The sequence below is a fragment of the Acetobacter sp. DsW_063 genome, assembly GCF_002153745.1.
In the GTDB taxonomy this organism is placed as follows: Bacteria; Pseudomonadota; Alphaproteobacteria; order Acetobacterales; family Acetobacteraceae; genus Acetobacter.
On sequence record NZ_JOPL01000071.1, the window covers coordinates 1 to 57,671 of the forward strand.

The window sequence follows — 57,671 nt, forward strand, 5'->3', positions numbered from 1 at the left end:
GGCTTCTCTCCCCGCCGCTACGACAGCCTCCACCGCGCCACGCCTGTCTGTAAAGCCGGTTAAACAGGCGGCCGGTTCCACGACGGCCTCCGGAGTGGAGTCCATTGTCGCAACGGCTCGGCGCTCGCGCTCCGAGCAGAGCCTTGGCCACACCCAGATCCAGCGCATCCTTCCGGGCGTGAACCCGATCAAGGCGCTCAGCATGCTGCCCGGCGTTATCTATGAAGACGCAGATCCGTGGGGCAACAACGAGCAGAATGCGTCGCTCTACATCCACGGGTTCAATCAGAACCAGCTTGGTTTCACACTCGACGGCATACCGCTGGGCGATCAGTCTTACGGCAATTACAACGGTCTGTCGCCGCAGCGTGCGGTGATCAGCGAGAACATCGCCAATGCGGCGGTGGCAACCGGCGCGGGTTCGCTGGGCACCGCCTCGACATCCAACCTTGGCGGCACGCTGGAGTTCACGTCATCCGACCCCAAGCGTCACGCCGGTGGGCAGCTCTCGCAGACGTTCGGTAGCTGGTCGACATTCAGAACTTTTGCGCGAATCGATACGGGCGAGTTCGGAAAAGGTAACTACGCCTATGTCTCGTGGGCGCGACAGGACGCTCGGGCCTGGGACTTTGCGGGCCATCAAGGCGGCAATCAGGTAAACGCCAAGTTCGTCCATGAAGGGCTACATGACAAGATAAGCTGGTTTTTTGACTGGTCCGACAAGGTCGAGCCGAACGAGGACGGCATCGTTCTGCCGAACGGTTACGGCACCTACGTTCGACCGTTCATCTACCCCAACGCCGCCTACGCGAAGAACTATTTCAATTCGAGCGCCTATACTTCCGCTGGCCTGAACTACAGGAATTACTACAGCGCCGCGCAGCGTCGTGATTTTCTGACGTACCTCTCGTGGAAACACGATTTCAACAGACACCTTCATCTGGATACGAAATTTTATTATCACAATGACACTGGAGAGGGCGTCGTCGCTGGGCCCATTTCGGCGGCCGGACTTCCGACCCTGTTCTCAGCATATTTTCCAGGACAGAACCTGAATCAGGTTTTCGGCGGTTCAGGTCTTGCGACACGCACGACCGAATATTGGGATAATCGCGGAGGCGTCATGTCGTCGTTGCGGTATGAACTGGGTACGCACACGATTGAGGTGGGTGGCTGGTACGAGCGCAACAACAATACTCAGGCGCGGCGCTGGTATCCCTTCAGCTGGTCCGACCCGACGACGCCGTATCAACGCCAGCAGAATGCGTTGATCGACCAGTATACGAACAATTTTTATACGAACACCTGGGTCACTCATCTGCAGGATACGTGGAAGGTGTCGAAAAACTTCACGCTGAACGCGGGTTTCAAGTCCGAACTGGTTTACACGAACGGCACGCTGCCTGTCGCGGCCAAGGCTGGATCTCTGTCGCCGAGCACAGCGGTCACGGTTCCCGGAGGCACGGTTGCTGCGGCGAAGCCGTTCCTGCCGTCATTCGGCGCAGTGTGGAATATTACCCCGAACGAGCAGTGGTTCGCGAATATTCAGCAAAACATGCGCTCTTTCCAGGCTACGGGTTATGGAAACGCAACGGCGTGGGGTGCGACGAGTCAGGCCGCGTTCGACAATTTCGCACGTAACGGAAAGCCTGAAACGTCGTGGACGTATGAGACTGGTCTGCGGACGCATCATAACGTCAACCTTGGTCCTCTGACCGGCATTCAGGCTCAGGCCGAGTATTATCACGTTCATTTCTCGAATCGCCTGGTTGCGATCTCAACGACGCAGGTTCTTTCGTCCATCGTCGGTTCGGCGACGACGCTCGCCAATGTCGGATCGGTGTCCACCGACGGCATGGACTTCTCGTTCACGGCGCAGTTCGGCGATCATTTCTCGCTGTATAACGCGCTGTCTTACAACAAGTCCGTCTACAACGATAACTACTCCACGGGCACTTCACTTGTTCACACCGCGAACAAGAATGTGGTCGGCACTCCGGACTGGAGCGAGAAATTCATCGCCACCACCAACTGGGGCGGTTTCAGCGGGCAGTTCATCGGGGAGGTGATCGGCAAGCGCTTCACCACCTACACGAACGACATGTGGGCCTCGCCTTACGCCATGTTCAGCATGAATGCGGGCTATGCGATTCATGGCGTTCCCCACATTCCGGTTTTGAGAGTGCAAGGAAACATCACGAATCTTACGAATGTGAAGGCATGGTCCACGGTGAGTGCCACGCAAACTTCCGGGCAGTTCACAGCCTATCCGATTGCGCCGCGTATGTTCTTCCTGACGCTTAGCGCTGAGTGGTAAGAAGCCTGCTGCGAGGCGCCTTGCGCGCCTGCCGCCCCGTCAGCCAGTCTGGCGGTGGGGCGGCGCCGAAGCGGATGTGCGCTTCGGTAGATAGATTACGATGAGGACATACATGCTTACGCGCAGATCGACGTTCGCTTTCGCCGCCACGACGGCTGCCGTTTCCATTGTCGGACGTGGCGCAAAGGCGGAGCCGATGCTTGCGACCAAACCCCTGATTTTTGCGCACCGTGGCGCGTCGGCGCTGTTTCCCGAGCACACGCTGGCCGCCTATGCGCGGGCGATGGCGGACGGGGCTGATTTTATCGAACCCGACCTGGTCATGACCAAGGATGGCGTGCTGGTCGTGCGTCACGAAAGCAATATCGCCGAAACGACGGACGTGGCCTCTCACCCGGAGTTCGCCAACCGCAAACGTATGATGAAAATCGACGGGCGAGAGCAGACGGGGTGGTTCACGACGGATTTCACGTTGGCCGAACTCAAGACGCTGCGCGCGAAAGAACGTCTGGGGACGGTTCGTGTAAGCAACGCCCGTTACGACGGACGTTTTGACGTTCTGACTTTCGAGGAAATGATCGATTTCGTGTCGGCGGAATCCGCCGCCCGGGGAAAAGTTTTCGGTGTAATCCCGGAGATCAAGAACTCTACACATTTTCATGCGCTGGGGTTCGATCCTGAAGCCGCATTCCTGCGCGTGATCGCCGCTCATGAATATACGCGACAGGCGCCGCTGGAGGTGCAGTCGTTCGAAACGGGCAACCTGCGCGCGATTCGTGAAAAAGTTCTGGCGATCAACCCGCAGGCGCGGCTTATGTTCCTGATGGGTGAACGTAATTACCAGATTCCTGATCTCGTCGCCGCAGGAAAGAAGACGACGTTCGGGGATATGATGACGCCGGAAGGGCTGAAGGATATCCGCACATTTGCGGATGTGATCGGGCCGTCCAATACCGACCTCATTCCTCGGGATGCTGACGGCGCGTGGGCGGCGCCGAGCACTCTCGTGCATGACGCGCATGAAGCCGGGCTTCTGGTGCATTCTTATACGGCGCGACCAGAAAATATGTTTTTGCCAAAGCAGCTCCGCAACGGCGACGGACCGACAGCGCGGAATCCCGCAGGGATGGTTGCGGAATTACGTCGCTATCTGGATCTCGGACTGGACGGGTTCTTCACGGACGATCCGGCTTTGGGCCGTCTCGCTGTGGATGGGCGCGGTTAAAGCCGGATTCGTCAACACGCCGTCCGTGGGCATGGTTTCAGTTCGCTGATCATGGCTCGCGGCGTCTACGCGTCGAAATCGAGCCCGAAATCCATGGCGCGCACGCTGTGCGTCAACCAGCCTACCGAGATCAGGTCTACGCCGGTCGCGGCGATGCCGGGCGCCGTTTCGGGCGTGATGCCGCCGGAAGCCTCGGCGATCGCTCGGCCGCTGATCATGTTCACGGCTTCGCGCAGCGTATCGCACGACATATTGTCCAGAAGAACGGCGTCGACGCCGCCTGTGGCAAGCGCCTCGGCGAGCTGAGCGAGGGTGTCGACCTCGACTTCGACTTTCACCAGATGTCCGACATTTGAACGTACGCGGTCAATTGCGGCGCCAACGCTTCCAGCGATGGCGATGTGATTGTCCTTGATCAGCACTGCGTCGTCGAGGCCAAAACGATGGTTCGAGCCGCCACCGACCCTTACCGCATATTTCTGTAGCGCACGCATTCCGGGCGTCGTCTTGCGCGTGCAACACAGCTTCGCCTTGCTTCCGGCGATCGCCAGGGCGATGGACGAGGTCGCCGTGGCGATACCGCTCAGATGAGAGAGCAGGTTAAGGCCGACGCGCTCTCCGGTCAGAATTCCACGCGCCGAACCTTCAATACACGCCACCGTGTCGCCCGGCGTCACCCTGTCACCGTCACGAGCTAACATTGTTACGGCGACGGTCGGGTCAATCAGTTTGAACGACAGCCGCACCATGTCCAGACCTGCCACGACGCCGTCCTGTCTGCTGCACAGCGCAGCGGCGGCGATCGCATCCGGGGGAACGATGGCGTCGGTAGTAATGTCCCCGGCACGGCCAAGGTCTTCCAGAAGCCCGGCGCGGACGATGGGCTCAAGCAGCAGGTCGGGCAGGGGATAGTGCATTGTCTTCTTCCGAAATACCGTGCGTCAAGCCGCGAGCATGCGCTCGATGGACAGGCGGGCGCGGTCCGCTACGGCGGGGTCAATCGTCACTTCCGTCGTCATGGTTTCAAGAGCGCGGCGGATGGCGGGCAGCGTGATCAGCTTCATGTGCGGGCAGAGATTGCATGGCCGCACAAACTCGACTTTCGGGTGCTGGATGGCGAGATTGTCGCTCATCGAGCACTCGGTCACCAGCAGCACCCGACGTCCATCCGCAGTCGCCACGTAATCGGACATTCCCGCTGTTGACCCTGAGAAATCGGCTTCGGCCACAACTTCCGGCGGGCATTCCGGATGAGCCAGAACCACAAGGCCGGGGTAGGCGTCGCGCCAGTGGCGAATTTCCTCGGGCGTGAAACGTTCGTGGACCTCGCAATGGCCCTTCCACGTAACGACGTCGACGCCGGTTTCTTTCGCAATATTCCGGGCGAGGAATTCGTCGGGGATCATGATGACCCTGTCGACGCCGAGGCTCTTCACGATGCGCGCGGCGTTGCCGGAGGTGCAGCATATGTCGCTCTCGGCCTTAACGTCGGCGGAGGTGTTCACGTAAGTGATCACCGGCAGGCCGGGATAACGTTCGCGCATCAACCGGACGTCGCGCCCCGTGATGGAGTCGGCGAGGGAGCACCCCGCGTTGCTGTCGGGGATCAGCACGGTTTTGGACGGATTCAGCAGCTTTGCCGTTTCCGCCATGAACTCCACACCTGCCATGACGATGACGTCGGCCTCGACGTTCTGTGCTTCACGTGCAAGCGCGAGAGAGTCGCCGGTGACGTCCGCGACACAATGGAAAATTTCCGGCGTCTGGTAATTATGGGCGAGGATGACGGCGTTCTTCTCCGCCTTCAGGCGCTGGATCGCTGCGATGTCGTCGGCGAACGCGCCCCATTCCATTGGCGGAATCAGCGAGCTCACGCGGTCATACAGGGCGTCCAGAGAGGGCGCTTCCAGGCGAGGCTTGAGTATATGGTTCATGAGCCCTCCGAAGGGCGGCGGAAAAGATTAATACTCAATATGAGCATTAATCGGGTGAAAGCAAGACCTGCTTTGTGCGGCCTGAGCCAGAGAGATCGGCGTGAGGAGGACTTCCTGCGTGGGGAAAGTCAAAAGAAAAAAACTTTAAAGCGGCGGGGACGGGCGGTGTGAAGGCATGGTGACGGCTGTCGACCGCCGGAAATGGCGACGCCACACATCAGTGTGAGATTCCACCCGGACTCGCAGTTAATCGCTCACATTCGTGTTGGCGGCTCTTCGTCCGGCCGCATGTGTTCCGTGGATATTCTCCGGGCGTCCTCAGGAGTGAAACGTCACCGTGGTTCGCGGCAGCAGAACTCGCTGGGACATTTTCGCTCACTTGGCGTTGCGCTTGCAGGCTGTTCGTCAACGCGCCCGGACGATCGGCAGCTTCGATCCGGCTACGGCGCGTTCCATGACTACCGAACGGCGAAATCTGTAGAGCCGCGCCGGCCGCCCGCCAGCCTCGCGGCTTTCTTCGCCAGTCTCTTCAATCAGCCCCTGATGGGCGACCTGACGGCGGAAATTCTGCTTATGGACGTGGCGACCGGCCACGCGTTCGACGGCCTGCTGTAGCGCGAACAACGTGAACTGATCCGACATCAGTTCGTAAATTACCGGACGGTAGCGGATTTTCGCGCGAATTCTCGCGATCGCGGTCGCGAGGATGCGGCGATGATCGTGACGCATGGCGAGCCCGGCTACGCAGGCGTCGCCGCCGACGTCTGTTGCGTGTGCTTCAGGGACAAGCCCTGCCTCGTAAAGCAGTTCGTAACGCTGGAGGACCAACTCGTCGTTCCATGATTCCCCATTCAGTCCGAAGACCTGATCGCGACGCTGGCGCAGTTCTTCCCACCTTTCGGGGGGCTTGCGTGTAATCCAGCCGTCCAGGCGCTGAAGAATGGCCATGATGGCTGAAGCGGCGCGCGGGCACGCCTGATCTTCCCACGGAAAATAATCGTACCAATCCCTCCAGGCGGCAGGAGAGCCGGCGTCGTCGAAGGGATTGGCGTGTTCGGCGGGACGTTCGGCGCCGACGCGGGTGAGGGCGAGATAGGAAATCGCGACGCGCCGTGGCTCGCCGTCAGCAGGGGGGTGATCGGCGAAGGTGTAAAGCTGCTCTAGGTGACCGACCGCGACGCCCGTTTGTCGCTCCACCGCAGCGCGCAGGCTGGCTTGCAGGGATCGATCGTCGGTTTTCAGTGGGCCGTTGGGCAGGCTGCGCCCGTCGTCCAACGTGAGCACGCGGGGCGTGTCGCCGTTAAAGGCGACGAGGACGGCGACGAGTTCGGTCTGAACGAGAGACATGTTGCGCATCGATTATAGTGTCGGCGCGACGCTTGTGCACCCGGGACCGTGTTGAATCGGGGTATGAAAATGCTTCGGTCGGCTCGTCCGGAGCGAGCCGACCGAAGTTGGCTCAGAAAACCTGTCGGAACAGGATGTAAAGGCAACCCGAGATCGCCATGGCGGCGGGCAGGGTGGTGACCCATGCCATGGCCATCGCGCGCAGGGTGGACCACTGCAGGCCGGAGCCGTTAGCCGCCATGGAGCCCGCGACGCCACTGGAGAGGATGTGCGTGGTCGACACTGGGAGGCCGTATCCCTCCGCAAGGCCGATAGTGCCCATGGCGACCAGTTCGGCGGCCGCGCCCTGAGCGTAGGTCAGATGCGTTTTGCCGATCTTCTCGCCCACCGTCACGACGATGCGCTTCCAGCCGACCATTGTGCCGAGACCCAGCGCAATGGCGACGGAGATCTTGACCCAGAGGGGGATGAAACGGGTGCCGGCGTTCAACTCCCCCATGAAGGATTTCAGGATTTTCTTCTGGTCGGCGGAAAAGTCTGCCGGGTCTTTCATCACGCGGATCGCGTCGGAGACCAGATACATGTCCGTGCGGACGTTCGACACGCTGGCCGCAGGCACGGATTTGATCGAACCGTAGGTCTTCACCGAGTGAGAGATATCGTCGCTCAGAGTGGTCAGGGCGGCGAAGACATCGGGGGATGAGACAGATTTCGCCCGCAAGGCGGCGCCAACCCGGTCGCGCGCGGCGGCGCTGTCCACTGCGGGCGCGTCTCCGGCATGCAGTCTGAACACGGTCTCGGCCTGATCAGCAGTCTGAATAAAGGCGGGCATGCTGCTGTCGGGCATCGCGCGGTTGAGGGCGTAAGCCGTCGGTGCGGCGCCGATCAGGATCAGCATGATCAGGCCCATGCCTTTCTGGCCGTCATTGCCGCCGTGAAAGAACGAAACGCCCGTGCAGGTGCCGATCAGCAGGGCGCGGATCCATGTCGGGGGCGGCTGGTCGCCTTTGGGCGCGTCGTAGAGCGCCTTGTTCTTGATGCAGATCTTCATGACGAGCAGCAAAAGCGCCGCCATCACGAAGCCGCAGAGCGGGCTGAACAGAAGCGCGGAGAATACTTTCTGCACCTGTCCCCAGTCCACGCCCTGAGTCGCGGCGCCAGCCGGAGAGACGAACTGGTTGGCAAGGCCGACGCCCATGATCGAACCGACGAGGGCGTGGGAGGAACTGTTGGGAATGCCGAACGCCCAGGTGACGAGGTTCCACACGATAGCGGCGATCAGCAGCGCGAAAATCATCGCATAACCGGCGCTGCTGCCCGATTGCAGGATCAGTTCGACAGGCAAGAGGGTTACGATGCTGTAGGCGACCGTGCCGGCGGATGTGACGACGCCGAGAAAATTCCAGAAACCCGACCAGACGACCGCGACCATGGGTGGCAGGCTGTTGGTGTAGATCACCGTGGCGACGGCGTTGGCCGTGTCATGAAATCCGTTCACGAACTCGAACGCCAGCGCAATGATCAGCGCGACGCCGAGCAGTACGAACGTGCCGACGGCGAGATGGCTGGTGTCGCCCGCTGCGCTCATGTCGTGCAGGACGCTCCATGCGGCGAAGCCGAGCGCGCCGATGAGCACGCCGAAGAAGATCGCGGCGCCGAGCGGTTTTCTGCCCCCGTTGAGGTCGGGTCGGTGCAGTGGGCCGGTGGCGTTCTGATAGTCGATCGTTGCGTCTGACATTCTTGCTCCCCGCGCCAAGACGAGGGTCTGAATACGAGAATCGGATTTTAAAAGCGACGACAGTAAAATGATGAATTTGTGACAACCATCTTGCGGCGTCGGAACCATTTTTGAGATAAACGAACGCGATCAACTGTCACTTTATCGTGCGTTAGCCTTTCTTCGACCATCCGAGCTTTGGTCGGGTTTGCCGGGGGCCTCGCCGGATTTCGACGAGAGGCTAGAGGTATGGACTATCGGCGAAGGTCGGACGACGGCGCTCCGCCGGCTCCCGCGGGTGGGCGCGTCAACCATGGCGGGCGTCGGCGACGTCTGGCGGAAACGTTGCTGGCTGCGGTCCATCAGGCCTGTGATCTTGGCGAACTGGACACTGCGCGCAGGCTTTTGGCGCTTGTTGAGGACGTCAGTGCGCGGAGAGGCATGAGCTGGGAACTCGGTCGGCGGCGCGTCATTGAAAATCTTGTGTTCGCCCATGAGCGCCTGTGGCAGTTGCGGCGGCCGGTCGGTCATGCGGAGTCTTTTCCCGTTGAGAGCTTCGAATTTCTGCGAAACCAGCTCTACTCGCCTTCCGATGATTGAACGCGTCCGGTCGGGGCTGGAGGGATCACATTCCTGAGGCGGGGTTCTCGAGCGCAGCGATCGCAGGGGTGGACGGATGATCGAAACGGCGGGACGGTTGCGCGTTTATGATCTCTGGCGAGCGACGCCGCCAGCATCGGGGATCGCCTCCCGCGAAAGGAAATTCCGGAATGAAGCGCTTCATTAACAGCCGCGAGACGCTTGTCACCGAGGCTTTGGACGGCCTGCTGCGGTCACCGGCGGGCCGCAATCTGGCCCGTCTGGACGGTTATCCGGACATAAAAGTCGTTCTGCGACGTGACTGGAAGAAGGAAGACGGCAAGGTCGCTGTGATCTCCGGCGGCGGCTCCGGTCACGAACCGGCGCATGCCGGTTTCGTTGGTCGCGGCATGCTCACCGCCGCTGTTTGCGGATCGCTGTTCGCCTCGCCCGGCGTCGACGCGATTCTCGCAGGCGTCATCGCGGTGACGGGACCCGCCGGGTGCCTGCTGGTCGTTAAGAATTACACTGGCGATCGTCTCAATTTCGGGCTTGCGGCGGAACAGGCGCGCGCCATGGGGCTGAATGTCGAGATGGTGGTGGTCGGCGACGATATCTCCTTGCCGGGTCACCGCCATGCGCGTGGCGTTGCGGGCACGATCTTCGTTCATAAGGCGGCTGGCAGCGTTGCGGAGGCCGGTGGATCATTGGCCGAGGTGGCGGCCATGGCGAAAGATGTCGCGGCGCGCACGCGCTCTATCGGGTTATCCCTGAGCGACGTCGATGCGTACGACGAGGCGCACGAAAGCCGCCTGAAGGCGGATGAGGCGGAACTCGGTTTGGGTATTCATGGCGAGCCCGGCGCACAGCGCATCGGACTGACGGGCGCGGATGGGTTGATGCGATTGGCTGCGGACGAATTGGCCTCCTCTTTGCCCGAAGGCGACGCACGCTATGCCCTGATGCTGAACAACCTGGGCGCGACGCCGGTGGTCGAAATGTCCCTGTTGCTCGACGCGTTTTCGCGCACTGCGCTGGCGAAGAAAATTGCTCTCGTCGCCGGTCCTGCGCCGTTCATGACGGCTCTCGACATGAACGGATTTTCGCTGTCCGTTCTTGAGTTGAGCACCGAGATTGAGACTGCGCTGGAAAGTGAGGTTGGGCCGGAAGCTTGGACCGGGGTCGCGTCGTGGCGCGAGCCTTCCGTGACGCCGTTGCCGACCTTACCCGATGTCTTCGCGGCGGCGCCCTCAGACAATGCAGCGGTCAGGGAGGCGGTGACGCGCGGGGTCAAGGCGTTGCTGGAAAATGAGGACTATCTCAACGGACTGGACGCCAAGGTTGGTGACGGCGACGCTGGATCGACCTTCGCAGAGACTGCGCGCGTCATCGACGGGGCGCTGGACCGCCTGCCGCTGAACGATCCTTTCGCCCTGATGCAGACGCTGGGGCGGCTGCTGTCCCGACACGCGGGAGGGTCGAGTGGGGTGCTGCTGTCGATCATGTTCGCAGCGGCTGGACGTAGTGAGCAGGAACGTTGGCAGGCGGCGCTGGCTGAAGGCCTCGCCGCCATGCGGCATCTCGGGGGCGCCGGGGCGGGCGACCGGACGATGTTGGACGCGCTCATCCCGGCGATCGAAGTTCTGGAGAAAGACGGGCCCTGGGACAGTGTCGTCAGTGCTGCAAGGAACGGGGCCGACGCGACTGCTAAAATGAAGAAGGCAGGTGCGGGGCGCGCGTCTTACATTCCCGAGGGACGGCTGGACGACACGCCAGATCCTGGAGCGGAGGCCATTGCTCGGCTGTTCGAGGCGTTGCGGGGAGGCTGACGCGTCTAGGGTCGGCCCGCTGGAACCATATCTCTTCGCATTGCTTCACAGATTATGACTTCAGGTCTCGGTTCCGGCGAATTGCTGCGCTCGACGGGATGAATTCATCCGGTGGGGTGAGGTTCTGAACGTTTTTGTGCAATCACGGCTTCCGTCGAAGACGAAGCAGGCGGGGAGGTTCGCCGCGCTTGTTTCGTGAGGCGCCATTAGCTCTACGTTACAGCAACGATGCTCGGGTAATTTATCTTGGCGACGGACAAATGCGTTCACGGACAACGCGCATTACGAGGCGTCCTGCGCCGCCGGACGCCACCTCTCATGCCGCACGAGAAGGACCGGAGCGACGCCAGCAAGCGCCATCGCGCTTACGACCAGAAAAACCTGAGGGAGTGCGAGGTAGTTGGCCACCACTCCGGACGCCAACGCTGCGAGACCCGCTCCGGCGTCGAAAAAGCCATCGAACAGGCCCAGCGCGGTCCCGCGCTTCTGTGCAGGCACGGTGGAGAAAACCGGGACGGTGAGCAGTGGATAGACCATGGAGAAGCCGAAACCGGTGACGATAGCGCCTATCAGCGCCATCAGCGGCGTTTCGGCTTGCCAGATCGTAGCCAGCCCGATCGCCTGCACAAGCAGGCACGCGACAGCGAGCCACGGGCCGCGAATGCGATCGGTCACGTCGGAAAACAGCACGCGCGCACAGACATGTCCGGCGCCGAAGCCAAAAACCCCGGTTCCTGTCCCTCCGAGCGGCAGCGCTGTCCAGCCTTGCGCGGTATAGTCGAGCGCGAGAAAGGAAGTAACGGCCGCAAAACCACAGGCGTTGGCGAGCAACGCAAACCCTGGCAGCAGAACAGCCGACATCATGCTTTGCAATGAGACAGGTTCATGGTCGTGGTAGAGCGCGCCTGCGCCAATCGGCGCGCAGATCGCCATCGCCAGCGCAGGCACGAGCATGGACGCCATTGCGGCCAGCGCAAATCCATGCGGTTGACCGTGATCGATCGCTGCCCCGGCGGCAGAACCGATGGCGAGTCCGGCGAACATTCCAAGGCCCACCCATGAAACGGCGCGTCCGGTGCGGCGGGGTCCTGCGCGATCAATCCCCCACAGGCCCGATCCGGCGATGAGCAGGCCTTCTCCCACGCCCATCAACACACGACCGACGATGATCGCGAGCAGCGCCAGCGACCGCCCGGCGCCTGTCGCGGGATTGGTGAAGTCGGACAAGGCGTAGGCGAGGCCGCAGAGGATCATGACGCCCAGACCGAGCAGCGTCGCGCTCTTGCCGCCGCGCCTGTCGGCGACGCGGCCGCTCCACGGGCGGCTGACCAGCGTGGCGACCGATTCCAGGCCGATGACCCAGCCGACCGTCGTCAGGTCGTAACCGAATCCGAGATGGAGTTGAGGCGGCAAGATGGGCAACGACATGCCCATCGCCCCCATGCCGAGCATGGTGACGAAAGAGATCGTCGCCAGCGCCCACGTGCTCGGTGGAGCGCTTTCGGCGGAACGGGTCATTTCTGGCGGCTGGTCCGGCGGGAAAGACGGCGTCGGACGCCGTCCAGCGCGCTGGCGAGGTTTAGCACCCCGAGCGCGTGTAGCACGCCAAGGTAGAACGCCGCGCCCAGAGGAACCTCGATCCCGAGCGTGACCCCCAGCCACAGCGTCCGATGCGACACAGGCATGGTGAGCATGGCTTGCGCCGTGCAGAGAGCTGCCGCCATGGCGAGCGCTGCGCCCGCCATCAGCAGGACTCGCTTCGTCAACTTGCGGTCGAAGCGCAATGCGTCGCGCTTCAGCAGCAGCAAGGTCAGCGCGGCGACATTCACGATGGCGGCGAGCGAACTGGCCAGAGGCGGTCCGACATGCGCGAGTGGGCGCATCAGCAGAAGGTTGAGCATCAGGTTGATCATCAGGGTGAAGAACCCGATCTTGACCGGCGTGGACGTATCGCCGCGCGCAAAGAACGCCGGGGCCAGAACCTTCGCCATCACGAAAGCGGGCAGGCCAAGCGCGTAGGCGCGCAGGGACTGCGCGGACAGCGCAGCGTCGGAGAGGCTGAACGACCCGTGGGCGAAGAGAAACTGCATGATCGGCGTGGCAAGGGCGAGAAGCCCGGCGGTGGCGGGCAGAGTCAGCAGCAGCACGTAATCGATGGCGCTGTTCTGGACGGCGTGGGCCGTGTCTTCCTCGCCAGCGGCGAGGTGACGGGTCAACACGGGCAGCAGCGTGGTTCCGGCGGCGGCGCCCAGCACGCCCAGCGGCAATTGGTTGAGACGATCTGCGAAATACATCAGCGAGACGCTGCCTGCAGGCAGGAGGGTGCCGATAATAGTGTCGATCGTCAGATTGATCTGCGTGACGCCGCTGCCGATGAGACCGGGGGCCATGCGTCGCCCCAGAAGGCGCAGCTGCGGCGTGATGCGCGGCGGCAGCGGCGTCAGATCAAAACCGGCTCGTCTCGCTGCGATCATCAATAGCCCAAGCTGGGCGACGCCGGAGATCGTGACGCCCCACGCCGCCGCGTGCGCGACGCTGGGCAGGAAGGGCGTGGCGAACAGCACGGCGGCGATGCCGACCACGTTGAAGGCGAGGTAGGCCGCGGCGGCGGCGCTGAACCGGTGCAGGCCGTTGAGTACGCCTGAAACCAGAGCCGCAGCGCAGATCAGGACCAGATAAGGGAAGGTGATGCGGCTGAGCGTCACGGCAAGATCGTATCGCGAGCCGGTCTCGGTGAAGCCGGGGGCGATGACCCGCAGCACCTGCGGCATGAAGATCTCGCCAAGGATGCAAAGGAAGATCAGCCAGGTGAGCAGCACCCCGAAAGCCTGCCGTGCGAGCGTGCGCGCTGCGCCGTCGCCTTCGGTCGCGAGCGCCGAGGAGAACAGGGGGACGAACGCCGCGTTGAATGCGCCTTCTCCAAACAGGCGGCGAAACATGTTTGGCAGTCTGAACGCCACCTGATACGCGTCCTGCATGGGACCGGCGCCCATGAAGGCGGCGAGAAGCTGGTCGCGTACGAGGCCGAGAATACGGCTGAGCATCGTCCAGCCGCCGACAGTAAGAAAACCCTTGAGCATAAGCGCTTATAGAGATGCGAAAGGGGCTACGGAAAGACAGGTTTGGGCAGACGTTTCGATTATCCGCGAAACGGAAGACGCAGATCGTCGAAAGTCGCAACGAAGCGGCCGGTTCTTGCCGTGCTCGGTAATTTTGTTATTGCGAAAACGCGAGCTAATGGCGTTGATGGCGTGGAGCGGAGGACTTGGATGCGCGACAACTGGAGAACTGCTCTGACGCAACGAATAACGATGCGGGTGATCGTCATCGTTATTGGGTTGGTCACTATGGGACTGGCTGCTCAGTTCGCGATCACCGCGCCCGACGTTATGCCGGGAGAGGCGATGGGCATGGTCGTCCTTGTCGCGGTGGGTGCGTTGCTGCTGCTCGGCGCGATCTGGGTAGGGCTTTAGCGGGAGCGAAGATCAGCAACCGCGTGACCCAGACAGGACGGCGCAGGAATTTCGGGGACGATGGCAGGTAATCAGAGACGCGGGGAGCCGGTTCCCGTCGATTCCTGCGAGTGCGTGTGCGCCGCCAGTAAAACAGCGACCAGACCATTAGAAAATTGACGAGCGACCCAGGCGATCATGGTGTTTTCCCCGGAAGATCATGTGGTGCGAATGTGACTCAATGTTCATCTCAAGTAAATTAAAAAACGCGCCCCTGTCATGCGGTCGAAGCATGCCGTTGAGCGCCTGCCGAGCAGGCTGAGCGCGGCTTTAAGTGCGCTGTCGATGGATTTTCCGTACGGAATTTTCGTCGATGAAATGTAATGTTTGTTTCGCAGTGGTCGAATTTTTATTGCGCCATCATTTCGACGGCGAGGCGGGTCGTGGCGATCAAATCCGGCCGATTTAGCCAATCAGAGCGCTCTGCCTCGGCGACGACAGTCATTTGTTCGTACTCCCTGTTGCTGGACCGTCGCCATAGCGATTCGATCTCGGCGAAGGGCAGGGCCGTGGTGAGTGAGACGCAGATATCGACGATTTCGGTCTTGGCGTGAGTCACCGCGACGACAGGCGCACCGACCGTAAGATTCTCCGCCGCCAACCCCAGCTCTTCTTCAGCTTCCGCCAGAATTTGTGCAGCGAGGTCGATATTCGTGGATGAGTCCGCAGCAGTGCTCGCTCGGGCTTCGATCGTTCCTGCGGGCGGGGATTGCCAGAACCCGCCGAGATACGCCGCGTCGCGTTGACGTCGCGCCAACACCAGTCCTTGGGGGCAGAACAGAACGCCGCAGACGGCGAGTTGCCGAAGTGGACGCGGCCCAAACAAGCCGGGGCGTCGGATCTGGGCGAATGCACGACGATATTCCGTCCAGTGTCCGTCTATCCCGTCGGTGGAGATGGCGTCGGCGCAGAAGACGCGCCCGTTGAACAGCGTGGGTCGTACGCGGCAGGCGTCGTCCCATATGCCCGTGACGCAGGCTTCCGTCTCCGACGGCAGGACCGGTTGCTTCCCGTTTGCGTGGATAGTGAGGCGCGGTGAGAGCCGCATGCAGGTCCATGCTGAAAAGTCGTGATTTGTGGCGGATGCCTCCGGTGGGATCATGACGAACGGGAGAGATGAAGGGAGAAAATCACGGGGCGTATCCTTTGGCGGTGACGTTCCCAAGATCGGGCGTTGCGCGTCGACGGGGGAGACTGCGTCAAAATTTTCTCACTGCGTAATAAAAATGGGTCTGTCGGTCCTCGCCGCGCTGGGCTTAAATCCAGAAAGCCAAGCTCTGGAAAGATGACTATGACGCTACACGTCGCCCTGACGCACAAGACCACCTACGATTACGACCGGCCGGTGACGCTCGGCCCGCAGGTCATCCGTCTGCGTCCTGCGGCGCACGCCCGCACGAACGTCGTGTCCTACGCGCTCAAGATCGAGCCGGAACCGCATTTTATCAACTGGATGCAGGACCCGTCCGGCAACTGGCAGGCCCGCGTCGTGTTCCCGGAGCGCGTCAACCATTTCCATGTCAGCGTCGACCTTGTCGCCGACATGGCGACGGTCAATCCGTTCGACTTCTTCCTTGAACCGGATGCGGAGCAGTGGCCGTTCACGTACGACCACGTGCTCGATCAGGAACTTGCGCCGTATCGTCGGACCGAACCTCTCGGCCCGCTGTTGAGCGCCTTGCTTGACGGCGTGTCGCGCGAGCCGCGTCGGACAGTGGACATGCTGGTCGAACTTAATCGGGCGATTCAGCGACGTATCTCTTATGTCGTGCGTATGGAGCCTGGCGTCTGGACGCCGGAGGAGACGCTTGGCGAAGGGCGCGGTTCGTGCCGCGACAGCGCGTGGCTGCTGGTGCAGTTGCTGCGTCACCTTGGTTACGCGGCCCGGTTTGTGTCGGGGTATCTGATACAGCTCGCCGCCGACGAAAAGCCTGTGGAAGGCCCGAGCGGTCCTGAGGCGGACTTCACTGACCTTCATGCGTGGGCGGAGGTATATCTGCCCGGCGCCGGTTGGGTCGGACTTGATGCAACCTCGGGAATGCTGGCGGGCGAGGGGCATATTCCGCTCGCTGCGACGCCGGAGCCGAGTTCTGCTGCGCCCATTTCCGGCGGCGTGGAGAAGTGCGAGACCGAATTCGGGTTCGAGATGTTTGTGACGCGCGTGGCCGAGACGCCGCGCACGACGATGCCTTACGCCGACGAAACGTGGCGCGATATCCTTGCTGCTGGTGAAGCGGTCGACGCGCAGCTTGAGGCAGGCGACGTGCGTCTGACGATGGGTGGTGAGCCGACGTTCATCGCCGCCGCCGACATGGACGCGCCGGAATGGAATATCGAGGCGCTGGGTCCGACCAAGCGGGCATACGCGCAGCGGCTCCTGCATAAACTGATGCCGCTTTGGTCGCCCGGCGCGACCTATATGACGTTGTTCGGCAAGCATTATCCGGGTGAGCAGCTGCCGCGCTGGGCGCTGAGCTGCTACTGGCGCGTGGACGGGGAGCCGGTGTGGCTCGACCGCACGCTCCTTGCGTCCGACGACGATACAGATGACGCGACGGAGCATGACGCACGGCGCTTCGCGCGCTCGCTCGCGAAGCGTCTTGGTGTTGACGAGGAACTCGTAACGCCTGCGTACGAGGACGTTCATTACTATCTGTGGAAAGAGCATCGGCTGCCTGCGAACGTGCTCGCCGAGGGTTCGAAGCTGAACGACCCGCTGGAGCGCGAACGCCTTGCGCGGGTGTTCGGGCGCGGACTGTCACGGGAATCGGGTTCGGTGTTGCCGCTGCGGGTTGAAGTGCGCGACGGCGTGCGGCGTTGGCGGTCGGGGCGCTGGTTTCTGCGCAGTGACACGATTTTCCTTGTTCCGGGCGACTCCTCAATTGGTTTTCGTCTGCCGCTGCACAGCCTGCCCTGGGCCGACGCAGAGAGCATCGAGCAACAGTTCGAGCCCGACCCGTTCGCAGCGAAATCTCCCCTCCCGCCGCATCCGGCAGCCGTTCGTTACGCGTCGACCGCATACAGGGCCAGCGCGCCAGATCGCATTGGCTCGCAGGGCGTTTTCCACGAGGGGCCGCAACGTCCCCAGCCAATGCTGTCGGATCTTCCGGCGCTACCGCCCTATCCCGTTGGCAAGCCCTGGCGCATCAATACGGAGACGGCGCTGGGCGAGCACCTTCTGGAGATCAATCGGGAAGAGCCGAACGTTGTCCGCACCGCGCTGACCGTCGAAGCGCGGGGTGGAATCCTGCACGTATTCTTCCCGCCGCTGTATGCGATCGAGGACTGGCTGGATCTATGCGCGCAAGTGGAAGCGACGGCAAACGAGTTTGGTCGCAAGGTCGTGCTGGAAGGCTACGCGCCGCCACGCGATCCGCGCGTCAAATCGTTCTCGATCACGCCGGACCCTGGCGTCATTGAGGTCAACGTGCATCCGGCGGCGAGTTGGGCGGAGCATGAGGAACGCAGCCGCCAGCTTTATGACGAGGCGCGCGGCGTCGGCCTGATCGCCGAAAAATTCCTTCTTGACGGCCGCCATGTCGGAACGGGCGGTGGCAACCACGTGGTGATGGGCGCGACGAGGCCGGAGGACAGTCCCTTCCTGCGCCGCCCTGACCTGCTGCGGTCGCTGGTGGGATTCTGGCACAATCACCCGTCGCTGTCCTACCTGTTCAGCGGCTTGTTCATCGGGCCAAGCTCCCAGCATCCGCGCATCGACGAGGCGCGGCAGGACGCGCTGTATGAGCTTGAGATCGCGTTCCGGCAGGTGGACCGGCAGATTTTCACGCCGCCATGGCTGACCGATCGGCTGTTCCGTAACCTGTTCGCCGATATGACCGGCAACACGCACCGGACCGAGTTCTGCATCGACAAGTTGTATGCGCCGGAAAGCTCGTCCGGTCGTCTGGGGCTCGTGGAGTATCGCGCATTCGAGATGCCGCCGCATCACCGGATGGCGGCGGCGCAGAGCCTGTTGATGCGGGCCTGCGTCGCGGCGTTCTGGAAGACCCCATACGAGCGTCGTCTGGTTCGCTGGGGAACGCGCCTGCACGACGATTTCATGTTGCCGCATTACGTCGAGCAGGATTTCCGCGACGCGATCGCAGAACTGACGCAGTTGGGCGCGCCGCTCGACGCCGACTGGTTCGCGCCGCATTTCGAATTCCGGTTCCCTGAGATCGGCAATATCAGCGAACTTGGGATCACGCTTGAGCTTCGCCATGCGCTGGAGCCCTGGAACACACTTGCGGAAGAACCTGCCGCGGGCGGTACGGCGCGGTATGTCGACAGTTCTGTCGAGCGTGTGCAGGCGCGGGTCAGCGGCTGGGTCAGTGAACGCTATGTTCTTGCCTGCAACGGGGTGACCGTGCCGGTGAGCGCAACGGAAAGGCAGGGTGAGTATGTGGGCGCCGTTCGTTTCAAGGCGTGGAATCCCCCCAGTTCCTTGCACCCGACGATCGGTGTCGAAACGCCCCTTATGTTCGATATCTACGACACATGGACGGGGCGGAGCGTCGGCGGGCTTACCTATCACGTCGTTCATCCGGGCGGCCGCAGTTACGACACCCGCCCGGTCAACGCGAACGAGGCGGAAGCGCGCCGCCGCACGCGGTTCTTCCCGATAGGTCACACGGTCGGACCGATGGCGCCACCGCGTCAGGAACGGTCTCTGGAGCAACCGCGCACACTGGATCTGCGCCGTTTCTGAACGGCGTTCCTTCGGATGCCGGAAAAATAACGACAGAAAGGAAACGACCGCACTGACGTGACGTTGTTAGGGCCTTAGCGGGATCCGGAGCCAGACGGTCATGAAGTTGTTTTCCTGCCAGGCGTGCGGGCAGATGTTGTTCTTCGAGAATGTCCGGTGCGAGCGTTGTTCGCGTCGCGTCGGTTATTGCAGCGAAGGAGCGACGCTTCTTGCTCTGGACCCCGCTGACGGCGATGGCGGAGTGGGCGCGGGAGGATGGATTCCGGTCGGCGGGGACGCGTCGGCGCCCCGCATGTTTTGCGTCAATGCGGAGCAGGATGCTTGCAACTGGCTGGTGCCCGCCGGAACTGAAGATCAGTTTTGCGTCGCCTGCGCGTTCAACAGGGTTATTCCCGATCTGACGGTCGAGGGAAATCTTGAGTTGTGGCGCAAGCTTGAAGCGGCCAAGCACTATCTGATCTACAGCCTGCTTCTGTTGAAACTGCCGATCAAAAAGTCTGTCGAAGCTGCGGACGGTGGTTTGATTTTTGACTTTATGGACGACCCTCCTGACGGGGAGGAAGGCCAGAAAGTGATGACGGGCCATGACGAGGGCGTCATTACAGTCGCGCTGCGAGAAGCGAATGACGCAGAACGCGAAAAGATGCGTCTGGAAATGGGCGAGTACTATCGCACAGTGCTAGGGCACTTCCGTCATGAAATCGGCCATTACTATTGGAATGTCCTCGTGCGGGATGCTGGACAGCTTGACGCGTGCCGCGCCGTGTTTGGTGACGACTCCCAGGATTATGGCGCGGCTTTGACCGCTCATTATGAAAACGGGCCGCCTGTCGGTTGGCAGGCGACGTATGTCAGTTCCTACGCCACGACGCACCCGTGGGAAGATTTCGCGGAAACGTGGGCGCATTACATACACATTGTCGATACATTGCAGACCGCGATGGCTTTTGGTCTTGTAGTCGACACGAGCACGCCCGAAGGTGATGGCGTGGAGCGTCATTTCAATTTCGATCCGTATTCGGCAGGATCTTTTGACGAAATCCTTAAGGCGTGGTTGCCGCTGACTGTCGTTGTCAATGCGCTCAATCGGTCCATGGGGCAGGCGGATCTCTATCCGTTCGTGATCACGCCAGAGATTGCGGAGAAGCTCCGCTTTATCCATCAGCTTGTGCATGGTCTGGTGCTTCCTGGAGCTTTGACGGAGGTTGTTTCGCAAGAACGGTCTGATACGATGTCTTGAAGAGTTTTATATATACCTAGAAGTAATTTGGGGGATGTATGGTTGAGGTTCATTTTTCTGAGGGATTTAGATCTCGTCATATGTCCATTGGAAATCCTCGCTTTGATGTAATACAAAATCACCAAAACAGGCTTCCTGCTTATATGGGGGATTCCAACGAGGTAGAGCCCTACCTATTGGAAAACGATCCTGCGGCGGCGCAATCCATCAACCATAGCCGCCGCGCGGAGGAGGTGAATTACGCGAGGCACAACAAGTTTTTGCTAAAGAAAAGCAAACATGGCGTTCAGCTTGGGCCCTACGCTAATACCGGCTTGACGCCAATTGGCAAGAAAACTCCGAGTACGACTTTGGTTTTTAAAGATGCCGGTGGGGTTAAAGAGTTTGAAAATTCTATATCCAAGGAAATTTCTATTTCAAAAATAAATGGCGATAAATTTATGATTGCGGTCGACCTGAAGTCTGCAACTTTAATCCAGTATAAAATGGACGGGTATCTTATGGACGGATCTTATAGCGCGGGGGGAGTCCGAGTTCAGATCGGTGGGGTTCTACGTTCTGGAGTCGCGACAGTAAATCATCTGGAAAATGCTGAGGGAATTAATTAATTTGTTTCTGGTTCGTATGGGTTCTGTGGCTGTGGATTCGTATTTTTTGCTTCCTGAGAAAAGAGGCCCCCGGCTCTTGAGCCGGGGGCAGATTTCTTAAGGACACCTTAGCCGGGGGCGATGAGTTGCGATTAATTGCCTCCAGTCCTGACGGACGTGGCGTCGTCGCATGCAGGCTCAAATATAGTCTGGCGTCGTATGGGGGAGGCGCTGATACAATTTCAGCGTGCGTATGTTTCGATGGAGGGCTGAGCGAAACAGAAATCGAGATCGGCAGCCGCTTTGTAAGTCCGACCAAGAAGCTGTAGCTCCGGAAATGTCGTCCAGCGTCTGTTTCGTATGCTATTGAAGCGTCGGAGCAGGTTCCTGTGACGCGGGCTTGTCGAGAGCATTGCGCACAGAACGGGCCACCCCTTAAAACGACTCCTTATGAACGAGACGATTCCCCTCGACGAGATGGTGGACGGTCGTGGCGGCGTTCGCCAGCACTGGCGACGGCTGCTCGCCGTGTTTTCCGATCTTGGTCACCGTGAACTGGCGGCTCGGAAGCGCCAGATCGCGGTGGCGCTGTCCGATCAGACCGGCTCGCCGCTGCCGATAGAGGCGTTGAGCGAGACGATCGAGGGGCGCGTCAAACCCCGCCGTTCGGACGTCGTGGCAGGTCAGAGCAAGCCTGTGATCTGCGATCCTCTGCCGATAATCCTGCGCGCCGAGGAATTTGCGGCGCTTGAGGCCGGGGTCATTCAGCGCGCGCGATTGGCGGAAAGCCTGTTGCACGATGTCTACGGCAAGCGCGAGACCTTGGCTCTGGGCCTGTTGCCTCCGGCTCTCCTGTGGGCGAATGCCGGGTTCATGCGCGGAGGAGAGTTGGAGGGCCAGCACGGCCATTCCCGGCGTTTTCTGTCGTCTTTCGCCGTGGATGTAGTGCGCGAGCAGGACGGCGTCTGGCGGGTTCTGGCGGAACAGAGCGTCAGGCCGGACGGAGCGGGCGTTGCGATGGAGGCGCGCCGGCAGATGGTGCGTGTCGCGCCGGAATTTTTTTCCGGACAGGATTTACGCCGCCTGGGGCCATTTCTCGATATCTGGCAGGAATCGCTGCAGCGGGCCGCGCCCGAAGGATTGACGAATCCCGGTCTGGCGCTGCTGACGCCGGGGCCGCATTGCCGGGATTGGGGCGAGCATGTGATTCTCGCGCGCGAACTGGGCTGTGTTCTGGTCGAGGCCGGGGATCTGGCGGTTCGCGAAGGCGAGTTGTGGCTGAAGACCGTAAGAGGTCTTCGGCGTGTGGATGTTCTGCTCGCCCGTCAGGACGGGCGAGCCCTTGATCCGCTGGAGCCCGACGGGACCGGCGCGGGTGGCGTCACCGGTTTGCTGGACGCCGCTCGTGCAGGCACGGTCCGGCTGGTGAATGATCCGCGCAGCGGATTCGTCGAGGCGCCGGGGCTCGCGCCCTTCCTCGCGCCGTTGGCCAATAGGCTTCTTGGTGAAAATCTTCTGCTGGAAAACGCGGCTTCCGTCTGGTTGGGAGACGAAGCGGGGGAGAGGTGTCTGGAGGAGATTCTCCGCTCTGACTTGGAAACTCCTGCGAGACGGTCCGTTGCGTGGAAGATAGGGTCCGCGTTGGACCCGGCCGAGCCGTATCTGCGGATTTCGGAGCTGAGCGCCGTCGAGCGCGCTGAGGCGGTGGATCGGATTCGACGCGCTCCGTGGCGTTACGTGGCTCGCCCGGTTCTGGCCCCGTCAGTCGCGCCGACCGTCGGCGTGGCGGAGTTCGTGCCCAGACCGGTGACGATGAGGCTGTTCGCGGTCCACGATGGTGAGGACTGGACGGTAATGCCGGGCGGTCTTGCAAGCGTGTATGAAGACGCCGTCCCCACGAATGGGGACGCTCGCGAGCACGTCGTCAAGGACGTCTGGGTTCTCGTGAACGATCAGATCGCGCCTCGGGAACATCCGGTCCATCTCGCCACCCCGTTGCCGATTCGGCGCTCCCTGGGCGATCTCCCCAGCCGCGCTGCGGATGATTTTTTCTGGCTGGGCCGATATCTCGAACAGATCGACAGCGCCGCGCGACTTCTACGCGTTGTACTTGCGCATATGGCGGGTGGTGAGCCATCGCCAAGAGAGCGGGTCGATCTCGAGACGCTCGTGCGGGAACTGCGCGCGGTTGGCCTTATCGATGAAATCCCGGCCTTCGGTTATGGGCTCTCCGCACTGACCCACACGCTCTCCCGGGCTATGGGAGAGCAGGGGTTGTTTGGGCGTATTTTGCGAAAAACTCTACGACTTGTCCCAGAACTTTCTGATCGCCTGACGCGTGAGATGCGTGATTTCATTATCCACAACTCCAACGCCCTACTGGACAAGCTGGCGGCTGCGCCGGGCCGCAGCGAAGTGTCGCGATCCATCGCGCGCGTGACGGTAATCACCGACGCGTTGCTGGTGTACGGGGCGACGCTCTCGGGCCTTACGGCGGAAAACATGGTGCGTTCCGGCGGGCGGCAATTCCTTGATCTTGGCCGTAGAATCGAACGCGCGTCGCTGGTTCTGTCGTGCTGCGCGGGCGTTCTGGAGCAACCCGGCGTTTATCAGCGCGGGCGGATGGAGGCGGCGCTTCGGTTGATGCTGGAAATATGCGACAGCGTCATAACCTATCGCTCCCGTTATTTTGGCGTCGTGCAGCCTGCGCCAGTGCTCGACTTGCTGTTGCTTGATGCGGACAACCCGCGTGGCGCCGGTTTCCAGTTGGCGGCGTTGCGGGATTCTCTTGGTGAACTGGCCAACGCTGGGGGGACAGCGCCGGCGGCGCAACGTGCGGCGTCGGGCGAATTGTCAGCCTCTGCAGCGCAGGTTCTGGATTCATTGACGATGGTTGTGGCGTCGGTGTTGGAGAGCCAGAATCAGGACCGCGCCGCAGCCGACGCGCCGGAGGCGCTGCGCAGCGCCTGCGCTTCGGTTCTTTCGTTGTCCGACCAGATTGGCCGCTGCTATTTCTCCGTACTGACCTCGCCGCGACTGGTCGGCATCATCGGCGACGATCTGGTGGCGGACAGCCATGACGAGGCGCTGGCATGATCTATCGCGTTCGTCATTCGACCGTGTACAGCTACGGAAATCCGGTCGACCTGGCCGCCCACGTGTTGCATGTAACGCCGCGAGATCTGCCGGGGCAGCGGGTGCTGTGGACGCGTCTCGATTGTGAGCCAACGCCGGTGAAGCGTCATGGTGGCGTCGATCATTTCGGAAATCCTGTCTTTTGGCTTTTCCATGAGGAACCGCATACGCGGTTCGAAATCGTGGCCGTATCGGAAGTTGACGTGGCGTTTGCGCCTCCGCCTCCGCCCCCGACGGAGGAGATATCTCCATGGGAGTTTATTCGAGACTGTTCAAGATTTGATGCTGATGTTTCTCAGTTTCTGTTTGACGGATCGATGTGTCGCGCCTCCGAAAAAGTTGGCGCCTATGCAGCGCAATCTTTCCCGGCGGGTCGGTCGCTGCTCGAAGGCGTTCTCGATTTCAATATACGCGTTTTCAAGGAGTTTCGTTTCCGCTCCGGCGTCACGTCATTGCGGACAACGGCGGACGAGGTGCTGGCGCGGCGGGAAGGGGTTTGTCAGGACTTTACGCACCTGATGCTCAGTGGATTGCGTTGGCTCGGTCTGCCGGCCCGATATATGTCGGGTTACATTCGTACGCGCCCGCCGCAGGGGCAAAAGCGTCGTCTGGGTGCTGATGTTTCGCATGCATGGGTCGGAGTCTGGCTGGGGCCAGAGTTTGGGTGGCTTGGCTTGGATCCAACGAATGGGATCGTGGTGCGAGACGAGCATGTGGTGTTGGGGTGGGGCAGGGATTACGCGGATATTAGCCCGGTTCGCGGTCTGATCCTTGGCGGCGGCGGCGATGCGCTGCGCGTTGGCGTCGATCTCGTGCCGGTCGAGGAGTGGGATGAGGACCCGACCTTGCGGGCGTTGACCGCGCCGCGTCAATCCGTAGACGCGGGCTGACATTTCACAGACGTCTGCAACTGCTGTGGTTCGCCGGGCGTGGCGCGGCAGGGCTGAAATTTACCTCGCCGTCCCGAAGCTGAGCTGGGGCACTTTTTTGTCAGATGTCGGAGCACGACCGGCAAGGAGGCTGCTCGGTCACGGCGGAGACAGCTTGATCGACACGGGGCAATGATCTGAAAGGTGATCAGGGGGGACGTCCGTGTTTTTGAAGGTGGCCACCCGGAGGCTGCCCGGCGCCATCCAGTGCTCTGCGCCGCCGCCAAGCAGCAGGTGATCGATGAAATATTCCCCGCCCCAGCATGGACTGGCGCGCCCGGAAGTGGTGAGCGTGAGCGGCGCGTCATGGGTCAGAGCCATATAAAATGGATCATGTGGCGTCAGGCGCCGGTTGAAATCGCCTATGATCGCGAAGGGCTGCCCTTCGTCTGTCCTTTCGAGAGCCCAATCCTCAAGTATTGCGAACTGGTCCTCCAGAGTGGGGCAGGAATGGCCGCGCTCATTCCATGGGTTGTCCCAGCACCCGGTCTTGAGATGCACCACGAGAACCCGCAATGCGGAGGCGCCGTCTCCGATCGTCACGTCCAGACCGCTCCGTAGTGCATGCGGCGCGGTGGGCGGGTAGACATTAAGAGCAGTGAGGTCGGGATTACGCGTCACATGCAGCGTGCGTTTCACCGCGATGCCCACGCGCTGTTCGATCCTGTCGTCTGACATGACGATCGCATAACGTGATGGGGGGAAGACCATCGCAGCCGTACGCGGTTGATCGACTTCCTGAAATCCTATGACATCGGCGTCCAGCTTTTGCGCGTAAGCCGCAAGTCGATCAAAATCTGCGGGCTGTCGCCGGTAGACGTCAGCAGGAATGCTTTTCTGCCCTTCGGGATCGCTGGTCAGCCAGTCGAGATTCCATGTCGCGATCTTGATCGGATCTGCATGGCACATGCCGGGTGAGGCCGTGACCAGCAACGTCGCCGCCACGGCTGAAATGGTGGCGATTCGTAAGAAGCCGTCTGGTAGCCTTCTTTTTTTACGACCAGTCATAACATCCGTGCAGCGAGTTTCGCGACCGTGTTCCGGCCACGCTTAACGGCGGTTATGGCTGGACGGCTAGCATTCGTCCAGCGCGTCGTCGACCCGGGGAGATCAGTCGTCGCAATAGGTTCGTTTGGATACCATTAGGACCGCTCTCGCGAATCGGATACTTTCGATGATCGCGAGAGCGGTACGCAGTGAGAAAGGCGCGGTTTCAGGCCGCCGCGTTCTCCGAAGTCTCCAGACTTGCAACGGCCTGCTCGATGCTGATCGTGCGGCGGGCGTTCTCGTCCAGAACCATAACTTCGCCGCTGCCGATATCGTAGAACCAGCCCTGCAGGATCAATTCCTGCCTGGCGAGAGCCGCTGCGACGGAGGGGTGGGTCCGCAGATGAGCGATCTGCAGCAGCACGTTCTGCTCAGCCATGCTGCGAACCGTCGCCGGTCCGCCATCGGTCGCGGCAAGAGCGACTGCGCGTGCGGCTTCGGCGTTGCGGAGCCAGGATTGCACGGTCGGCATTTTCGCCAGTTTGCCCGGATCGGGATCCAGAAGCGCCATCATGGCACCGCAGTTGGAGTGACCGCAGACGATGATGCTGGTCACCTTCAGTGCAACCACAGCGTATTCGATCGCCGACGACACGCCGCCGAGCATTTCGCCGTAGGCGGGCACGATGTTGCCGATATTGCGCAGAACGAAGAGTTCGCCCGGGTCGCTCTGGGTGATCAGGGTCGGGTTCACGCGACTGTCGGCGCAGGCGATGAAAAGCGTCGTCGGCGATTGACCATCGGCCAGTTCGGCGAACAGTTCGCGCTTCTGAGGGAAAATCTGTGTGTTGAAATGCTCTACGCCGCGCAGGAGCGCGATCAGGCTTTCTTTGGCGTCGTTGTTCGCCATACCGTTTCTCCTAAAAGAACCCGCTGTCTCAGCGGACCCTAACATGTGGCGCCAGCACGGAGAATGTCCCGGAGCGGTGTTGGTTGCCTCCTGAAAGGAATTGTCATGCGGACGACACCCTGATGAAATGCGCAGGCGGCCGATCTCAGGGGCGCCTTCAGGTCGTGATGGAATGCGTTTGATACTCAAAGCCCGTTTCTCGCTCTCAGGAGGACGTTCGCGGCGCTTGTGAGTTAAGCGTGGGAGCTACCGGAAAATCAGGCGGGAGGGGCGGTAGACCGGGTGCGGGCGAAAGTGCGTCGGATTTGGCGTCCTTGCCGACGGAAGACTGACGGTGTGCAGTTGAACGTCGTAACCGAGCACGTCGTTGGGGTGATCCGCGGTCATGAGGGAAGGGGCACGGATCGTCCTTGTCGCCGTTCCCATCGCCCTCAAGGGCGACGTTCCTTATGTGATGACCGGAGATGACGGGTTTTTGCCCAGTGTGGAGCTGGGTCGCGGCTCCGTTCCGGAGGTGCTTCGCGACATGATGACGCGCCGTCGCAGTTCCGGCGTGGTGCGTGCGGAGCAGTTGGCGCTGGAGGAGAGCCCGGACGGACGCTCGCCAGCCACAAGCCTGTATGTGGTGACGACCACGATAGAGGGCGACGCAGCGAACTGGTCCCCTTGCTATCATTACCTGCCGTGGGAGGATCGGCGCTCGCGGGGCGATCAGGTGCGAAGTCAGGCGTGGGAGCACGAAATAGAGCCAGGCCAGAAGTGGGTGAACCCTGAAATTCTGGCGGCGATGCTGATGGAGACGATCGACACGCCGTCTTATTCGGTAGGGCAGCTTTATCGACGCCGGATTGACGCCCTGTTCGGAACCGGCGGATGGCCGTGGCGACCGGAACTGGCGTACGAACGCTTCATGGCGTTGAGGGAGGCGGTGGTCGAAGGTCGCCTCGACGAAGACGCCTTGCATGCGCAGGGCGTGGCCGGGTTGGGCGATCGGGAACGGCATCTCGCGCGGGCGCTCGGCGTCGTACGCAATGCCTTCCGCTCGTTATCGGTTCCGACCGAGTTGATGCCGCGCCGTTTCACCTTGCGGCAGTTGCAGGCCGGGGTGGAGGGCGTGATGGGTGAGCATCGCGATAGTCAAATGTTTCGACGCGAGATTACTCGGACAAAGCTTGTCGCATCTGCGGGTGGGCTGGTTTCTGACGCGCTCGGTCGTCCGTCGCGTTTGTTCCGATTTAGAATTGAAATGGAAACGCTGCGTGAACTGCAAACGATGACACTGACTCCTCCGGTGGCGATCGAGCAATTGCAGTCTGAGACGTTGGACGCGGTGCTTGCTCCTCAGGACGAAGCCGGGGGGCATGAGAAGGTTCAACGCGAAAACGTGAAGCGCCGGTAACCGGATGATCACACTTATCGGGTAACCCGACCGTGGGGTCGAAGACCTCCGGCTATGGCGGGAGCACGACATGACAGGCGTTTCTTGCTGCGTTCTTTGGTTGGAATGTCTGGCGAGCCAGAGCGCGGCTATTCGATGATGCACTCTCTGGACACGCACGCGTTGAGGGGACAGCCTGTGATCGTGGGCGCAGGAGTGGCAGGGCTGCTCACGGCGTTGCATCTTGGCGACAGACCGTGCGTCATTGTATCGGCTGCCGAGAAACCAGGTGCGGGCGTGCTCGCCTCCGGTGTCGGAAAGGCGTTGGGGCGCGATGAAACGATTGCGGATCGTGCCACGAAGACGCTCACCAGTGGCGCGGGATTGGCGTCTCCGGAAGTCGTTCAGCGAATTACGAATGCAATGCCGCATGCGTTTGAGAGTCTGGCGCGCGTCGGCGTGGCGCTGGACACTCATGATTCGGGCGCCGCGCTTCATGCGGCGTTGCTGGCGAAGCTTCGTGATCGTCCAAACGTGACCATCGTGGCGCCCGCCATGCTCAGGCGGCTTACGATTATCGACGGACACGTCAGGGGGGTGAGCCTTGACGTTGGCGAGAGATTACTCGCGATAGACACGAACATTGTCATTCTTGCGTGTGGTGGCGCCTGCGGTCTCTTTCCTGGCGCCCTGACGCAAGGCCCCGGGATTGGGGCGGGCATGGCGGTCGCCGCGCGCGCTGGGGTGGATTTTTCAGATCTGGAACTGATTTATTTTCATCCGTTGGCGCTCGACGAGGGCGACGCGTGTTCGTCCGGAGTCTATGCGCCTGTCGAGTTCTGCAATTATGGCGTGCTGTTTGACGACGCCGGGTGCAGGCTGAGTGTCGACCAACTCGATCCGGGGTTGCTTGCGCGGGATATCGCCGTGCGCCGGGCTCAGGGGCGTGCAGTTTTTTTTGACATAACACGAGTTTTAAACAAGGATGTTCTTAAGCGGGATCCTGCGTTGAACACGATGGTTCAACGATGCCTCGCGCAGGGTTTCGATCCGCAGAAGCAGGCGTTGCCGGTTCGTCCGGCGGCTGCATTCCAGATCGGTGGGATTAAGGTGGATGCTGCTGGGCGCTCGTCCATTCCTGGACTTTGGGCGTGTGGAGAGATTGCATGCACCGGGTTCCATGGCGCGTCGATCAGCGCGGGTAACCCACTGCTGGAGGCGGTGGTTTGCAGCGGGTTTGTAGCGGAGAGCGTGCTAGGCGCGCCGTCCTCTCCATTATGCGACGTATCCGGCGTTCGTCCGGACCGTGCGCCATTGCACCGACAATTGCCGGCGGTGCGAAAGGCGTTCCGAAACGCGCTCGGTCCGATCAGAAATCGCGCCGGAGTTCTGCGTGAACTGGATGCGCTCTCTCGTTGTTCCGGCTATGACGATGCGGCGTTGATGGGGTGTCTGACGATGATTTCGGCGTTGATGCGTCAGGAAAGTCGTGGTGCACATTATCGGAGTGATTTTCAGAAAAGAGGCGCTGCTGCGCGCCACAGCGTTCTCACGGAAGCGGATATGCGCTCAATCGTAAGGACTATCGGGCGCAATCATTTTGGCCCGACGTCCGGGGACGCGCATATGTTGGACGGAGTTTTTGCAAGGGACGTCGATTTCGCCTCGCGTTTATAAATTGAGTGGCGCCTCGTGCCCATAAACCCTTCCAGGTGGCAGAAGTTTTCCTGGGTTGAGAATTCCGTCGGGGTCAAGGGTGTTTTTCAGCGCGCGCATCAGGCTAAGGGCGCCGTCTCCGTGTTCGGTTTCCAGAAATTCCTGCTTGCCCAGACCGACGCCGTGTTCGCCGCTGCATGAACCGCCCAGGCTTTGCGCACGCCCAACGATCAGGCGATCGAGTTCGAGGATGCGACGGCGTCCGTCGTCACTGTTTTCTGCAATCAACAATGCATGGAAATTCCCGTCTCCGACATGCCCGAGAAGCGCCGCCTGCAAGCCTGACGCGTCGATGTCCCTGCGGACGCCTGCGATGAGAACGCCGAGTTTTGAAATCGGCACGATGCAGTCTGTGGATATCACCAATGCTCCCGGAGCGAGCGATTTCGCCGCCCAGAATGCGTCATGCCGCGCCTTCCACAGGCGTGACCGCTCTTCGGCCGTATCAGCCCATGTGAAGCCTAACGCGTTGTTGTCGAGTGCGATGGCTTCCGTCGTTTGCACCTGTTCACGCACGGCTTCAGGGGCTCCGGCGAATTCGAAGAAGAGTGTTGGTAAGGGCTTCAGGTTTTCCAGTCTGGAATAGCGGATCGAGGCGCCCATCTGGACTTCGTCCAGCAATTCCACGCGGCTGATCGGTAAGCCGATCTGCACGAGCTGCATCGTCGTGGCGACGGCGTCGTCCAGACCGCGAAACTGACAGATCGCAGCGGATACGGTTTCGGGGAGTCCGTAGAGCCTGAGCTGTATTTCCGTGATGACGCCGAGCGTCCCCTCAGATCCGATAAACAGGGCCGTCAGATCGTAGCCCGTTGAGGATTTGCGCACCCGACCGCCGGTTCGAATCACCTCGCCTGTAGCGAGAACGACCGTAAGGCCGAGGACATTTTCCTTCATTGTGCCGTAACGTACAGCGGCGGTGCCAGATGCGCGCGTGGCGCACATGCCGCCCAACGTCGCTTCTCCGCCAGGGTCGACCGGAAAGAACAGTCCCTGATCGCGGATATTCGCGTTCAGAGACTGTCGTGTCAAACCCGCTTGCACGCGGCAGTCGAGATCGTCCGTGTTCACGGCGATGATCTTCGTCATCCGCGACAGGTCCAGGCTGATGGCGTGCTCTGGCGGCGTCACATGGCCTTCCAGCGAGGTTCCGGCTCCGAATGCGACGACCGGGACGCGGTGCTGATGGCATACGCGCAACGTTTCCGACACGTCTTCGGTGCTTTCTGCGTAAATGACTGCTTCAGGCAGGCGGGAGATGTCCAGCGCCTCGCCATGGCTGTGTTCTTCGCGAACTGAGTGTGTCGTGCTGACCCGATCGCCGAACCGTGTTCGCAATGTCTCGATAGCGGTGCGGACACGGTGGGCTTGCGTATCTGTATCGGCGAGAGCGGTCATGGAGAGTTGGGGTCCTGTGATCGACTGGAGGCTCTGGGCGCCGGGTAGACGCGTTGGCCGTATGTGAGCGGAAAACGCCCCTTTGGAAAAGACCGCGTCGCGCGGCTCTGGCGTGCGCCGGTGCAGGCGAAAGGATTGACTCACGCGGCGGCCGTCTGACGATCGCGCTTCGGTCGGTCGAAAATCAGGTCTCGGTGCAGAGCGTTCAGGTTGTGTTCGCCTTGAGAAACGGTCGGCGCGGCCAGCTCTCCCAAAGGCTCTGGCGTTACGAACAGGTTCATCTGTTTCTGAGATGCGCGTATTTCGGCGGGATCGCCTGTTGTCGCCGTAGCCCTCGACGATGCAACGCGCGGGATCGCGGGCATCAAGCGTCATGCTCACGTTGGGGCTGGAATGCGAGAGTCGGATCGCCATCAGGGCCTCAACCGAATGGGCGTCAACGGGTTCGGTGGAGCAGCTCCACTGTTTCACGTTTTCTGGAGGCCCTGCCTCTCCCCGACGAGCGCTGGCGGATCACGCTTGGCCCCGCATGACGCGGGCGTAGAGAGACGGCAGCACCAGAAGGGTCAGCAGCGTGGAGGACACGAGGCCGCCGATCACGACTGTCGCCAGCGGCCGTTCGACCTCCGCCCCTGCGCTTGTCGAAAACGCCATCGGGAAGAAACCAAGGCTTGCGACCAGCGCCGTCGCCATGACCGGACGAAACCGCTCCTCGGCCGCCTGGAACGCCGCTTGTGCGGCGTCCAGCGTCAGGTCTCGCCGTAACGCGCCGATGGCGGACAGTAGTACAACGCCGTTCAGGATCGCCACGCCGAACAGGGCGATAAAGCCGATGCCCGCAGAAATACTGAACGGAATTTCCCTGAGCCACAGGAGAAAAATTCCGCCGGTGGCCGCTATCGGCAGATTGAGGAACACCAGCAGTGCGGCGCGCGCCGAACCAAGGGCGGCGACGAGAAGGATGTAGATCAGCGCAAGCGCGATCGGCACCACGATCTCCAGCCGACGCATCGCGGATTGCAGGTTGCGGAACTGCCCGGCCCATTCCATGCGATATCCGGGCGGCAGAAACACCGCCTTGGTCACCCGCGCCTGCGCTTCGGTCACGAAAGAGCCAAGGTCGCGGCCACGCACGTTGGCTTGCACGATGATACGGCGGCGGATGCCGTCACGGCTGATGCGCGGCGGACCATCCTGAACTGCGATATGCGTTACGGAGGAAAGGGGGGTGGAGGCGCGCCCGTCCGCGCGTCTAACGCGAAGCTGTCCTATCTGTTCGACGGAGGTTATGTCGGAGGCGGCGAAGCGGATCTGGGTCGGAATGATGGCGTCGCCCACGATCACTGGCCGCGCGACGAGGCCGCCGATTGCGGACACCGTGTCGAGGATGTCGGATGCAGCCACGTCCAGCCGCGCGGCGCGGTCTCGGTCGATGTCGATATGCACGAACGGCACGGTTCCATCGTCCTGCGGCGCCACGTCGGCGGCGCCGGGAATCGCCGCCATCGTCGCTGCGACTTGCCGGGCGAGGCGGGAAAGAACGTCCAGATCGTCGCCGTAGATCGACACGGCGATCTGACTCCGCACGCCGGACAGCAAGTCGTCCATCCGCATTTCGATCGGCTGACTCCAGTTCTGTAGCGTATCTGGCAATTCGTCATGGAGTCTGCGGCTCATCGCGTCGACCAGCCCCTGCTGAGTGCGAGCCGTCGTCCATTGCGACGGGTCTTTGAGGAAGATGAAGCTGTCGGTTTCGTTCACGCCCATCGGGTCAGTGGGAATGGCGGAGGAGCCGGTTGTGCTGATCACCGACGTGACTTCGGGAAAGGAGCGGAGAATCCGCTCCTGCTGCGTCACGCCCGCCAGCACGGTGGGGAGCGATGCGCTCGGCAGGCGCGTCGTCGTGACGGTCAGGGCGCCTTCCTCCAGCGTCGGAATGAACTCGCCGCCCAGCCGGGTGGCGAGAAACACGGAGAGCAGAAAAACGCCGATGGCGGAGCCAAACATGGTTTTCGGGTGCGCTTCTCCCCACGTGACCATGGGGCCGTAGCCCCGACGCAGGATCGAGACCAGCTTCGTGTCGCCTGCGTTCTCGTTCACGCCGTCGTCGATGGCGTGTAGCGGGCTGCGGCGCAGGGCGAGCGACGCGATGACGGGGATGAACACGACGCACCACACGAGCGAGGCGAGCAGAGCCATGATCACGGTCTGGGCCATCGGGCGGAACATCTTGCCTTCAACGCCCTGCAGCGTGAGCACTGGCAGGTAGACCATGACAATCACCAGGATTGCGAAGCTGACGGGGCGTATCACCTGCGCAAGCGAACTGACCACCAGCGTTGGCAACGCCACGTTACGTTCGCGCGCCCTGCGTGAAAGAACGTGTTCGACGACGACCAGAGAACTGTCGACAATCATGCCGAAATCGATCGCGCCGAGGCTGAGCAGGTTGGCCGACACGCCGAACAGCCGCATGCCGGCCATGGCGCAGATAAGCGCGAACGGAATGCTGGAGGCGATCACCAGAGAGGCGCGCCAGTCGCCGATCACCACGATCAACACAACGATCACCAGCGCCGCGCCCAGCGCGAGGTTCTCCTTTACGGTCGCGATGATTTTTTCCGTCAGTCCGTCGCGCGCGTAGTACGGCGCGATGCGCACGCCCGGCGGCAGGCTGCGCTGGATCGCGGGAAGCCGCCGTCGGATTTCGCCCAGCGTGGCGTTCGAACTCGCGCCCTGCTGCATCATCACGACGCCCACGACAGCTTCACCCATGCCGTCATGCGTCACCGCGCCCAGCAGGGTGCGGGGAGCGCGCGAGATTTGTCCAAGGTCGCGCAGGCGGATGACCGTTCCGTCCGGGGCGACGTGCGCCGGTATGGCGCCAAAATCCGCAAGGTCGCGGATCAGTCCGCGTCCCACGACAATCTGTTGTTCAGCGTGGCGTTCGATCCAGCCTCCGCCGCTGGCGGCGTTATTGGCCTCGACCGCGCGAAAGACGTCGCTGACGGAGACGCCATACGCGACGAGCCGTGCGTCGCTCAGGCTGACTTGCCAGGTTTCCTCCCCGCCGCCGTTGATGTTGACGTCCGCGACGCCCGAAATCAGTCGAAACTGCGGCGCGATCGTCCAGGCGGCGAAGCGGTTCAGCTCCATCAGGGAGCGATCCTTACCCTCCACGCGAAACTGCATGATCTCGCCCATGCCGGTCGAGCGGGGCCCCATGTTGATGGACAGGTTCGGTACGGTGAGAGATCCGCGTAACTGTCCGATCCGCTCGCTCACCCGCGTTCGGTCGAGATCTATGTCGGTGCCATCGGCGAACTGCACATAGACGACGGATACGCCGGAGCGTGAAATGGAGCGCAAGTCCACGAGGTCCGGCAGGCCGGTCATCGCGCTTTCGACCGGGAAGGTGATGAGTTTTTCGACTTCCTCCGTGGCGAGGCCGGGCGCCACGACCGATACCAGAACCTGCCGCGGGGAGATGTCGGGGACTGGCTCGACAGGCAACCCGGCAAGCGAGGCGACGCCGACGGCGATGATCGCGGCCAGGACGCCGAACAGCAGAAACCTGCTTTTCTGAAGGGCGTGGAGGAGGCGCATCGCGTCAGTCGTTGTCGCCGAGTTGCGCAACAGCGCCAATGGATTTCAGGGAGAAGGCGCCTTGCGTCACGATTGTCTCGTCGCCACGCAGACCGGAGCGGACGATCACGCGGCCGCCGTCTTCGAGGCCGGTGACGACGGGGACCGGGCGAAAGCGTTCCGGTGCTTCTTGCACAAAGACAAAATCCCGCCCGTCGATCTGTTGTACGGCGTCAGATGGGACAGTCACGCCGGTCTGCTGCGTCGTCGAGTGCAGTCTTGCGTCCAGCATGGCGCCCGGCCGCAAGGCACCGTCTGGATTGGCGACCTCGGCGATGACGCGCAGCAGGCCGTTCGTCGGGTCGGCCGCCTGATCGACGCTGGCGATCTTTCCGCTCCATGGCCACGCGTCGTCGCTTTCGGTCTGAGCGTCGTCTCCGTTGTTCGTTCCCTTTCCGGCGGGGCGCGCGTCGAAGCGCCCTCCCGGCGAAAGTTGCGTGGCGTTCTCGGGGGCGATCCAGGCGACGAACCAGACACGTGACAGGTCTGCGACAGTCGCTACGTCCGTTCCGGTTTCGATATCCGCGCCGGGGGCTGCGGAAATGGATTGCACCACGCCGTCGACGGGTGACAGAAGCGTCGAGCGTTCGTCCTCGTCGATGCGCTCCGTGACCGAGGTGTATTCTTCCTGAAACCGGTGGCTGATCGTGCCGACGTCGGCTTCGCGCGCCGCCAGATTGGCGTCCGCTTGCTGCAGCATTGCTGTCCTGCGCTGGAGTTCGCCTTGCGACACCGTAGCGCCCACCAGCGCGCGTCCCCGGTCGTAAGCCAGCCGCGCGTCGGTCTGCTCAGCGCGGGCCGCGGCGAGGGCGGCCTGCGCCTGCGCGCGTTGCAACTGCGCCACATGCAGGGCGTGGTCGGTGTAGTCGATAAGTCCTTCGCCGCGCTTCACCTTCTGTCCGGGGATGACGCTCACGGCCAGAACCTTGCCTGAGCCTGCCGGGCGCACATGGACGACCAGCCGGGTGTCCGGCTGGATCTGGGCCATGGCGGGCAACGTGCGTTCCAGCGTTTCGCGGGAAGGGTGACCAGTGACGACGTTCTCTGTTTTCTGGGCGGCCAGACTCATCGTCACCATGCTCGCGGCGGAGGATGTGCTGGCGATGTCCTGAGTGGTTGTGGAGGTGCTGACCGCAACAGGTTTTGCCGCCGTGGGCGCCGTTGTAACGCTCTTGGCGGGTGAAATTTTGGGTGCGGAGTCCACGGTGATGGCCGCCACGCCCGAACCTGTGGATATGGCGGTTGTGGCCATGGTTGCAGTGGGCGGGAACGTCAGGAGCATCGCGGCGACGGCTGCGGTGACGGCCTTCAGGCGCGCGCGAAGCGGGCGTTCGGCGTTGAGCGGCTTCTGAAGCGCGAGGTGCTGCATGGAGTTTAGGGGGCCTGCGATGTCCACGCGGATGCATATCATACGAACCTGACGGCGCGCTGAATGGCGGAGGAGGTCTTTACGGCCATGAGGCGCGCGTTCTCAGGGTTGACAGATCGGGCCGTGAGCGGCTTCCTCCGACGCCTCATTTTACGCGCGGTTCCGGCGCGGCTCACCTCAGACAGGACTTCAGCAATGCATCCGTATCGCACCCATAGCTGCGCCGCCCTTCGGGCAGAAGACGCTGGCGCGACCGCGCGTCTCTCGGGCTGGGTGCACAGCAAGCGCGATCATGGCGGCCTGTTGTTCATCGACCTTCGCGACCATGCGGGCATCACCCAGATCGTCATTCCAGCCGGATCTTCGGTGATGGAGGCCGCCGAGGCCGTCCGCGTCGAGAGCGTGGTCACGGTGACGGGTGAGGTCGTGCTGCGTGACGGGGCGACACGCAACCCTAACCTGCCGACGGGCGATATCGAGGTGCGTGCGAAGGAGTTCGTCGTGCAGTCCGCCGCCGCGGTGCTGCCTTTCCAGGTCGCTGGACAGGAGCACTACCCGGAAGATCTGCGTCTGAAATACCGCTACCTCGACCTTCGGCGCGACAAGGTGCGCCGCAACATGATGCTTCGCGCGCAGGTCATCGCGAGCCTTCGCCGCCGGATGGTCGAGCAGGGTTTCACCGAGTTTCAGACGCCGATCCTGACGGCGTCCTCGCCGGAAGGCGCGCGCGACTTTCTTGTGCCCGCACGCATGCACCCGGGCAAGTTCTACGCGCTTCCGCAGGCGCCGCAGCAGTTCAAGCAACTGGCGATGGTGGCCGGACTGGACCGCTATTTCCAGATCGCGCCGTGCTTCCGCGACGAGGCCGCCCGCGCCGACCGCAGCCCCGGCGAGTTCTACCAGCTCGACTTCGAGATGGCCTTCGCGACGCAGGAAGAGGTGTTCGCGACGCTGGAACCCGTCATGGAAGGCGTGTTCCGGGAGTTCGGCGGCGGTCGCGAAGTCAGCGCCGCGCCCTTCGTGCGTATTCCGTACGCCGAGGCGATGGCCGTCTATGGTTCCGACAAGCCGGACCTTCGCAATCCGTTGAAGATCAGCGATGTGACCGAGGCGTTCGCGGGTTCGGGCTTCGGCCTGTTCTCCAAGATTGCGGCGGATGGCGGCGAGATCCGCGCCATCCCGGCGCCGGGCGCGGGCGACAGGCCGCGCGGCTTCTTCGACAAGCTGAACAACTGGGCGCGTGAGAACGGCGCTGGCGGTCTTGGCTATATCGTGTTCGAAGCCGATGGTGGCAAAGGTCCGATCGCCAAGAACCTTGAAGCCGAGCGCGTCGAGGCGATCCGCGAGAAGACTGGTCTTAAGGCTGGCGACGCCGTGTTCTTTGCTGCGGGCAAGGGCGACGATGTCGCGAAATTCTCCGGTCTGGTGCGCACGCGCATCGCGACGGAGCTGGACCTGATCGAGAAGGACGCGTTCCGCTTCTGCTGGATCGTCGACTTCCCGATGTACGAGCTGAACGAGGAAACGAAGCAGATCGACTTCTCGCACAACCCGTTCTCGATGCCGCAGGGCGGGCTTGATGCGTTGAACACGCAGGATCCACTGAAGATCAAGGCGTATCAGTACGACATCGTCTGCAACGGCATCGAATTGTCGTCCGGCGCCATTCGTAACCATCTGCCGGAAGTCATGATCCGCGCGTTCGAGATCGCCGGTTATCCGGAAAGTGAGGTCGAGGCGCGTTTCGGCGGCATGCTCAACGCGTTCCGTTACGGCGCGCCGCCGCATGGCGGTTCGGCGCCGGGCGTGGATCGTATGGTCATGCTGCTGGCCGACGAGCCGAACATCCGCGAAGTGATTCTCTTCCCGCTGAACCAACAGGGCGAGGACCTGATGATGGGTGCGCCTGCGCCCGTCGAGCCCGCGCGTCTGAAGGAACTGTCGTTGGCGCTCGATCTGCCCAAGCCGAAGCCGACGGCGAAGATCGAGCCTACAAACGCCGGCTGACGCCTGGTTCATGGAGGCGGGTCGTTACGGGCGGCGATTGCGCTCGGACACGGTTTGCCCTCTTCTGGGCGCATGATTTCGCATAAAGCTCCGGGCGTATGATCATGGAACGATTCAGACCCACGTCAGGAGGTCGGAGGGTCGCGGCCGTAGCGGCGTTGGCGATCATGTGCGGCCCTGCCTCAGCTTTCGCCGCCTCTTCTTCCTCGGAGCTTGCGCAAGCGCCAACGACAGGCGGCGGGAATGCGACGCCTGCCGGTGCAATTGCGGCTCCCACCCTCACGCCCCCCGGCGCCAATGATGCGGAAATTAGCGCCGCGCCGCATCGTGCGGTCTATGATCTGACTCTCTCAGCCGTCGGTGGAGGGGACGTCGTCGCGGCGAACGGGTCGATGACTTATGCGGTGTCCGATTCGTGCGGCTTCTGGTCCACCGAACAGATGCTGAAGGTTCAGACCGTATCCAGATCCGGTGCGGCGTCGGAGCAAACCTCGGAATATTCTGCTCTGGAAAGCAAGGACGGACGGCAGTTCCAGTTCGCTACGACGCAGAAATCCGGCGACCAGACTGTGATGGTCATACGTGGCGACGCGACGCTCGACGCCGACGGCTCAGGCGTCGTGCATTACTCCGCTCCGAAAAAGAAAACCGTGACCCTGCCGAAGGGGACGCTTCTTCCAATGGCCCATACGCTGGCCATTCTCCACGCGGCGAAAGATGGCGCGCACGATCTCGCGCGTCCGCTGTTTGATGGCACCGGAGCGGACGGCGCGCAGCTAAGCTACGTGTCTATTCTTGGCTGGACTCCTTCGGACGGCCAGGCGCCGTTCCCCGCGTTGTCCGGCTTGATGACGGCGCGGGTCCGGGTCGCGTTCTACGCCGTCGATCCGGGGGCGATGCTGCCGGATTTTGAGATGGGCATGCGGTATTACGCCAATGGCGTATCCGACAGGCTGGATATGGATTTCGGCGATTTTCGAATGAAGGGCGCTTTGCGAAGCTTTCAACTGAAGCCAAAGCCGAAACGTTGCGGCGCAGGACTTCGTTAAGTCTTGTTCCCGACCATTGACCGGCGGGGAATGCATTCCCATTATTTTATGAAGTAAAGTTCACTGTTCGGCTGGCCTTGCAAGGCGGTCGCGACGCCGCCGGTTTTCGGGGCGTGAGAGGAGTGTGTAACGTATGAGCGGACAAACCGCACAGGATGTGCTGCGGCCGCGCCTTAAGGCGCTGATCGCGCAGGCTGAATCGGATGGGATCGCGCCGGACGTGACGATCGCCCTGTTGCTTAACCTGCTGGAGACGGAAGATTTAGGCGTCCCCACGCCGCCTGAGGAGGACGCGTGAGCACGGTCGACCCCTATGAAATTCTGGGCGTCGCCCGAACGGCGAGCCAGGACGATATCCGCAAGGCCTATCGCGCACTTGCGAAGAAATATCACCCTGATCTGAATCCCGGTGACAAGGCTGCGGAGGAGAAGTTCAAGTCGATCAGCCGGGCTAATGACCTGCTGTCCGACGAAAATCAGCGCGGCCGTTTCGACCGTGGCGAGATAGACGGGTCTGGGCAAGAGCGGGCTCCGCCCGGCTACGGCGCCCATGGCGGATATCGCGATTTCGCGGATGGAGCGGGCGGCTTCCGATATGGCGGAGGCGGCGGGGGGTTCTCTCAGGAAGATCTGGGTGACATTCTTGGCGGTATGTTCGGCGGCGGCCGGGGCGGCTTTGGCCGCAGGTCGGGAGGACCCGAACGCGGCGCCGACCGGTCTTACTCCCTGACCGTACCGTTTGTGGACGCTGTGCTTGGGGCGACCTCACGCATCAACCTGCCGGGCGGCGCGGAGCTTGACGTTCGCATTCCGCCGGGGATTGAGGACGGGCAGGTGCTTCGTCTGCGTGGTAAAGGCGCGCCCGGCCAGCAGGGCGGACCTGACGGAGACGCGCTGATCACCGTTACGGTGACGCCGGACGCCCGTTACACACGGGAAGGACGCGATCTGCGTCAACGGCTGCCGGTTGATCTTAAGACCGCCGTGCTCGGCGGGCCGATCATGGTTCCGACGCCGTCCGGCACGGTGCGTATGAATGTGCCCGAAGGCTCCGACACCGGGTCGGTCATGCGTCTGCGCGGACGCGGCGTCAAAGAGCATGGCGGGCACGAAGCGGGTAATCTCTACGTCGTCCTCGAAATTCACGTAGGCAAACCTGACGATGCCTTGCAGGCCTTCCTGAAGGACTGGAAGCCGGAAGGAGGCGCCGTCGGAGGGGAGGCGGCATGATTACGATCGAAGTCCTCGCCAGCCGCATTGGCCGGGTGAGCGCTGACGAGATCGAGGCATGGATCGGCCACGACTGGATCCGGGCGGAAGGCGTTCCCGGTCATTATGTGTTCAGCGAAATCGACGTTGCGCGAGCCGGATTGATCGTCGAACTCCGGGAGGATCTGGGCGTCGGTGACGACGCTCTGTCCCTAGTACTCTCGTTGCTGGACCAGCTTTATGCAACGCGCCGGGAAATGCGCCTTGTCGCAGCCGCTCTGGACGGCGCGGCGAGCGATCTCGATCCGGATGGGACCCTCGTTCCGCTGCTGCGTGAAGCCATGCTCCGGCGTCTGCCGTCTTCGCAAGAATAATACCGACCGGTCTCCGACGTCGCTGGGCGGAACTTAACAGGGGCTGGCGCGTCCCATACTGGGGCTGGCGGGAGAGGCGATGGCGTGATGGATGCGAATCTGCGACAGCGCGAAACCAAAGCCGCCGATCCGACCGTGAAGGCGTTTCTCGCTGAGTTGCGTGGTGGCGCTCGCGCTACGAACACGCTGTTTGTGGACGCCCACAGAATGTTGTTGTGTGATACTGCTTGTTCCGCAAATTTGACTGCTGTGACGGAGCGCATTGCTGCGACCGTACGTATTGCAGTGAGCACGGGCGACACTTCGGACGACAGTATGATCTCGGCTGTGGAAGCCTGTGGGGGCGGCCACTGTGCGGCTGCGCGGGTAGTTGATCCGAGGGGCGCATTTCTTGGAGTGCTGTGCTGTCTGTGGAATGAGGAGCCTGACGGCGACACCCTTGTGATCGGCAGGCAAGCGTTGACGTTGCATGCAAGGCTTTTGGGACGATTTTTGGAAACCGCGAGCCGTCTGGCCGTGGTTGAGGATGAAGCAGTGAGACGCGAGCGGTTCATCGCCGCGCTGACACACGATCTGCGAAATCCTCTTGCTGCGGTGTTGGCCGGTTTGCGGTTGCTGGAACGCAAGCCCGACCGATGGAACGATTTTGTTCCGCAGATGAGACAGTCTGTCGGCAGGATGAACAGATTGATTGACGGGGCATTCGATCTTGTCGACCTGCAACTGACCGGGGTGACGTCCTCTGACGGGACGGCCGTTGGTATGGATGAACCGGGAGCAAGCTGCGCTGACGTCGGCCGAACCGACAGTGTTGCGGTTGCACAACTCGGAGATTTGCGGGTGAGGACGCCCGAAAGTCTGACGTTTGTGTTGCGCGAGGTCGTTGAGGAGTTCAGGGCGGCCCAACCAGAGGTCATCGTCACGACCGATTTCAACCTTCTGGCGCCGGTTTACTGCGACAACGATCGGATGGCTCAGCTTTTGGCTTCTCTTCTTTCCTCTGGGCGGGCGCTGGAGTTAGCTGAGCAGACTATCGCAGTGACAGCTGTGTCCGGGCCGCAGGGATTTGAATTGGATGTGCTTGCGAACCCGGCTGTTGAGGTGCGGGATATATCCTCACATATTCAAGATCCGTTTGATGGTGGAAGCAGAAGCGATCGTTCGCTCGACCTTGGGCTTTATGTCGCCGCTATAATCGCGCGCCTGCATGGAGGAGAGATTGTGGCGGTTCGCGAGGGGGAGGCGACGCGGTTGATCTTTCGCATCGGGACAAATGCCGGACCGGGGTGCCAGGCCTCTGGCTCAACGCTTGGGATATAACGGATCGCGGGCATAAGCGCGGTATCTGTGCCGAGTGGCGGTGAGTTGGCAAAAAAGAATACGCACGCTTTTTAAATGGCTGACCTGCCTGATAGATCAGATGAAAAGCCGCACGACGCTTCGCCCATTACATAGAATATGAAATTCCGAATTCAAATCTTCTCTTTTGTAACAATGTCGCTGTAAGGCGCACCTGATCGATCATTGGGGTCGCTATACAGCCTGCATAGCCCGGCGATGTCGTGAAAAACAGGTTGTAAGCACCCCGAAAATTCACTGGATAAGTGACTGCGTAAGGTCATTTGCAGGCCACATTATATCGGGGCGCCACCATTGCAGGCTGTCACCGATCACGTGAATGACCGGTCAGAGGGATGCTTGCGTTCGTCACGTCGACGCGTTTAGTCAAAAATCGGTTTAATCGACTCCTCCGACGGTCGAACCTTCGTCACATCTGATGGCTTCAAGGCGTCAGTGTAGTGATTGCCGAAATGTGTGCGCACGTAATTCACGATAGCTGCGATTTGACTATCGGAAAGTTTGTCTGCGAACCAAGGCATTCCGCCGAACCCATTTGCGACGACGTAAGCGGGATAACTGCTCGACGCAAGTTTGGGGTTTCCACTTAATGCAGGAAAGTGAGCTGCTCCCTCTGCTCCTTTTGCGTCCGCCATATGGCATGCCTTGCATAGCGTCTGATACAGGACGCGACCGTCAGTGGTTGTCAGTTTGTTCGTTGTAATCGCATCCGCGCTGTCCGCCCATGCGGCGTTGGGAAGGCAGGCCAATGCGATCAACATTAAAGCAAGTTTGTGCATTAGCCGACTCCCGAAGCGCGTTTGTGCAGCTGCTCAATTGCGTTGATGGAGGAAAGCACGGATCCCTCCTGCCATCCACCAATGTACGAAGCGTGCTCGCCCGCAAGAACAATACGATTGTCCATAGTGCACAGGTTTTTATAGTGATCTTTGCGGCGCTGCTCGCTCCAGATTGAAGAACATCCCATAGCCCAAGGGACGCGGCTCCAGGCGACAGCGACGCCGGATGAGTATTCCTTGCGGTATTGTTTGTGAATTTTTTCGCCTGAGGCTATCGATGCTTCGATCCGCTCGGCGGGCGTCATGCCAGCAAAGCGAAACGCCTGCACGTCTTCCCACAGATAGGCTGCCAGAAGAACGGCCTTGCCATTGGAAAAGTATTTCGTGCTTGGGTAAGATATTTGTGTAATTGGAAGATCAGTGAACGAAATTCCTCCATATATCTGTTCATCTTCCTCCCAGAATCTGCGGTTAAATTCCAACCCGACTTTTATGGCTGGAGCATAAGGCACGGCGGCGATTGCTGCGCGCATCGAGCCGCTCACCTGAATGTCAAGTTGAGACAAAATGGACAGTGGGATAGTGCAAATACAGTAGTCGGCCTTTGCTACACGAGTGGCGCTTCCATGCGCGTCGTCAGTGTACGTAACGGATACGCCTGAATCATCCTGATGAATTGCGGTGACCTTGCATCGGAGATTAATGACGTTTTGCAGCTGTTTTTGAAACGCCTTTCCGATTTGATCCATGCCGCCAACAGGCTGGAACATGCTTGTCTGATGATTGAGAAGCGAGTTTACGGAAATTGCCTGCCATAACCCGGAGCTGAAAATATCTCCTCTGGAAAGCGGCGTCGATGCGACGGACGGGCCGTCCAGACCGCCGCCGGGCGGCTTTTCGTAGCCTCGACGCATCGATGTCAGATCGCTTTTCTTGTAAGCATAGGAGGCGTCAAGCATGCCGCAACTTTTTAGAGACTGCAGAATATGCTCTCGCTCATCGGCGCTGATTTCATTGTCCAGAGCGTGCTGATTTACAGATTTTGCCAAAAGCTCTGAAACATAACCAGAGTAGTCGGCGTCCACTACGCGATACCTTTGTGGTGCGCCACTGAAGGCCGTGCTCGAATGCACATAGGCGTTGTGGTTGACCTGAACAAAAGGTTCCAGTGCGACGCCCAGCGTGCGGCAGTAATGCAGGACGGCCTGGTGATGATAGGGTATCCGCCAAGGGCCAGGATTAAAGTAATTGCCTTGAGCAAAACCTACATGTTGGACGGCGCCGCCCAGTTCCTCAAAGGTGTCTCCGCCGCGAAGGGAGAAATTTCGCCCGCCGGCCCGGTTTTGATATTCAAGAATTTGAACTTTGTAGCCAGCTTTTTGTAATTCATAGGCAGCGACCATGCCTGCCAGACCAGACCCGAGGATCAGAACGCTTGTTCCCGGGCGAGCGCCAGACAATTTGGGCGGGTTGACGAAATCACTCGGCGCAGCATGACCGAGGCTCGTCATCGCCTGATAAAGGGCTCCGGCGCCAGCAACTGCTCCTATTCGCGACAGGAGTTGTCGCCGCGTGGCGGCCGTCTCGTGCTCTGGCATGAAAAGTCATCTCCCCGAAACATGCTGACAAAAAATATTATTTGCGCGCAACAGTCAATCAACCGACTCAACGTTCACATAGCCAGTCTGCCGTCGAAACTCCTCCAAAGCATCGAAGATCAATCGCCTCGACTTGAGCCAGATATCGAGGCGAGTGGCCAGTTCGGGAACGACGACGTGTGGCTTGCGCCGCTGGGAAGTTTCGATGCTGTGGAGCATTTCGCGGCGCCCCACGGGGGCAATGGAACTGCTTTTGGTCAGGTGAAATGCCGAGATCGGGTCGCGCAATCCACTAAGGATGATAAGTGGAAATTTGCTCGGCGGGTTCGTGCGGGCGCACGCGGTTTGTTGCTGATAACTGGTGTCGTGAGATTGCTTGGCACATGACGCGTCGCCTCTTGCGCCAAGCTTCTGGGGCGATATTTACGGTGGGTGGTTATCCGGTCGCACGATGCACTCCAGGTGACACTCGTTTTAGAAGCGGAACACCGGTAGTTCGATATGCTGGCTGGACGTTGCGCCATCCATTTTGAAGACGGCGGAATTCTCGGACTGCAATGTGAAAGACACGACGCGTCCATCCTCGCTGGTCTTCCATGCGTTGGCGCCATCAGGTGCGAGGGCGTAGTCAGCCTTGCCTCCCTTCCGTAGGAAGTCTGGAAGATGAACAAGCAGACGGCTTGCAGGCCCGGCCGCCCGGTTTGCGCTGACGGTGATCGCGGGCAGGCCCATCGACGCCCATGATCCTGCCGTTTGCGGAGCCGTGTAGACGACGCTGGTCTCCTGTTTCGGCGCTGCGGCGTGAGAGTGGGTTACGTTCACGGCCAGTCCGAGAGCGAGGGAGGGAAGGATGAGAGAGCGGCGCATCAAAAGCGTTCCTCGGAAAATGAGCGGTATGAACATCCGCATTTTGTTGCAGCTCTGCCCCACGTCGGAAAATTCGTCCAGTGCGGGTGATCAGATTTGCACGATATCGGAGAAATCGAATGTGGCGCCGGGCGGATTTTCTCCGATCCGAAGGTGGTTGGGCGAAAGCATCCGATGCGGCGGAACAGGCAAGTTATAGGGCGCGGGAACGCCGGTGAAAACGCGACCCGCGAGATCGAATTTCGAACCGTGGCATGGGCATGCGTAACCGCGTCGCATCGGGTCCATGGCGCCCGACGCATAAGCGGGGACGCAGCCCAGATGGGTGCAGACGCCTACGAGCACGCCATATTCGGGAGAGAGAGAGCGGTGCCAATTCGTGGCGTAGGGCGGCTGTTGCAGCGTTTGTGAGTCAGGGTCGCGCAGGCGTGCCCGTAACTCCGGCGTTTTCAGTTTCTCCAGCGCCTGCGGCGAGCGGCGCGTGATGAATATCGGGTTTGATCGCCAGACCACCGTCACCTGCTGCCCGACGGCGAGTGTGGACAGATCCACGTCGACCGGGACGCTGGCGACGCTGGAGTCAGCAGGGATGAGGCTTTCCAAAAACGGCCAGCACAGTGCTCCTGCGCCGATCGCGACGGTGGAGGCCGTCACGAGCGTCAGAAGATCTCTGCGCGGCGGGCTTTCCGGAGGGGAGGGCGCCGCGGCGCCGGGAGCGGAGCCGGTCATGTGCGCCTTGTTATCCGGTTGCCCTTGGCGGGCGCAAGCGAGGAACGTGCCTCAGTTCGCGCCGTTGGGGATGAGGTGGAATGTCCCCGGAGAGCCCTGATCGGAGAAGACCTGCCGGTCGACGCGGTCAACCTTGAGGGTGAACAGCTTCGGCAGAGACTTGTCCGGATTCGGGCATGATCCGGAATGTTTTTCCATCACGTCGATCTTCGTGCCGTCGGGCGGGCTATTGCCGTCGACGATGAACAGCAGGCAGTCCGGGCGGTCCCCGGTCATGCCGTTATGCGTGACGATGTTGCGTAAATGTCTGACCAGAGCAGAATCGTCGAACCAGCTTGTAGGCTGGAATGTATAGCTGTCGACCATGCGGTCGAGGATGCCGCTACGCGCCAGAAAGATCGCGCCGAGACTGAGGGGCACGACCATGATCAGCCTGCGGATGATATGCTGGCGCAGGGTGCGCGGTTTTTTACCGAAACCGACGCCGGGGCGGCCGCTCGTGGATTTGTCGCCCGGGCGAGGGGAGGTCTTGCGAAACGCCATTAAAAATCTTCCAGCCATTTTGACCCGTCGCGTGCGAGCAGGTCCTTCGATGAATCAGGTCCCCAGGTCCCAGCCTTGTATGTTTCCAAAGCGCGTGCGTCTTCTTTCCAGCCAGCCAGGATCGGTTCGACCCAGCGCCAGGAGGCTTGCACTTCGTCACGACGGATGAACAGGACGGGATCGCCCTGAACCGCGTCCATCAGCAGTTCTTCGTATGAATCCGGGTAACGAGTGTGGAATTGCTCGGGGTAGGAAACGTCGAGCGTCGCCTCGCGCAGACGGAATTCGTCCTTGGATGGGTCCTTGCTGGAGAGTGTCAGAGAAACGCCTTCATGGGGCTGTACACGAAGCACCAAACGGCTCGGTTTCGGCGCGTCCTGAAAGATTGGCCAGGGCTGGGGACGGAAGGTGATGACGATCTCGGTAGCCTTCTCGGCGAGGCGCTTGCCGGTTCGCAGATAAAAAGGAACGCCGAACCAGCGCGGCGTCCGCACCTCGGTCCGAATGGCGAGGAAAGTTTCGGTGGTGCTTGTATCGTCGCCAAGGTCGGTGAGGTATCCGTCCACGGCTTTTCCGTCGATCTCACCGGCGACGTATTGCGCACGTACGGTGTCCTTGGCCACGGCCTCCGGGCTCATAGGCTTCAGGGCGCGCAAAACCTTGAGTTTTTCATCGCGGAGGTCCGCCGCTGTCAGCGATGCGGGAGGCTCCATCGCGACGAGGCTGAGAACCTGCAACAGGTGGTTCTGCACCATGTCGCGCAAGGCTCCGGACGTGTCGTAATACGGGCCGCGCGCGCCGACCCCGACCGTCTCAGCAGCGGTTATCTGCACGCTCAGAATCGTGCCGGAGTTCCATGACCGTTCGAGCATGGGGTTGGCGAAACGGAGAGCCAGAACGTTCTGAACGGTCGTTTTTCCGAGATAGTGATCGATACGGAAAATCTGCTCTTCCGAGAAGTACCTGCCCACGCCGGTGTTGATCTCTTCGGCCGAAGCGAGATCGACGCCGATTGGCTTTTCCAGAACGATCCTGGTGTGGGGAGAGATCAGTTCCTTGTCCGCAAACGCGGCGGCCGTCGACACATAGAGATTCGGAGCCGTGGCGATGTAGAACACCCTTGGGCGGTCTTCATGGCCGTCGAGAAGGGATTTCAGCGTGCTCCAGTCGGCGTCCTTGTCCGCAGCGTCCAGCGATGCATATTGCACGAGCTCCAAGAACGCTTCAGCCTGCGCTGCGTCATATGAATCGCTCGGGACGAATTCCTTCAGCGCCTTGGCGCCGCGTTCACGGTATTCCTCGGAAGACAATTTCGAGCGCGCGACGCCGATGATCTGGGTGCCTTCCGGTGCCTGTCCCAAGCGGAAGCGTTGGTAGAATGCGGGAAGCAGTTTCCGCATCGTCAGGTCGCCCGTGGCGCCGACGATGACGAAGTCGAAGGGATCGGTCTGTGTCATGACGGCCTGCGCATTGCGGGGCTCATCGGTTGGCTGATCGATTTCGGACGGCTGGCCGTTGCGCGCAGATGCAACCATCAGGGGACTCCGTTCTGGGTGAAAAACGGCCGGCGACCGGGCGTTGGCGCCGGTGGCGATAGGCCTGCCGCTGTTTGACTGAACGTTGGACGTCGATTTTCAACGCCGTACGCGTCGTCGCGTTCCGATCGGAAGCGATGCGCGAGCGAGCGCCCCCCTATAATCCGATCATTCGCCTGACGCCAGCCCATCACGGCGGGTGGAGAATTAGAGCGTCTGATCCGGCGGAGCGGGGCAATTCGTCGATTGACCACGGGACGGTCGCCGGGATAATGCCGCGCGTTCGTCGTTTTGCGGCGTTCGAACAAGCCGCTGTCATGGCGCGACCGCCTTTCGGCGTAAGGGCGTCATCTTCGGCGTCGAACAACAGAGATGGAGTGATGCGGAGATGGACACCGATATGGGTTCGGGCGGCGAAGACGCAGCGGTTGGCGGAATTGCGGTAGATCGCCTTCGCAGCATCATCGAGCGGGTGGAGCGCCTTGAAGAGGAGCGCAAGGCGCTTGCCGGAGATATCAAGGACATTTTCACCGAAGCCAAGTCGGCCGGTTTCGATGTGAAGGTGATTCGTCAGATCATTCGCCTTCGTCGGCAGGAGCCCTCGGAGATCGAGGAGCAGGAGACACTGCTCGACATCTACCGTCGCGCTTTGGGTATGTGAGTGCTACCGCCGTCAGGACTTCTGACGCGCGACAAGCCCCTGTCTGTGAAACCGGCGCGCATGTGATATTGGTTAGCCGGACGTCGGCGCTGGACGGTTCAGCGATTGCCAGTATTGGCTGCCGTTCCCATCGACCAGCGTCGTCGCGTGAAGCTTTTCCTCAATCAAGCGTTTTGTCGGAGCTTTTCCCCCTCTATGTCTCCAGTTCTTCCCGAATGGCTGCCTCTCTGGGCGCAACTGCTCATTCTGGTCGTGGGCGCAGTGTTCGTGCTCGCGTTTCTGCTGATGCCGTTCGCCGTTCTCGGACTGAAGGGGCGGTTGGCCGAGATTGAGCTTCAGCTTGAGGACGTACGGAGCGATCTTCGCGTGATCGCGGCTCGCTTGTCGGGGGGGGAGGTCCCCCGTGATCGCGCGGGAGCGGTTGGCGGTGCGGTTGAATGGGCGCCGCCTGCTCATGTCGGAGGAAAGCCTGAGCCGGAATTCCGTCAGCCGGAATTTCGACCTGCGTCGCCAGCAGGCGGCTCTCTGCCGGACGCTCCTTCTGACGTCAGGCAAGCGGCGCCTGCGCCGCGACCCGATCCTGCGACGTCGGTCAACGCACTCGCCGCTGCTCAGCGTGCTGCCGCGCATGATGTGGGGAAGGTGGTTGACGCCTCGGATGTACGCCGCGACGTAAATTTCTTTCCAACCAGTCGGGCGGACGATCTGGGGAATGCCCTTCCTCGTGATAGTCAGGGCGACGGTGCCGATGGGTCTCAGGTCGTTCGCGCCACCGATGCTTACGAAGCGCGGGTGACGCTTCCGCCTGAGCCGCAGCTGCGGAGCGAAATTCGAGGTGAATTTCGAGGCGCGGCCGCTGCTGACCCGCTACGTGTCTCCAGCGGAGACAAGCGCATGCCGTGGCATGAGGAACAACCGCCGGGTGGGCCGCAGCGTGGTTTGTCCAGCGGGTCGCCGCTCGGCGGCGGAGGGGATGAGATCAAGCGTTCTGCCCCAGGTGGACGTTCGGAACCTGTTCTGCGTTGGCCGTCGCGTCGTAACGACGAGCCTGCACCTAGATAGGTCGCGCGTTGAGGCGGGCGTGATAGCGTTCTGCTGTGTGACGGCGATGGTTCTGAATTTTTGATTGCGGGCGTTGGATGCGTTCCGTTTGGGGGCATTCAGCGCTCCAGTGGAATTGTCACGGTCCCGCGCTTGTGTCTGCATAGTAGTGGAGTGCAGTCGACCCTACTCGTTGGGGGTGATGGGTTGCGACGATCCTTGATATGTGCTTTGGAATTTGATCTATATTTATATAGTTAACCTTCATTATAATATAATTATCTTTTATATTTCTGAGTATATTATATAATTACTTTATTATGAAATTTATCTTGTGAAATACTAAAAAATACCTCTGGGTAAAATTTGGATATAATTTCGGAATAAACGCAACGGATTGAATGCACATTTAGATTAAATAGAAACAAAAAGATACGATGAATTATTAATATTAACGGTAATTTTTTTTGATACAAAAGCTCTGGTCGATTACAGTCGAAATCCGATTCGATTGGGTTGTTATGAGCCAAAAAGTAAAAAGAGAGTACTAATATCTCGATTTTATGAGATTTGTATGTTCTCTGTGCGTGATATTGCATCACAGCTTTCAATATCTCACGACATACCCATATCTCAATCACACGCATGTCGTAGTCGATTTTTTTATCATGCTGGGTGGGTTTGTGGCGACTAACGCCGACGAACCGAAACTCGAAAGTGAGCGCATAACGTTTCGAGATTTTGTCCGGCATCGATTCCTGCGGTTGTTTCCGTTGATGTCGGTGGGTGTTTTCTTGGGGTCAGTATTTTTTATCCTGACGCACCATGATTTTCGTCTTCCATTGATCGCTTTTGTCTTCGCGTATGCAGTGCTCAATCTTCTTCTTATACCAAGGATTTTTGGGGATTATTATATAAAAAAGACAATGCGGTTATTTCGAATCCGCCGTTATCTACGATTATATATCAGACGACGATTACCTTCATTTGGGCTCGGTGGTTTGTCGGGTGTCGCACCCGCACCGTCGCTGCCATCGTGACGATTTCCGGCGTGCTGTTCGCGATTTCTGCATATTTTACTAATGAGTTGAACGTTGGTTGGGGTGGACCTCACGCGATATGGGGTTATCTGAGGACGTTTTACGATTTCTTCGCCGGAGTGCTTATATACCGGCTACGCAGGTATATTCCGACATCGAAGGTCATACCTTTCTTCTCGTTTTTCGTGATTATCGTTATCATATTCCCACCATTTTCGTCGATTTTATGGAAAATATTTACTTTTTATGTGATGCCGCCGTGGGCGCTCATATGCGGAGTTTCCGCTCGTGGCCAGCATATCGTGTATGGCGACAAATGGTTTGGCCGTTTGTCATATTCGAATTACGTAACGCACTGGCTGGTCTTATACGTAATTGCTCTTGTTATCCCCGACACAAACAACTTCGCCGCAGTTGGCCTCGCGGTTGTTCTATCGGTAATGGTCGCTTTCCTGACGATGAAATATTACGATATTCCAGTGTCTGCATGGGTGAACAAAAAGTTCGATCACCAGCGCAGGGAAGCGTCGATACCCTTGCTCAGTCGTTAGGACGTTGAGGCGTAACAGCGGAGCACGCGGCTCCGCACAGCCCTTTAGCTCCTCCGGATTGACCTCAGCCGAGGATCAGGTCATCGCGGTGGATGAGTTCGTCACGGCCTTGCCAGCCCAGAATTGATTCAAATTCATCAGACCGTTTCCCGGCGATCCTTCGTGCGTCCTCCGCCGAATACGAGCATAGGCCGCGGCCAATTTCTGAACCGTCCTGGCTTAGAACGCGCACAAGATCGCCACGGTTGAATTCGCCCTGAACGGCTTTAACGCCAACCGGCAGCAACGATCCGCCTTCATTCAGCGCGCGGACTGCGCCGTTGTCGATCGTCAGTTGACCGGACGGAGTCAGTCCTCCCGCGATCCAACGCTTTCGGGCGGAGCGGCTGTCCGCGCCGGGAAGGAACCATGTGCAGCGTGCACCGTCCCGTAACGCGGCCAACGGGTGTTGACGCTTGCCCAGAGCGATCGCCATGGCGCAGCCGGAGTTGGTGGCAATTCGCGCAGCTAACAGCTTGGTCCGCATACCACCTGAGGAATAACCGGGCGGGGGCGCGCCGCCCATGGCGTCGATCTCGGGGGTGATGGCGTCGATGGTTGGCAAATGACGAGCGTTCGGATCGACGCGAGGATCCGCCGTGTAGAGGCCGTCAATGTCAGACAGCAGGATGAGTTGATCTGCGTTGATCATTTGTGCGACGCGCGCGGCCAGCCGGTCGTTGTCGCCGAATCTGATTTCCGCCGTTGCTATGGTGTCGTTTTCGTTGATGACAGGTACGCAGCCCAGACCGAGCAAGGTGTCCAGCGTCGCGCGCGCGTTGAGATAACGGCGGCGATCTTCGGTATCGTCGGGGGTGAGCAACAATTGTGCGGCGGTTAGACCGCGCTCAGAGAGTACGGCGCTCCATGCCTGCGCCAGACGGATCTGGCCAACGGCTGCGGCGGCCTGTTTTTCCTGCAATCGTAACGCGGGTCGAGTTAGTCCCAGCGAATGACGGGCGAGGGCGATGGCTCCGGACGAGACGAGAACGACTTCGGTTCCAGCCGCGCGCAGAGCGGCGACATCGTCGGCGACGCTGGCGAGCCAACCGGTGCGCGGCGCGGCGCGGTCAGGATCGACGACGAGGGCGCTGCCGATCTTTACAACGACGCGTTTTGCGGCGCTGAGGCTGGGACGTCGCGCATCATCCGCCCCAGCGTCACCGGTGACGCTCATTCCGCCTCTTCGGCGTCGCGTTCTGCGCGCGCATTCTGAACGTTTGTAAACAGATCACGCAGAAGTTCGGGCACGCCCTGCCGCGAAACGCCTGAAATCACCATCACCTTTGCGCCGCTCGCGCGCTCCAGCGCCCGTTTGCGCCCGGAAATCTGTTGCGGCGTCATGGCGTCGCACTTGTTTAGCGCGATGACTTCGGGTTTTTCGGCCAGCCCGCCGCCATAAGCCTCGAGCTCGTTGCGAATGGTGCGCCACGCGTCCACCACGTCACCCGCCGCGCCATCGATCAGGTGCAGAAGCGCCGCGCAGCGTTCCACATGCCCCAGGAAGCGATCGCCGAGGCCGGTTCCTTCGTGCGCGCCTTCGATCAGGCCGGGGATGTCGGCGATCACGAACTCCTCGGTCATCGACAGGCGCACGACGCCGAGCTGGGGGTGCAGCGTGGTGAAAGGATAATCGGCGATCTTGGGGCGCGCGGCGGACGTCGCTGCAAGAAAAGTCGACTTGCCGGCGTTGGGAAGGCCGACGAGGCCAACGTCGGCGATCAGCTTGAGGCGCAGCCATACCCAACGTTCTTCGCCCGGCCATCCTTTGTCGGAGCGTCTCGGGGCGCGGTTGGTGCTGGTCTTGTAGTTCGCGTTGCCAAAACCGCCGTCGCCGCCGGTGCAGAGCGTTACGCGCTTGCCGGGTTTGTCCAGGTCGGCGAGCAGGGTCTCGCGGTCGTCGTCCATGATCTGCGTGCCGACGGGCACCTGAATGACGACTGCGGGCGCGGCTGCGCCGGTGCGGTCTGATCCGGCTCCATTGCCGCCCTTTTTCGCGCGGAAATGCTGCGTGTAGCGAAAGTCGATCAGCGTGTTGAGATTGGCGACGGCTTCGAAAATGATGTCGCCGCCACGTCCGCCGTTGCCGCCGTCGGGGCCGCCGAATTCGATGTATTTCTCGCGTCTGAACGCGGTGACGCCGTCGCCGCCATCACCGGACCGAACGTAAATCTTGGCTTGATCGAGAAACTTCATCACCGTCTTCCGGCATCTCGCCGCAAATGGCGGATGCAAAAGGGGTCGACCCATGCGGATCGACCCCTGTCACTAGTCTGGTCGCTGATCCGTATGCGGGTTTCATACCCGCATAGGACCAATCACTCTGCGGCGAGCGGAAGAGCCTCGACCGACACATGAACGCGATCGTCGCCGCGACGCGAGAAGCGCACTGCGCCGTCGACAAGGGCGAACAGAGTGTGATCGCGGCCGACGCCAACGTTGGTGCCCGGCTTCATCTTCGTGCCACGCTGGCGGACGATGATGTTTCCGGCGATAACGGCCTCTCCGCCGAACTTCTTGACGCCGAGGCGGCGGCCGGCGCTATCGCGTCCGTTACGTGACGAACCGCCTGCTTTCTTTTGTGCCATGAACTTTGCTCCTTACTGATGCTGGCTCTGCTCGATCCTCCTTGGGAGGAGATCAGGCCGCGACGATCTCGCTGATGCGCAGGACGGTGACCGGCTGGCGGTGTCCGTTCTTGCGGCGGCTGTTCTGGCGGCGGCGCTTCTTGAAGATGATGATCTTCGCAAGGCGGTCCTGAGCGATGACGGTGGCCGTCACTTTGGCGCCGGGGACAAGGGGAGCGCCGATCGTCGTGCCGGCTTCGCCGCCGACAGCGAGGACGTCTTCGAACGTCACGGTGGCGCCAGCCTCAACCTCAAGCTTCTCGACCTTGAGCACGGCGTTCGGCGTTACGCGATACTGTTTGCCGCCTGTGCGGATGACTGCGAACATAATAAACTCGTCTCTTCTCGATCAATCGACGTCTCGCGGCGTGTTGGCGCAGGCGATCGGTCCAGTCGCTTTTTCTCGTTGGCCGTGCGTCACGGCTGGCTCCGCCTTCTTTGAGCGGAGTGGGCTTTTAAGCGCTGGAGGCCGCTTTCGTCAACCGGAATCACGAGGCTGAAAAAAAGGGTCTTGTCTCCAATCACGCAGACGCATATGTAAGCGCCACCGCGTCGCCGGAAGCGACGGAGAGGTGCCAGAGTGGTCGATTGGGGCGGTCTCGAAAACCGTTGTGCCTTATGGGTACCGTGGGTTCGAATCCCACCTTCTCCGCCAAATTTACTTAAATCGCTAAAATAGAGCGTTCATACCGCTCCTTCGGGTCGATTCCGGGCGTTCAGTCGCGGCTTCGTCGCCGTGGCGACAAGTCGTCCTGTGCGCCTACTGCGAGTGGACAAAATCCGGCGCCTCGCTCTCCATTAAACTGACAAACCTCAACACGGCGGGAGGCAGCGCTGTCCGCCCAGTTGTGAGGCCAAGCTTCCTTTGCATGGTAAGCATTTCGATCGGCAGCTCTTTCAGATAGGGCGCCTGTAGCTGCCGGGCCAGAATATGGCGGGAGACAAAGCAGACCAATCCGCTGTGAGCGATCATTGGCAACAATAATGGCGTCGCGTTGACCTCCATGCGCGCTTTAGGGGGCGGCAGTCCGTAAGTCTTAAATCGTTCGTCCAGCCACACGCGGCTGGCCACCTGCTGTACCGGCAATACCCATTGCTCGTTTGCGAGATCTGCAATGCTGACATTTTTGCGTCGAAAAAGGCGGTGCGTCTGGGTGGCGGCGATTACGACCGTGTCTGTAAGCAGCGGGTGGCTGCTGAATTCTTCGTCTGCGTCTGTTACGAGTCCGAGGATAGCGTCGATGTTCCCGTGCCGCAGCTCATCACGCAGGATGTAATTCATGCCGACTGTAATCGTCACTTTTACGTTCGGCATATTGCGAGTGAGAATTTCGCAAACTGCAGGCAGCATTAATTCCGACATGACGGGGCCACAGCCAATCCTGAGAACGCCTGCGCCGCCTGCCGCGAATTCCTGAATTTCGCGCAATGCGTTGGTGGCCATTAGATTGAGCCGACGCGCTTGCTGTAGAAGCGCGTCCCCAACGGCGGTCAGTCTTATGCCCCGTCCTTCACGCTCGAAGAGCCGCGCTCCGACGGCGCTCTCGAGCCGCCTGACGCATTTGCTAAGCGCCGGCTGGCTGAGGTGCAATTGTTCGGCTGCGAGGCGCAGATGCCCCAGCTCCGCGATTACCTCAAAGTAGCGCAAGTCTCGGGAGTCGACGTTCATCTTATAACTCTGGGTAATTGATTGCAGAAAATTATTGAATAGATGTTTTGTAAACGTGGCGCCTATCCTGCGCCAGCTTTTCGATGAAATGCAGTGCAGGGGCCCATGGACATTTTACCATCTCTTGACCAGCAAGCTGGCTGGCCGCCCGGCTGGCGCATCCTCCCTAATGGGGCGCCGATTGCGGACGAGGTTATCGATGCGTGGCGTACAATCCCGGTCGCGGTGGCGGGAGATTGCATGGGACGGAGCATAGGTGCGACCGGTCTGCGACAGTACCATCCTGATCTTGCAACGGTGATGTGTGGGCGCGCTATCACTGTCCGCACCCGTCCGGGCGATAATCTCGTGATTCATAAAGCCATGCTTATGGCGAGTCCGGGCGACGTTATCGTGATTGACGCAGGCGGGTCAGTGGAGCAGGCGATTGTCGGCGGCTTGATGCGTACTACTGCGATCGCACGTAAACTCGGCGGGTTCATCGTGGATGGCGCAGTTCGTGATCTACTCGAATGGCAAGAAGGGGGCATGCCGTGTTTCGCGCGCGGTCATACCCATCGCGGGCCCAGCAAGGATGGCCCGGGCGCGGTCAACATCCCGATCAGTTGTGGGGGACTGGTGGTGCAGCCGGGTGATCTGATTTTGGGCGATGCTGACGGAATTCTCGCAATCCCAGCGGATGAACTGTTTGGCTTGATGCCCAAGGTGCAGGCCCATCTTGAGCGGGAGGCCGCCATTCGTGAGACAAATGCTAGAGAAGGCGGAAATGCCGATCGCATCAATGCGTTGCTGCGTAGTAAGGGCCTGACTATATGATACGCGCGTAAATTAGTCATTATAAATAAAAAATAAAAGATAAAAAATGCTAAAAAATAAAGTACATATCGAAGAATCATCACTTGAAACGATGCCTTTCTGGCGGCGCGTGGCGAACTTTCGGGTCGTCATCATGCCACTTTCAGTTTTTTTAATCGCCGCTGTATGCGTGGTTGTTTTCATCATCCGGGGCGCGATATCCAGCGATCTGTGTATTATGGCGGTTGTACTGGCCGTGTGCTCCTATCCCCTCGCGGAGATCGGGCATCGTGTTCCCGGCTTGCGATCTATCGGGGGAGCGGTGATCCTGAACACTTTCCTTCCGTCCGCGATGGTGTTTTACGGTCTTCTCCCGCACGCGCTCGAAAAGGCGATCGGCGTTTTCTACAAACAGAGCAATTTTCTTTATCTTTTCGTTACGGCAGTGGTTGTTGGCAGCATCTTCGCGATGGACCGAAAGACTCTGCTGGCGAACATGTTGAAGATACTGACCCCGCTTGCCATCGCTTCTGTCGCGGCTGGTGCAGTTGGCATGATCGTGGGGCTGGCGTTTGGGATGGACGCACGGCACGTGTTGTTTTTTATCCTTGTGCCAACCATGGCCGGGGGCGTTGGCGAGGGAGCGGTGCCGCTTGCCATCGGATATGCGGCTATAACGCATGGGTCTGAAAGCGACATAATAGGAGGGCTGCTTCCAATCGTCGCCATGGCCAATA

Annotated in this window: 49 protein-coding genes and 1 tRNA gene (1 of these 50 running past the window's edge); 25 read left to right on the forward strand and 25 right to left on the reverse strand. The window is 60.6% G+C overall.

The genetic code is table 11. The features are described 5' to 3' along the window. Together HK28_RS09870 and HK28_RS09875 are read left to right on the forward strand one after the other, a co-directional pair. On the forward strand, positions 1-2,317 hold a 2,317-nt coding region (locus HK28_RS09870), incomplete at its 5' end, for a TonB-dependent receptor (protein ID WP_143217392.1). A gap of 112 nt (positions 2,318-2,429) precedes the next feature. Beyond that, positions 2,430-3,542 (forward strand): glycerophosphodiester phosphodiesterase family protein, encoded by a 1,113-nt coding sequence (locus tag HK28_RS09875; protein ID WP_086644459.1) that lies wholly within the window; start codon positions 2,430-2,432, stop codon positions 3,540-3,542. A gap of 65 nt (positions 3,543-3,607) precedes the next feature. Here HK28_RS09875 and nadC read toward each other — a convergent pair whose 3' ends face one another. From nadC to HK28_RS09895, 4 genes are all read right to left on the reverse strand, one after another. After that, positions 3,608-4,459 carry a carboxylating nicotinate-nucleotide diphosphorylase gene (gene nadC / locus HK28_RS09880; protein WP_086644416.1) on the reverse strand — a complete coding sequence of 284 codons (852 nt, stop codon included), beginning with the start codon at positions 4,457-4,459 and terminating at the stop codon, positions 3,608-3,610. A 24-nt stretch (positions 4,460-4,483) separates the two neighbouring features. Continuing rightward, entirely contained in the window at positions 4,484-5,476 is a 993-nt protein-coding gene (gene nadA, locus HK28_RS09885; RefSeq protein ID WP_086644417.1) for a quinolinate synthase NadA, read from the reverse strand. Between the two features lie 405 nt (positions 5,477-5,881). Then, the gene (locus HK28_RS09890) at positions 5,882-6,823 is read right to left on the reverse strand and encodes an NrtR DNA-binding winged helix domain-containing protein (protein WP_086644460.1); all 942 of its coding nucleotides are present in this window, start codon (positions 6,821-6,823) and stop codon (positions 5,882-5,884) included. Positions 6,824-6,935: 112 nt separating this feature from the next. Then, positions 6,936-8,561 (reverse strand): inorganic phosphate transporter, encoded by a 1,626-nt coding sequence (locus tag HK28_RS09895; protein ID WP_086644418.1) that lies wholly within the window; start codon positions 8,559-8,561, stop codon positions 6,936-6,938. A gap of 228 nt (positions 8,562-8,789) precedes the next feature. Between HK28_RS09895 and HK28_RS09900 the strand changes: the two genes are divergently transcribed. Beyond that, positions 8,790-9,140 (forward strand): hypothetical protein, encoded by a 351-nt coding sequence (locus tag HK28_RS09900; protein ID WP_086644419.1) that lies wholly within the window; start codon positions 8,790-8,792, stop codon positions 9,138-9,140. 170 nt (positions 9,141-9,310) lie between these two features. Then, positions 9,311-10,948, forward strand: a complete 1,638-nt coding sequence (locus HK28_RS09905) for a dihydroxyacetone kinase subunit DhaK (protein ID WP_086644420.1) — start codon at positions 9,311-9,313, stop codon at positions 10,946-10,948. A gap of 282 nt (positions 10,949-11,230) precedes the next feature. On the opposite strand, the gene HK28_RS09910 is transcribed toward HK28_RS09905, so the two are convergent. Together HK28_RS09910 and murJ are read right to left on the reverse strand one after the other, a co-directional pair. After that, positions 11,231-12,466 (reverse strand): MFS transporter, encoded by a 1,236-nt coding sequence (locus HK28_RS09910; RefSeq protein ID WP_086644421.1) that lies wholly within the window; start codon positions 12,464-12,466, stop codon positions 11,231-11,233. Beyond that, positions 12,463-14,028, reverse strand: a complete 1,566-nt coding sequence (murJ, locus tag HK28_RS09915) for a murein biosynthesis integral membrane protein MurJ (protein WP_086644422.1) — start codon at positions 14,026-14,028, stop codon at positions 12,463-12,465. The genes HK28_RS09910 and murJ overlap by 4 nt, the downstream gene beginning before the upstream one ends. 189 nt (positions 14,029-14,217) lie before the next feature. Between murJ and HK28_RS13810 the strand changes: the two genes are divergently transcribed. After that, positions 14,218-14,421 (forward strand): hypothetical protein, encoded by a 204-nt coding sequence (locus tag HK28_RS13810; RefSeq protein ID WP_143217393.1) that lies wholly within the window; start codon positions 14,218-14,220, stop codon positions 14,419-14,421. Between the two features lie 388 nt (positions 14,422-14,809). On the opposite strand, the gene HK28_RS09925 is transcribed toward HK28_RS13810, so the two are convergent. Next, a complete protein-coding gene (locus HK28_RS09925) occupies positions 14,810-15,508 on the reverse strand; it encodes a hypothetical protein (RefSeq protein WP_086644424.1) in 699 nt (232 codons plus the stop codon). Positions 15,509-15,751: 243 nt separating this feature from the next. On the opposite strand from HK28_RS09925, the gene HK28_RS09930 reads away from it, so the two are divergent. From HK28_RS09930 to HK28_RS09950, 5 genes are all read left to right on the forward strand, one after another. Continuing rightward, entirely contained in the window at positions 15,752-19,168 is a 3,417-nt protein-coding gene (locus tag HK28_RS09930; protein ID WP_086644425.1) for a DUF2126 domain-containing protein, read from the forward strand. Positions 19,169-19,268: 100 nt separating this feature from the next. Beyond that, positions 19,269-20,408, forward strand: a complete 1,140-nt coding sequence (locus HK28_RS09935; RefSeq protein ID WP_086644426.1) for a putative zinc-binding metallopeptidase — start codon at positions 19,269-19,271, stop codon at positions 20,406-20,408. A gap of 38 nt (positions 20,409-20,446) precedes the next feature. Next, the gene (locus HK28_RS09940; protein ID WP_143217395.1) at positions 20,447-21,016 is read left to right on the forward strand and encodes a hypothetical protein; all 570 of its coding nucleotides are present in this window, start codon (positions 20,447-20,449) and stop codon (positions 21,014-21,016) included. A 429-nt stretch (positions 21,017-21,445) separates the two neighbouring features. Beyond that, on the forward strand, positions 21,446-24,091 hold the full coding sequence (locus tag HK28_RS09945) for a circularly permuted type 2 ATP-grasp protein (RefSeq protein ID WP_086644428.1): 2,646 nt from the start codon (positions 21,446-21,448) through the stop codon (positions 24,089-24,091). After that, positions 24,088-25,020, forward strand: coding sequence for a transglutaminase family protein (locus tag HK28_RS09950; protein WP_086644429.1), 933 nt, complete (start codon positions 24,088-24,090; stop codon positions 25,018-25,020). The genes HK28_RS09945 and HK28_RS09950 overlap by 4 nt, the downstream gene beginning before the upstream one ends. 138 nt (positions 25,021-25,158) lie before the next feature. Here the strand turns inward: HK28_RS09950 and HK28_RS09955 are convergent, their stop codons facing one another. Both HK28_RS09955 and HK28_RS09960 read right to left on the reverse strand, forming a co-directional pair. Beyond that, positions 25,159-25,968, reverse strand: coding sequence for an endonuclease/exonuclease/phosphatase family protein (locus HK28_RS09955; RefSeq protein WP_086644461.1), 810 nt, complete (start codon positions 25,966-25,968; stop codon positions 25,159-25,161). A 304-nt stretch (positions 25,969-26,272) separates the two neighbouring features. Further along, the gene (locus HK28_RS09960; RefSeq protein ID WP_086644430.1) at positions 26,273-26,956 is read right to left on the reverse strand and encodes a carbonic anhydrase; all 684 of its coding nucleotides are present in this window, start codon (positions 26,954-26,956) and stop codon (positions 26,273-26,275) included. A gap of 385 nt (positions 26,957-27,341) precedes the next feature. On the opposite strand from HK28_RS09960, the gene HK28_RS09965 reads away from it, so the two are divergent. Together HK28_RS09965 and HK28_RS09970 are read left to right on the forward strand one after the other, a co-directional pair. After that, the gene (locus tag HK28_RS09965) at positions 27,342-28,355 is read left to right on the forward strand and encodes an NrtR DNA-binding winged helix domain-containing protein (RefSeq protein WP_086644431.1); all 1,014 of its coding nucleotides are present in this window, start codon (positions 27,342-27,344) and stop codon (positions 28,353-28,355) included. 135 nt (positions 28,356-28,490) lie between these two features. Next, on the forward strand, positions 28,491-30,011 hold the full coding sequence (locus HK28_RS09970) for an FAD-binding protein (RefSeq protein ID WP_233140474.1): 1,521 nt from the start codon (positions 28,491-28,493) through the stop codon (positions 30,009-30,011). Here HK28_RS09970 and HK28_RS09975 read toward each other — a convergent pair. From HK28_RS09975 to HK28_RS09990, 4 genes are all read right to left on the reverse strand, one after another. Next, positions 30,006-31,448 (reverse strand): FAD-binding oxidoreductase, encoded by a 1,443-nt coding sequence (locus HK28_RS09975; RefSeq protein WP_086644433.1) that lies wholly within the window; start codon positions 31,446-31,448, stop codon positions 30,006-30,008. The two genes, HK28_RS09970 and HK28_RS09975, sit on opposite strands and share 6 nt — an antisense overlap. A gap of 140 nt (positions 31,449-31,588) precedes the next feature. After that, a complete protein-coding gene (locus HK28_RS09980) occupies positions 31,589-31,813 on the reverse strand; it encodes a hypothetical protein (RefSeq protein ID WP_086644434.1) in 225 nt (74 codons plus the stop codon). 148 nt (positions 31,814-31,961) lie between these two features. Then, complete coding sequence (locus HK28_RS09985) at positions 31,962-35,054, reverse strand: efflux RND transporter permease subunit (protein ID WP_086644462.1); 3,093 nt, start codon at positions 35,052-35,054, stop codon at positions 31,962-31,964. A gap of 4 nt (positions 35,055-35,058) precedes the next feature. Beyond that, the gene (locus HK28_RS09990; protein WP_158093443.1) at positions 35,059-36,462 is read right to left on the reverse strand and encodes an efflux RND transporter periplasmic adaptor subunit; all 1,404 of its coding nucleotides are present in this window, start codon (positions 36,460-36,462) and stop codon (positions 35,059-35,061) included. A 195-nt stretch (positions 36,463-36,657) separates the two neighbouring features. Between HK28_RS09990 and aspS the strand changes: the two genes are divergently transcribed. The 6 genes from aspS to HK28_RS10015 all read left to right on the forward strand — a co-directional run bounded on the left by aspS (position 36,658) and on the right by HK28_RS10015 (position 42,421). Then, positions 36,658-38,469, forward strand: a complete 1,812-nt coding sequence (gene aspS / locus HK28_RS09995) for an aspartate--tRNA ligase (RefSeq protein WP_086644463.1) — start codon at positions 36,658-36,660, stop codon at positions 38,467-38,469. Between the two features lie 104 nt (positions 38,470-38,573). Then, positions 38,574-39,518, forward strand: a complete 945-nt coding sequence (locus tag HK28_RS10000; protein ID WP_158093444.1) for an EipB family protein — start codon at positions 38,574-38,576, stop codon at positions 39,516-39,518. A gap of 133 nt (positions 39,519-39,651) precedes the next feature. Then, positions 39,652-39,816: a hypothetical protein gene (locus HK28_RS14160; RefSeq protein ID WP_198945858.1), complete on the forward strand. Its 165-nt coding sequence runs from the start codon at positions 39,652-39,654 to the stop codon at positions 39,814-39,816. Continuing rightward, positions 39,813-40,748 carry a DnaJ C-terminal domain-containing protein gene (locus HK28_RS10005; protein ID WP_086644437.1) on the forward strand — a complete coding sequence of 312 codons (936 nt, stop codon included), beginning with the start codon at positions 39,813-39,815 and terminating at the stop codon, positions 40,746-40,748. Before HK28_RS14160 ends, HK28_RS10005 begins: the two co-directional genes overlap by 4 nt. Next, positions 40,745-41,101: a chaperone modulator CbpM gene (locus tag HK28_RS10010; protein ID WP_086644438.1), complete on the forward strand. Its 357-nt coding sequence runs from the start codon at positions 40,745-40,747 to the stop codon at positions 41,099-41,101. The genes HK28_RS10005 and HK28_RS10010 overlap by 4 nt, the downstream gene beginning before the upstream one ends. 87 nt (positions 41,102-41,188) lie before the next feature. After that, positions 41,189-42,421: a sensor histidine kinase KdpD gene (locus HK28_RS10015; protein WP_086644439.1), complete on the forward strand. Its 1,233-nt coding sequence runs from the start codon at positions 41,189-41,191 to the stop codon at positions 42,419-42,421. 401 nt (positions 42,422-42,822) lie between these two features. Here the strand turns inward: HK28_RS10015 and HK28_RS10020 are convergent, their stop codons facing one another. The 7 genes from HK28_RS10020 to zwf form a co-directional block, all read right to left on the reverse strand. Continuing rightward, positions 42,823-43,239, reverse strand: coding sequence for a cytochrome c (locus tag HK28_RS10020; RefSeq protein WP_086644440.1), 417 nt, complete (start codon positions 43,237-43,239; stop codon positions 42,823-42,825). Further along, entirely contained in the window at positions 43,239-44,837 is a 1,599-nt protein-coding gene (locus HK28_RS10025; protein WP_233140475.1) for a flavin monoamine oxidase family protein, read from the reverse strand. Before HK28_RS10025 ends, HK28_RS10020 begins: the two co-directional genes overlap by 1 nt. Before the next feature lie 54 nt (positions 44,838-44,891). Beyond that, on the reverse strand, positions 44,892-45,056 hold the full coding sequence (locus HK28_RS13815; protein ID WP_158093446.1) for a hypothetical protein: 165 nt from the start codon (positions 45,054-45,056) through the stop codon (positions 44,892-44,894). Between the two features lie 255 nt (positions 45,057-45,311). Further along, entirely contained in the window at positions 45,312-45,704 is a 393-nt protein-coding gene (locus HK28_RS10035) for a hypothetical protein (protein ID WP_143217397.1), read from the reverse strand. Positions 45,705-45,794: 90 nt separating this feature from the next. Then, complete coding sequence (gene petA, locus HK28_RS10040) at positions 45,795-46,433, reverse strand: ubiquinol-cytochrome c reductase iron-sulfur subunit (protein WP_086644444.1); 639 nt, start codon at positions 46,431-46,433, stop codon at positions 45,795-45,797. Positions 46,434-46,484: 51 nt separating this feature from the next. Beyond that, positions 46,485-46,976 (reverse strand): hypothetical protein, encoded by a 492-nt coding sequence (locus tag HK28_RS10045; RefSeq protein ID WP_233140476.1) that lies wholly within the window; start codon positions 46,974-46,976, stop codon positions 46,485-46,487. Then, positions 46,976-48,433 carry a glucose-6-phosphate dehydrogenase gene (gene zwf, locus HK28_RS10050; protein WP_086644465.1) on the reverse strand — a complete coding sequence of 486 codons (1,458 nt, stop codon included), beginning with the start codon at positions 48,431-48,433 and terminating at the stop codon, positions 46,976-46,978. The genes HK28_RS10045 and zwf overlap by 1 nt, the downstream gene beginning before the upstream one ends. A gap of 466 nt (positions 48,434-48,899) precedes the next feature. Between zwf and HK28_RS10055 the strand changes: the two genes are divergently transcribed. The 4 genes from HK28_RS10055 to HK28_RS10070 all read left to right on the forward strand — a co-directional run bounded on the left by HK28_RS10055 (position 48,900) and on the right by HK28_RS10070 (position 51,804). Continuing rightward, positions 48,900-49,172 (forward strand): DUF2312 domain-containing protein, encoded by a 273-nt coding sequence (locus HK28_RS10055; protein WP_026396645.1) that lies wholly within the window; start codon positions 48,900-48,902, stop codon positions 49,170-49,172. Between the two features lie 195 nt (positions 49,173-49,367). Continuing rightward, complete coding sequence (locus HK28_RS10060) at positions 49,368-50,234, forward strand: hypothetical protein (RefSeq protein WP_086644445.1); 867 nt, start codon at positions 49,368-49,370, stop codon at positions 50,232-50,234. Between the two features lie 542 nt (positions 50,235-50,776). Further along, positions 50,777-51,253 (forward strand): acyltransferase, encoded by a 477-nt coding sequence (locus HK28_RS14510; protein ID WP_086644446.1) that lies wholly within the window; start codon positions 50,777-50,779, stop codon positions 51,251-51,253. Further along, positions 51,175-51,804 (forward strand): acyltransferase family protein, encoded by a 630-nt coding sequence (locus tag HK28_RS10070; protein ID WP_369823642.1) that lies wholly within the window; start codon positions 51,175-51,177, stop codon positions 51,802-51,804. The genes HK28_RS14510 and HK28_RS10070 overlap by 79 nt, the downstream gene beginning before the upstream one ends. A gap of 64 nt (positions 51,805-51,868) precedes the next feature. On the opposite strand, the gene proB is transcribed toward HK28_RS10070, so the two are convergent. The 4 genes from proB to rplU all read right to left on the reverse strand — a co-directional run bounded on the left by proB (position 51,869) and on the right by rplU (position 54,798). Next, positions 51,869-53,020 carry a glutamate 5-kinase gene (gene proB, locus HK28_RS10075; RefSeq protein ID WP_086644448.1) on the reverse strand — a complete coding sequence of 384 codons (1,152 nt, stop codon included), beginning with the start codon at positions 53,018-53,020 and terminating at the stop codon, positions 51,869-51,871. Then, the gene (gene obgE / locus HK28_RS10080; RefSeq protein WP_086644449.1) at positions 53,017-54,039 is read right to left on the reverse strand and encodes a GTPase ObgE; all 1,023 of its coding nucleotides are present in this window, start codon (positions 54,037-54,039) and stop codon (positions 53,017-53,019) included. Before obgE ends, proB begins: the two co-directional genes overlap by 4 nt. A gap of 122 nt (positions 54,040-54,161) precedes the next feature. After that, complete coding sequence (gene rpmA, locus HK28_RS10085; protein ID WP_026396640.1) at positions 54,162-54,431, reverse strand: 50S ribosomal protein L27; 270 nt, start codon at positions 54,429-54,431, stop codon at positions 54,162-54,164. A 52-nt stretch (positions 54,432-54,483) separates the two neighbouring features. Continuing rightward, entirely contained in the window at positions 54,484-54,798 is a 315-nt protein-coding gene (rplU, locus tag HK28_RS10090) for a 50S ribosomal protein L21 (protein ID WP_026396639.1), read from the reverse strand. Positions 54,799-55,036: 238 nt separating this feature from the next. On the opposite strand from rplU, the gene HK28_RS10095 reads away from it, so the two are divergent. Further along, positions 55,037-55,125, forward strand: a tRNA-Ser gene (locus tag HK28_RS10095). Positions 55,126-55,230: 105 nt separating this feature from the next. On the opposite strand, the gene HK28_RS10100 is transcribed toward HK28_RS10095, so the two are convergent. After that, on the reverse strand, positions 55,231-56,139 hold the full coding sequence (locus HK28_RS10100) for a LysR family transcriptional regulator (protein WP_086644450.1): 909 nt from the start codon (positions 56,137-56,139) through the stop codon (positions 55,231-55,233). Positions 56,140-56,244: 105 nt separating this feature from the next. On the opposite strand from HK28_RS10100, the gene HK28_RS10105 reads away from it, so the two are divergent. Both HK28_RS10105 and HK28_RS10110 read left to right on the forward strand, forming a co-directional pair. Continuing rightward, positions 56,245-56,955, forward strand: a complete 711-nt coding sequence (locus HK28_RS10105; RefSeq protein WP_086644451.1) for an RraA family protein — start codon at positions 56,245-56,247, stop codon at positions 56,953-56,955. A gap of 133 nt (positions 56,956-57,088) precedes the next feature. After that, a protein-coding gene (locus HK28_RS10110) for a 2-hydroxycarboxylate transporter family protein (protein ID WP_158093448.1) crosses the window boundary here: on the forward strand, positions 57,089-57,671 show its 5' portion. It continues 665 nt past the right edge of the window; 583 of the gene's 1,248 nt are visible here — the first part of the coding sequence; it begins with the start codon at positions 57,089-57,091; the stop codon falls past the right edge of the window.

Excerpts from the sequence above, each read along its gene's own strand:
- HK28_RS09965 (WP_086644431.1), top strand. The coding sequence starts at position 27,342 with ATGAGGGAAGGGGCACGGATCGTCCTTGTCGCCGTTCCCATCGCCCTC.
- HK28_RS09970 (WP_233140474.1), top strand. The coding sequence starts at position 28,491 with ATGATGCACTCTCTGGACACGCACGCGTTGAGGGGACAGCCTGTGATC.
- HK28_RS09930 (WP_086644425.1), top strand. The coding sequence starts at position 15,752 with ATGACGCTACACGTCGCCCTGACGCACAAGACCACCTACGATTACGAC.
- HK28_RS10010 (WP_086644438.1), top strand. The coding sequence starts at position 40,745 with ATGATTACGATCGAAGTCCTCGCCAGCCGCATTGGCCGGGTGAGCGCT.
- HK28_RS09950 (WP_086644429.1), top strand. The coding sequence starts at position 24,088 with ATGATCTATCGCGTTCGTCATTCGACCGTGTACAGCTACGGAAATCCG.
- HK28_RS10015 (WP_086644439.1), top strand. The coding sequence starts at position 41,189 with ATGGATGCGAATCTGCGACAGCGCGAAACCAAAGCCGCCGATCCGACC.
- HK28_RS09955 (WP_086644461.1), bottom strand. The coding sequence starts at position 25,968 with ATGTGCCATGCAGATCCGATCAAGATCGCGACATGGAATCTCGACTGG.
- rplU (WP_026396639.1), bottom strand. The coding sequence starts at position 54,798 with ATGTTCGCAGTCATCCGCACAGGCGGCAAACAGTATCGCGTAACGCCG.
- HK28_RS10020 (WP_086644440.1), bottom strand. The coding sequence starts at position 43,239 with ATGCACAAACTTGCTTTAATGTTGATCGCATTGGCCTGCCTTCCCAAC.
- HK28_RS09925 (WP_086644424.1), bottom strand. The coding sequence starts at position 15,508 with ATGCGGCTCTCACCGCGCCTCACTATCCACGCAAACGGGAAGCAACCG.
- HK28_RS09895 (WP_086644418.1), bottom strand. The coding sequence starts at position 8,561 with ATGTCAGACGCAACGATCGACTATCAGAACGCCACCGGCCCACTGCAC.
- HK28_RS10060 (WP_086644445.1), top strand. The coding sequence starts at position 49,368 with ATGTCTCCAGTTCTTCCCGAATGGCTGCCTCTCTGGGCGCAACTGCTC.
- HK28_RS10035 (WP_143217397.1), bottom strand. The coding sequence starts at position 45,704 with ATGCGCCGCTCTCTCATCCTTCCCTCCCTCGCTCTCGGACTGGCCGTG.
- HK28_RS09875 (WP_086644459.1), top strand. The coding sequence starts at position 2,430 with ATGCTTACGCGCAGATCGACGTTCGCTTTCGCCGCCACGACGGCTGCC.
- HK28_RS10045 (WP_233140476.1), bottom strand. The coding sequence starts at position 46,976 with ATGGCGTTTCGCAAGACCTCCCCTCGCCCGGGCGACAAATCCACGAGC.
- HK28_RS09975 (WP_086644433.1), bottom strand. The coding sequence starts at position 31,448 with ATGACCGCTCTCGCCGATACAGATACGCAAGCCCACCGTGTCCGCACC.
- HK28_RS10000 (WP_158093444.1), top strand. The coding sequence starts at position 38,574 with ATGGAACGATTCAGACCCACGTCAGGAGGTCGGAGGGTCGCGGCCGTA.
- HK28_RS10055 (WP_026396645.1), top strand. The coding sequence starts at position 48,900 with ATGGACACCGATATGGGTTCGGGCGGCGAAGACGCAGCGGTTGGCGGA.
- proB (WP_086644448.1), bottom strand. The coding sequence starts at position 53,020 with ATGAGCGTCACCGGTGACGCTGGGGCGGATGATGCGCGACGTCCCAGC.
- obgE (WP_086644449.1), bottom strand. The coding sequence starts at position 54,039 with ATGAAGTTTCTCGATCAAGCCAAGATTTACGTTCGGTCCGGTGATGGC.
- HK28_RS09940 (WP_143217395.1), top strand. The coding sequence starts at position 20,447 with ATGGTTGAGGTTCATTTTTCTGAGGGATTTAGATCTCGTCATATGTCC.
- HK28_RS09900 (WP_086644419.1), top strand. The coding sequence starts at position 8,790 with ATGGACTATCGGCGAAGGTCGGACGACGGCGCTCCGCCGGCTCCCGCG.
- aspS (WP_086644463.1), top strand. The coding sequence starts at position 36,658 with ATGCATCCGTATCGCACCCATAGCTGCGCCGCCCTTCGGGCAGAAGAC.
- HK28_RS10025 (WP_233140475.1), bottom strand. The coding sequence starts at position 44,837 with ATGCCAGAGCACGAGACGGCCGCCACGCGGCGACAACTCCTGTCGCGA.
- zwf (WP_086644465.1), bottom strand. The coding sequence starts at position 48,433 with ATGACACAGACCGATCCCTTCGACTTCGTCATCGTCGGCGCCACGGGC.
- HK28_RS10105 (WP_086644451.1), top strand. The coding sequence starts at position 56,245 with ATGGACATTTTACCATCTCTTGACCAGCAAGCTGGCTGGCCGCCCGGC.
- HK28_RS09910 (WP_086644421.1), bottom strand. The coding sequence starts at position 12,466 with ATGACCCGTTCCGCCGAAAGCGCTCCACCGAGCACGTGGGCGCTGGCG.
- nadC (WP_086644416.1), bottom strand. The coding sequence starts at position 4,459 with ATGCACTATCCCCTGCCCGACCTGCTGCTTGAGCCCATCGTCCGCGCC.
- HK28_RS14160 (WP_198945858.1), top strand. The coding sequence starts at position 39,652 with ATGAGCGGACAAACCGCACAGGATGTGCTGCGGCCGCGCCTTAAGGCG.
- rpmA (WP_026396640.1), bottom strand. The coding sequence starts at position 54,431 with ATGGCACAAAAGAAAGCAGGCGGTTCGTCACGTAACGGACGCGATAGC.
- nadA (WP_086644417.1), bottom strand. The coding sequence starts at position 5,476 with ATGAACCATATACTCAAGCCTCGCCTGGAAGCGCCCTCTCTGGACGCC.
- HK28_RS13810 (WP_143217393.1), top strand. The coding sequence starts at position 14,218 with ATGCGCGACAACTGGAGAACTGCTCTGACGCAACGAATAACGATGCGG.
- HK28_RS09945 (WP_086644428.1), top strand. The coding sequence starts at position 21,446 with ATGAACGAGACGATTCCCCTCGACGAGATGGTGGACGGTCGTGGCGGC.
- HK28_RS09980 (WP_086644434.1), bottom strand. The coding sequence starts at position 31,813 with ATGCCCGCGATCCCGCGCGTTGCATCGTCGAGGGCTACGGCGACAACA.
- HK28_RS09960 (WP_086644430.1), bottom strand. The coding sequence starts at position 26,956 with ATGGCGAACAACGACGCCAAAGAAAGCCTGATCGCGCTCCTGCGCGGC.
- HK28_RS09890 (WP_086644460.1), bottom strand. The coding sequence starts at position 6,823 with ATGTCTCTCGTTCAGACCGAACTCGTCGCCGTCCTCGTCGCCTTTAAC.
- HK28_RS09935 (WP_086644426.1), top strand. The coding sequence starts at position 19,269 with ATGAAGTTGTTTTCCTGCCAGGCGTGCGGGCAGATGTTGTTCTTCGAG.
- HK28_RS14510 (WP_086644446.1), top strand. The coding sequence starts at position 50,777 with ATGAGATTTGTATGTTCTCTGTGCGTGATATTGCATCACAGCTTTCAA.
- HK28_RS10100 (WP_086644450.1), bottom strand. The coding sequence starts at position 56,139 with ATGAACGTCGACTCCCGAGACTTGCGCTACTTTGAGGTAATCGCGGAG.
- HK28_RS09990 (WP_158093443.1), bottom strand. The coding sequence starts at position 36,462 with ATGCAGCACCTCGCGCTTCAGAAGCCGCTCAACGCCGAACGCCCGCTT.
- murJ (WP_086644422.1), bottom strand. The coding sequence starts at position 14,028 with ATGCTCAAGGGTTTTCTTACTGTCGGCGGCTGGACGATGCTCAGCCGT.
- HK28_RS13815 (WP_158093446.1), bottom strand. The coding sequence starts at position 45,056 with ATGCTCCACAGCATCGAAACTTCCCAGCGGCGCAAGCCACACGTCGTC.
- HK28_RS09905 (WP_086644420.1), top strand. The coding sequence starts at position 9,311 with ATGAAGCGCTTCATTAACAGCCGCGAGACGCTTGTCACCGAGGCTTTG.
- HK28_RS09985 (WP_086644462.1), bottom strand. The coding sequence starts at position 35,054 with ATGCGCCTCCTCCACGCCCTTCAGAAAAGCAGGTTTCTGCTGTTCGGC.
- petA (WP_086644444.1), bottom strand. The coding sequence starts at position 46,433 with ATGACCGGCTCCGCTCCCGGCGCCGCGGCGCCCTCCCCTCCGGAAAGC.